Origin of the sequence: Proteus sp. fly-1008, from assembly GCF_040140305.1 — a bacterium.
In the GTDB taxonomy this organism is placed as follows: Bacteria; Pseudomonadota; Gammaproteobacteria; order Enterobacterales; family Enterobacteriaceae; genus Proteus; species Proteus vulgaris_B.
Map to the genome: position 1 here is coordinate 110,639 of NZ_JBEEWH010000009.1, position 57,671 is coordinate 168,309.

Sequence of the window (57,671 nt, forward strand, 5' to 3'; positions counted from 1 at the left end):
TGCAAGCGAACAATTAGAGTCGGTTTATCGCTCTATTGTCCAAATCGCGCGTTCTTCTTATAACAATATTTCTGCATCAATCAGTAGCATCAAAGCATATCAACAAGTTGTTGTTTCTGCACAAAGTTCATTAGATGCAACTGAAGCCGGTTATCAAGTGGGTACTCGTACTATTGTTGATGTGTTAAATGCCACAACAACACTTTACGATGCCAAACAGAAATTATCTAACGCACGTTATGACTATTTAATCAACCAATTAAATATTGAATACGCACGTGGTACATTAAACGAAAATGACTTAATTCAGCTTAATAATGCACTAGGTGAAGAAGTTTCAACTTCACCAGATAACATTATTCGCCCGCTAACAAGTCCTGTACTTAACGTTGCACCTTAATGGTGAATTAATAAGTTAGTTTCTTATAAGAAGCCGCTTTCAGCGATAAACTGATAAGCGGTTTTTTTTATGCTTTATCTTCACATAAGATATTGTGTTATGGATTAAATTAAGATCTCAACAATATCTATATTCTTGTATTAACAAATGCCTTAATCACAATTAGGTTGAAAAGAGAGGATTTACCTAATTTCATTACTCTTAACCTTATAAAGATCACAAATTTCTGGTTATCCTTGATGATTAGGTGTTTCTTATTTATTTTCTAAACTATTTAACCTATCCTAGCTTTTATTTTGAACGTTTTACCTTTTATGGATCTTACCAATATGTCAATGAAACGTACCAAATCGATTAATCGTGATGCTTTTCGTAAAGCATTTCGTCCTTATCGTCTGGCGCCTGTTGCAATCGCCATCACTGCTGTATTTGCGCTTTCAGGATGTGAAGAGAGCGACGAGACAGTTTCACTGTATATGAACGCACAAGAATGTGCTCAAGCGAACCCTTCACAAGCAGCACAGTGTGAAGACTCTTATCGCACTGCATTACAAGAAGCGCAACGTACCGCACCTAAATACGCAACATTAGAAGACTGTGTAGCTGAATTTGGTGATGCACAATGTACACAAACAGCATCTATAGATGGACAGCCTGTTAGTACGGAAAATGCCAATAATTTAAGTCCAGACAGCTCGCAAATGGCTCAAGCTAACTCCGGTGGTAGCTTCTTTATGCCATTAATGGCGGGCTATATGATGGGTCGCCTAATGGGTGGTGGCGCACCAGCACAACCATTGTTTAGTTCGCGTAATCCAACCAGCCCTGCAAATGGTAAATTTGTGGATGCGACAGGCCGTAACTATGGTCCTGCGGTTGGTGGTCGTCAAATGAACGTACCAAAAACAGCAATGACTCCAAAACCATCAACAACCTCAACGGTAACTCGTGGTGGCTTTGGTAATACAGTATCAAGACAAGCTGCAGCTCAACGTACCAGTGCAACGAATAATAATCGTAGCTCAACAGGTTCATCTTCTTACCGTTCAGGTGGTTAATTAACACCATGAAACGCGAAAATATTATTGAACGCCCGGATTGGCGTGAAAAAGCGACTGAATTTAGCTTTAACTTTCATACCATGTATGGCGAGCCTTATTGGTCTGAAGATGCTTATTATCAATTCTCAATGGATGAAGTTGAAACCCTAGAAGAAACCACAGAAGAGCTTCATCAGATGTGCTTACAAGTCGCTGATAAAGTGGCGAACAGTGAAGAGTTGCTAACACGCTTTCAAATCCCGCGTCACTGCTGGGATTTTGTGCGTGATTCTTGGAAATCATCTCAACCTTCACTCTATTCACGTCTTGATTTAGCCTATGATGGTAAAAGTCCGGCAAAACTGTTAGAAAATAATGCAGATACGCCAACCTCACTGTATGAATCTGCTTTTTTTCAATGGATCTGGCTTGAAGATCAAGTTAATGCAGGTCGTTTACCGCAAAATGCCGATCAATTTAATAGTATTCAAGAAAAATTAATTGATCGCTTTGCTGAGCTTCGCGATCAATACGGAATGCGTTATCTGCATATGTCTTGTTGCCAAGACACTGAAGAAGATCGCGGTACCGTTCAATATTTACAAGATTGTGCTGAAGAAGCCGGCGTCACAACTGACTTTGTCTTTATTGAAGATCTGGGCTTAGGTGAGCGTGGTGAATTAACTGATCTGCAAGATCAGATAATCAGCAATATGTTTAAGCTTTACCCTTGGGAATTTATGTTCCGTGAAGACTTCTCAACTAAACTGGCTGATGCGGGTATTCGTTGGTTAGAACCTTCTTGGAAGAGCATTATCTCAAATAAAGCATTATTGCCAATGCTGTGGGAAATGTTCCCTAATCACCCTAACCTGCTACCTGCTTATTTCTATGAGGGTAAAGCGCCTGATTCATTATCTCGTTATGTTATCAAGCCTCTATTTTCACGCGAAGGTGCGAATATTCGTATTGTTGAAAATGGTAAAGATATTGCTGTTGCAGATGGCCCTTACGGCGAAGAAGGCTTTATTGTTCAAGATTTCCACCCACTACCAAAATTTGGTGATAGCTATACATTAATTGGTAGCTGGCTGGTAAACGATCAATCTGCGGGTATATGCATCAGAGAAGATAGAGAGCTTATTACGCAAGATCTCTCACGATTCTATCCACATATTATTTTAGATTGATAGAAATCTTAAAATTATATTAAGCACCTTATTGCTTGTTAGCGGTAAGGTGTTTTTTTATTCAAAATAGCTTTCTATTTTGATGATTTCAATATAAGACTATATTTCAGAAATGATCATATCCATAGCAGACACTATTGCTGTATGGATCTCAGGTCTAACACACACAATATCAACTGTTCTTAACTTACTCTTTGCTACGGCTGTTATAGATTTCGTCATAACAACATATTTCTGATTATCTATTTCAATAACGGGTGCCAATATCTCTATTTGAGAGTTCTTATGTGATAACTGAGTAATCGGCATAATGACCTGAGAATCAATATCACTTAGTAGTTCATTTTGAATATCAATAAAATAAGGGTACTGTTCTTTCGATTTAAGGGATTTATTACGATATATTGTGTATTAAGACATTAAATAACCCTATATTCATCATCATCAGTAAATAACCCCATTTCCTGTTCGAATTCATTAAGAGCTTGAATGCCATTTTTATTTTCAGCTTTCCACTGTTCCCGTTTTTTTTCACGAATGGCATCAGATAACATTTGATCGAGTGTTGCTGATAAATTAATTCCAAGCTCTCGCGCTTCATCCACCAATTTTACAGTTAGATACACATTAACTCCTCGTTTATCTTTTTTACTCATCGTCAATGTTTTCATTATAAGCTCCATTTATGTGCATCATTTATGTGCAAAAGTGTAGAGCAGATAATTATCAACATCAAACTGGGAGATATTCAAAAAACATAATTAACTTATTTAGAGAAATATAAAAAGCATTCATCTAATAGCTATGAAGTTTATCAAAATTTTCGCCAAATAAAAATAAATCCAATATAAACAAAAGGTTAAATATATTAATTATATCTATATAGAAAATTGGAAAGATCAACAACGAGGGAAATATAATGAGTCGATACATTATATTTAATATAAAAAAGGTCAAATTCCACAAAGGTGAATTTGACCTTTAGATTTTATAAATTGGGTTTATTGAACAATCTTACCCAATTTGAAATGTCATCATACTGAGCGATTTATTAACAATATCATTATTCAGTAATGTTACTTTTTCACCTTCTTGTTTTAAACCTAATAGGTATAACGCAGGTAAAAAATGCTCTGCAGTTGGATGAGACAATTGCCCTTCTTCCGTTGATAAAATCGTAAAGAGGTCAGTTGGCGCTTTATCACTTTGTAGGCTGTGTTCTACGGTTTCACTAAATAAAAGTGCCCAAGGATAAGGTGTCGCATCGCTATTTTGCCAGTCCATCATTCTTAAATTGTGAACGATATTACCGCTACCAATAATTAAAACACCTTCTTTACGTAATTCAACCAGCTTTTGCCCTAATTCATAGTGCCATTGCGCTGATTGGTTAGCATCAATGCTTAATTGAACAACAGGAATATTCGCATTGGGATACATTTTTTCGAGTATCCCCCAACTACCATGATCGAATCCCCATTGATCCATATCGAGTTTTAATTTAATCGGATCAATAAGATCTTCAATCAGCGCAGCTAAGCCTATTGAACCTCGCGCTGGGTATTCTATTGCATATAATTCTGCTGGGAAACCATAAAAATCATGAATTGTCTTTGGTTGAGACATTGCCGTTACATAAGTTCCATCGGTATACCAATGGGCCGAAATCACTAAAATCGCTTTAGGTTGAGGAAGCGTTTCCCCTAATTTTGACCAGAGGCGAGTATATGTATTGTCTTCTAATACATTCATTGGGCTACCATGTCCAATAAATAGCGCTGGCATCATTTTTGTGTCCATAATCACCTCTTATGGCTTGTGATCTTATGGCGTTAGCATAGCGCCTTCTTACTTGAAATATAGTCAAAGAAGTATGAAATAGTTATTCAAAAAATATGAAAAAAGCCACCTAAGTTTCCTTAAGCGGCTTGAATAAGTGTGTGTGTTTTCAGTGTCGGTTATAACATGTTAATTTCAGCCAGCTTTTTTCTCCTCACGAAGACGATAAGCCACTAAGTCTTCAATAGTTAACACAGGCATATTGTGCTTTTTAGCAAAAGTAATCACTTCTGGTGCTCTTGCCATTGTGCCATCGTCATTGGTTAATTCGCATAACACTGCAACAGGTTTAAAACCGGCTAATGTTGCTAAATCAATTGACGCTTCTGTGTGCCCACCACGAGTTAACACACCACCAGGTTGGCCACGTAATGGAAATACATGACCAGGACGATTCAAATCACTTGGTTTTGCATTGTCAGCTGCCGCTGCACGTACTGTGGTTAAACGATCAGATGCTGAAACACCTGTTGTTACACCTTGTGCTGCTTCAATCGTTACTGTAAATGCTGTATGGAAATGGCTGGTGTTATTTTCCACCATCATAGGCAAATCAAGTTGCTGACGGCGTTCTTCTGTAATGCATAAACACACAATGCCACTACCATGACGAATAGACATCGCCATTTGTTCTGTGGTCATTGTTTCTGCTGCGAAAACCATATCGCCTTCATTTTCGCGGTTCTCGTCGTCGAGCACCATCACGCCTTTACCAGCACGAAGGGCTTCAAGAGCAAGTTCAACACGCTCAAATGGATTACCGAATTCGGAAAGTAGCGTCTGATTCATGGTAAAAAAAACCTCAATAATTAATGAAAGTTACCAGAACCAGGGCAGTCTTAGGAGTGGATCTCTGCTTAATAAAAAATATAAGCAGAAACAACAGGAATGGATACAATGATCCTACTGATGCTATTTTATTCTCTCCCATCCAGACTTTAACTGTCGGCTCCAGAATCACACTGGATCTGCTGACCTTTGCATTACAATGGCAACACAAAGCGCTCGCGGGCTTTACTTGGATCTTCAAGTATCTACCGCCGGTGGGGACTTTCACCCCGCCCTGAGATTAACGAAGAAACTATACGCTTTAAAATTATAAGTGGCAATCATCAATCCGTGACAATACTCGTTTAATCACATAATCACGTTATGACATACGGTTATTTAACGATTTATAATAAAAAAATAACAATAATCCTGATATCTGGTTTTATTCCCTCAGTCCTCATATTACACTTAGCCTCAGCTTTCTATTTTATTTGTGAGGACTTCCCATGTTGGACCCGAAAAAACTTGAACAAGTCGCGCGCCAAATCCAAAACGTTTTGCCACAAGGCATCAAAGATTTTGGTGATGATATTGATAAAAAAATCCGCACTGTTCTGCAATCTCAATTAAACAAGTTGGATTTAGTCAATCGCGAAGAGTTTGATGTACAGACTCAAGTCTTATTACGCACTCGTGAAAAACTAACACGCTTAGAACACCGTTTAAATGAGCTAGAAGCTGGTCTGATTGCAAAACCTCAAGCTGAAGTTATCCAAGTTGAAGACGTTGAAATTACAGTAGAAACTGAAACAGAAAATAAAGCTTAATCCATTTACTTTATTAGTTATTCTCTTTATTAATAAAGCAAAAACCCTGTATCTTACCCAGACACAGGGTTATTTTTTATATGCTCTATAAATTAATTACTCACTATTTTAATTCTGGCCAATAGTCTTTATTTGCTTCAATTAAATCATCTAAAATTGCTTTTGCGACAGTCGCGCTTGGCACAGTTTTAGACATCGTAATGGCTTGCCACAGTTTCAAATAGGATTTTTCAATCCAGGCTTCTACCACTAATTTTTCAACAGCAACTTGCTGACTCATCATCCCTTTTTGGAACAATGGAATTTTGCCCATGACTAAAGGTTCTGGTCCATGGCTTCCGACAATACAAGGGATCTCAACCATTGCTTCAGGATCAAAATTAATAATTGATCCGTTGTTAGGAACGATCAGCAACATTCTTTCTTGAGTATTAAACGCGATAGCCGTCGCAAGATCGACAATGTAAGAGGCATGCTCATCTATTTCAAGATGGCCAGCTGATGATTTACCCGCTGCTGTAATAGCTCGACAAGCACTAAAAACGTTCTTTTCTCTGTGTTCCATCACTTCATTAGCGCGCGTATGATGAGGATCAGAATGCGCAACAACATAATCAGGGAACAAATAATACTTCAAGTAAGTATTTGGCATAGTTGCTGGATCTAGCGCCCAAACATCTTTTGCCTTACCAAAAGTATCGTTCCAGCTTGCTTCAACAGGCTCTCCTTCTACTTTAGGAATATAACCATACTCAGCAACATGTTTACGAATAATCGGCAGTAAATCATTGCCTTGCAAGTCTTCAACTTGCGTCCACCAACCAAAGTGATTTAAGCCGTAATAGCGGACACGCATCTCCTTACGTGATTTTAATCCTGCAATTTGCGCCATACGTGACTCAATACCAATTGGCATATCACAAATATTTAAGATTTTTGCATTCGGCTTTAAGCGACGCGTAGCTTCGGCAACAATGGCTGCTGGGTTAGAATAATTTAACATCCATGCATTTGGTGAATATTTTTCCATATATTCAACCAATTCTAATACACCACCAATAGAACGCATACCATAAGCAATACCACCAGGCCCACAGGTTTCTTGCCCTAATACACCGTGGCGTAAAGGAATTTTTTCATCTTTTTCACGCATTGGATATTTACCAACACGAATATGAGCCATAACAAAATCAACATCCGTAAAAGCAGTTTTAGGATCTGTGGTATAGCAAAATTCAATTTCAGGTGCTTTTTCAGTAAGAATTATTTCACAAGCTTTAGCAATGGTCTCTTGCCTCTCGGCATCATTGTCATAAAATTTGATGGCTCTTAATGGAAAACGTTTTAAATTTTCCAGTAGCATCAAAATAATACCGGGTGTAAATGTACTACCGCCACCTGCAATTACGACTGAGAACTTCTTCATTATATAGCCTCCGACAAGGTGATTTTTTGTGGATCTTCTTTCATAAGTTGTTCAATTTTGTCTCTTACTTGAGAAACGTGTAGCCCGATAATGATTTGCAATGCATCGCCTTTACGCACTACACCATGTACACCGAGCCCTTTAAAATAGGCATCTGTTTCAACTACTTCATTATCAATTACTTCAATGCGTAAACGTGTTGCACAGTTATTTAAAGATTTGATATTTGCACCTCCACCTAAGCCTTCAAGAATGCCTTTAGGAAGTGCGAGTTTGTGGTCTTCTTTTGCTGTTTTTGAACTATCTGAAGCTTGTGACTTTTTATTTTTATAATCTTGTTTGCTATAAAGCTTGATCTCTTCATCATCCTCTTCACGACCGGGTGTTTTTAAATTAAGTTTGATAATTAATGTTCTAAACACCACAAACCAAATCATTGTGAAAATAAGCCCTATGACTATTTGTGTAATAATCATTCCGTAATGGTTATGAAACATTGGGATCCAATTCATAGGAAGAAAATTATCGATGATCCCTCCGCCCATATTTCCGACAACCCCAAAGTGATAAAGTGTTGTCGCTAATGTGGCAGCTAACACGGCATGAATGGCAAACAATAACGGAGAGATAAATAAGAATGTGAACTCTAAAGGTTCTGTTATTCCCACAAATACAGCGGTCAATGCAGAGGGGATAAGTAAACCTGCAATTTTGGCTCTATTTTTAGGTGCAGCAGTAAAATAAAGAGCAAGTGCTATACCAATAGAACCAAAGACTTTGCTATTACCATGTAGTGCAAAACCCCCTTCAGGAAATAGCTCTTTTAAAGATTCAGTGCTTTGACTGAAATATTGCATATTTTGAGCCCAATCAACTTGAATTCCATGTTCAGTGACTGCTGGGCCAAAAATAAATGGGCCATAAATAAAGTGATGTAGGCCAGTAGGAATTAAAATACGTTCAAGAAATGTATATATCCAAACACCTAAAGAGCCAGATTCAACCATAAATACTTGCAACGATTGAATACCAATTTGTACTTTTGGCCAGAAAAATAATGTTATCCATGCTAACGGTAACATAACAAAGAAACTAATTAACACAACATACGAAGTCCCTTGAAATATACCTAAAAAAACAGGAAGCTGTTTATCAAAATAACGATTATGAATACCTGTAACTATACCCGCAATAATAATTGCTCCAATAATACTGGTATCTAATGTTTTAATTCCAGCGATCATTGTTAAGCCACTATTTCCACCAATCTCATTTGTAAAGTCCACACCAAAATAAATTCCCCAAACCATTCCCATTGCATTAATAAAATAATTCCAAGTGAGAAAACTCACCATTACAGCAAGGCAAGCTCTTGCTTGTGCAGTTTTAGCTAAACCGATTGGTAAGCCAATTGCAAAAATAAGAGGCATATTACGAAAAACAGTCCATCCCCCTTCTTCAATAATATGAACAATTTGGGCAAATAAACTATCGGGTCTTAATAAATCTTCACTAATAAATAATGGATTCTGTAATAAAATGGCAATGCCTACAACAATACCTGCAAATGGAAATAGCAGGACAGGAGTAAACATGGCTCCACCAAATCGTTGTATTTGACTGAGCATAAAAATATCCTCTTATTTACTGCTACTGAAACGGCGTGATATTTAATTCATTTTTTTTCTGTAAATTCAGATTAGATTCTTTTCTCTTTATTCTCTCATCTGAAATGAGTTATTCGTGATCTGATTCATACTAATCTTTCTGGCAAAGTGATCTCATTTTTAGTCAAAAAGCAGATCACTTTTTATTTTTTGATAACGTTCACATTTTAGAGGTATAAATGATTATCCTATATATCAAAAGATTAGATTAAGATAAATTAAATAAGGAGAGCCGATTTTAAGAATAAAAAGAGGTATAAAAATGATCTACAAAGACATTGCAAAAAGCCTAAGAATTCAAATAAATTCGGCTGAATATCAAATTGGTGACCCTTTACCAGCAGAAAAATCATTAGCACAACAATACAACGTATCGAGGATGACAATACGTAAAGCAGTAGATTTATTAGTGACCGCAGGATTATTAGAGCGAAAACATGGCTCTGGGACTTATATTAAAGAAAAAGATGTCCATCATGAAAATGCTAGCCTAAAAGGCTTTGTCGAATTAATGGCAAATACAGGTCATAATGTAAAAAGTGAAGTCATAGAATTTCGTGTTATTCCCTGTCCCTTATCTATTGCCAGTAAATTACGTATCAATTCAAATGAACGTATTTTTTATTCAAGGCGAATACGTTACGTCGATAATAAACCGCTTATTGTTGAAGACAGTTACATGCCTGTTAAATATTTTCGTAATTTAACCTTAACTCATTTAGAAGGGTCTAAATTTGATTTTATTGAAAATGTTTGCCAAATAAAGATATCAGGAAGTTATGAGACCTTTCACCCTATTATGCCTGATAACAACATTTGTCAATTATTAAAAATAGAAACTAATATTCCAATATTAAGACTCAGCACATTATCATATAGCACTCAGGGCGATTATATTAATTATTCAATTATGTATAGAAACACTCAAGATTATATTGTTGAGTATCATTTAAAAAGAGAACAATAACCATTAATAAAATTATCATTAAAAATTTATAATAGTTGGATTCTTTATTATAAAAAAAGCACTCCAAAGAGTGCCTTTAGTCGTTAATTTATGCCACTATTTCTTTTTAATCGCATTAATAATGTTCGTTGTCGAAATGCCGTCTTCGAAATTCAGCACTTTAACTTCACCGCCTGCTGCCCAAACTTCTTTACTACCCGCGATATCTTCAGGTTTATAATCCCCGCCTTTGACTAAAATATCGGGTAAGACAGAGGCAATTAAGCGCTGTGGTGTATCTTCCTCAAATGCAACAACCCAGTCTACTGCACCTAAGGCTCCGAGCACTGTCATACGCTGCTCTAATGGGTTAACAGGACGTGTCTCACCTTTTAAACGCTTAGTCGAGGCATCACTATTTACAGCAACAATAAGGCGATCACCTAACTTACGTGCATTGGCTAAATAACTGACATGACCTGCGTGAAGAATATCAAAACATCCATTAGTCATCACAATGCGCTCACCGCGCTGACGTGCTAATTCAACTGCTTGTTTTAATTGTTCTTCTTCCATTATACCAAAACCGTTGTCGGCACGGCCACGAATGGCATTTTCCAATTCAATAGGTGATACTGTCGATGTCCCTAGTTTACCCACCACAACACCCGCTGCTGCATTTGCAAGGAAGCAAGCTTCACCTAAAGGTTTACCTGCTGCTAAAGAGGTTGCTAATACACCTATTACTGTATCGCCCGCACCAGTAACATCATAAACTTCTTGGGCTTGTGTTGGTAAATGTAATGGCGCTTCATTCGCTCGAATAAGGCTCATTCCACGTTCAGACCGTGTGATCAGTAAAGCATCAAGATCTAAATCTCGAACTAATTGAGTACCTTTTTCCACTAGCTCATCATCGGTTTTACAAACACCGACAACTTGTTCAAATTCTGACATATTCGGCGTTAATAACGTTGCTCCACGATAACGCTCAAAATCACACCCTTTAGGGTCGATTAATACAGGAACACCCGCTTTCTTTGCAAGTTGGATCATTTCTTGAACATGAGAAAGTGCGCCTTTCGCGTAATCTGATAAAATCAGTGCGCCAATAGAAGGCAACGCCTGTTGAATACGTTCATAGATAGGCTGAGGATCAACATTGCTAAACCCTTCTTCAAAATCAAGACGAATTAATTGTTGATTACGTGAAAGCACTCGTAATTTTGTAATGGTTGGATGTGTCGCAACAGAGACAAAATCACAGCGTACATTGACCTGATTTAATGTATTACTCAATGCTTTGGCAGCTTCATCAATACCCGTTAAACCCACTAAACGTGAATTAGCACCGAGAGAAGCAATATTCATTGCCACGTTTGCCGCACCACCGGGGCGCTCTTCTGTGGTATCTACTTTGACCACTGGCACTGGGGCTTCTGGTGAAATACGGCTTGTAGGGCCATACCAATAGCGGTCTAACATGACGTCACCGACAACCAGTACATTGGCCTTATTAAAATCCGGCAGCGTTACTTTCATCCCATACTCCACATTTATTTTCAAAATAAGCCGAAATAATACCATAACTTGTTAAGCAAAAAGAGACACTCATAAGCGTTCCTGCTAACAAACACTTATTCTTGCTCGCCAAGCCACTTTTGCTTGCTTTTTAATACGTGTTCTCGCTCTACAATAAAACAATTGTTATCCACAATCGCAGGTAACGCTTGTAGAGCAAGATGGTGTAACTCATTACGTAATGTGACATAAGCATGTGTCAAAGCCTGAGCTTCTTCTTCACCCATCACTTGATATTTTGCCATTAACTCAAAAATACGCACATTATCAGACCAACGTGTCAATGCAGGATATTGATGAGAAAAACGCAATACCAAATATTGAGCGATAAATTCAATATCGGTAATCCCCCCCGATGAGGTTTTTAAATCAAACTTGTCTGCTTGTGTTGGTGCAAGATGTTGCACCATTTTTTGGCGCATTTCGCGTACTTCATGTTGCAATACGTTGGCATCACGAGAAAGGCACAATGTTTCGTGACGAATACGAGAAAACATCTGTTGTAGTTGCTCATCACCATAAATCATTCTAGCTCGAATTAAGGCTTGATGTTCCCATGTCCATGCTTCATTTTTCTGATATTCATCGAAAGCTTGGATCGTACTTACTAACATTCCTGACTCACCGGAAGGGCGTAAACGTGCATCAACTTCATACAATACGCCCGAAGAGGTTCGTGTACTAAATAAATGGATAATGCGTTGAGCTAGGCGCAGATAAAACTGACGAGCATCAATCTGTTTTGCTCCCGTTGTCACGATATTCATTGGACAGTCTAATAAAAACACTAAGTCTAAATCTGAGCTATAGCCTAATTCCCATCCCCCCAATTTACCGTATCCAATCACCGAAAAACCTAGGCCATCACGATTGGCTAAATGTTCAGGCTCACCATAACGCTTCACCATATATGACCAAGCTTGATGAACAACAGCATGAATGATGGCTTCCGCTAGATACGTTAAGTGATCGCTAACTTTCATCACGGGTAATACCCCCGTGATATCTTCCGCAGCAATACGCAACAGTTGAGCTTGTTTAAATTGGCGCAGAGCTTCTAGTCGTTGCTCTTCATCTTCTTCTGGTACACGTAATAAATATTGACGTAATTCATCACGATACGCATCTAAAGGTAGTGGCTGATAGAGTGAATTAGGATCAAGTAATTCATCTAACAGTAAAGGATGAAGTGCCAACTGTTCTGCTATCATCGGAGATGCTACACATAATCGTATAACATGAGTGAGGACTTCATCAGACTCTTGCATCAACTCTAAATAGGTTGTACGACTCACAATGCTTAATAGTAATGGTGTGACTCGTTGTAACGTAACTAACGTTTGAGGTTGCTGGCAAATCTTAGCCAGTAATTTTGGCATTAATGTATCAAGAACATCTCGCCCTCTTGGCCCTATCGTTCGCTTACCGATATCTTGGCGAAATATTTGTAATGTCTGATTAATCGCATTCAATGACTCAACCGTGAGTGATTGATGAAGTAATGACGAAGTCTCAGGCAAACGCCCAAGTAACCAGAGGCGTTTAAACTCTGAGGTATCCTCTTCTTCATCATTTTCATCTTCTTCACCAATTAATTGCGTGAAAATAACAGAAACAGCCTGCATTTTGTGGCTAATTTCTTGATAAAGCGTTTCCCAATTATCATATCCCATTGCAAAAGTGAGTCGTGCTTTATCCTCTTCATTATCTGGTAAAGTTTGCGTCTGCTGATCACCAATGGATTGTAATAAGTTTTCTAACCGACGAAGAAAGAGATAGCTTTCAGATAATTGCGCTGTTTCTTTTTCTGTTAATAATTCAAGCGTTGTGATCGCCTTTAATACTGTTAATAGTGAGTTACTCTGTAGTTCAGGCTCTCTGCCACCGCGAATTAACTGAAAAACTTGTGTAATAAATTCGATTTCACGAATGCCACCAGCACCGAGTTTTATGTTATCAATCATGCCACGACGGCGAACCTCACGGCTTATCATCGACTTCATATTACGAAGTGATTGAATAACACTAAAATCGATATAACGGCGATACACAAAAGGACGCAACATTTGGCGTAATACTTGGCAGTATTCTTTCTTTTCAGCACCTAAAACACGAGCCTTGATCATGGCATAACGTTCCCAATCACGCCCTTGCTCTTGATAATAATCTTCAAGTGCAGCAAAGCTCATCACCAAAGGCCCACTTTCTCCAAATGGACGCAATCGCATATCAACACGATAAACGAAGCCATCAATAGTATGTTGATCAAGTACTTTAATCAGTTTTTGGCCTAATCGTGTAAAAAACTGAGCATTATCAAGCTCTCGACGTCCACCTTTGGTAAATCCATTTTCAGGATAAGCAAAAATCAAGTCGATATCAGAAGAAAAATTAAGTTCAAATCCACCTAATTTGCCCATACCTAATATCAGCAATGGCTGGGGTTTACCTTCACTATCACAAGGTGTTCCCCATTGTTGGCAACATTGCTGATAAAGCGTGTCTCTTGCGATACAAATTAGGGTTTCAGCAAGTACACTTAAATGTTTTAGTGCACAAGGAATATCGCCTAATTGGAAAAATTGTAACCATGCAATGCGCACTAATTGTTGATGGCGAAATTGACGTAAGATCCGCATAACATCATCTTCATTGTCAACATTGGCTAACATTGCTGTTAATTGAGTTTCATAACTCTGCCATTCGATACCCGTGGGTGGATTTTGCCTGATATCAGTCAACCATTGAGGATTAACCCGAAAATGCTCGGTTGCAAAGGGACTAAATGCAAGAAATTGTTGTTCTTGCTCTCTAAAAGGTGCCAGCGCATTAAGTTGAGAAGAAAAACCACACTGTGCTTTATCCCACAATGATTGAAGTACATTGATAACAGACATAAATAGACTCTCACGTTGTCAGGAAATTAAGCAATAGACAGTAACCACGACATAGAAGATAACTTAAAGTTTAACCATAAAACATGATAATAATCGGTTGCGGTTGTAAATGTTAACGGTGAAATTGCATTCAGTGAATATTGCATCGGCTCTGGCAAATTAGACTGTTTTTTACACCAATCAGAAAATAACGCCAACATTGCAGGCATGGTAATTGTCGGCGATGTGGGATTAGCAAAAATAGCTTCCTCTAATGCCTGTATTGCACTTAACCATTTCGTAAGTTGTTGTGCCGTTGTATCACTAGGAGAAAGATTCACGACACTCAACGATAACGCAGGCTTATCTTTTGCCAGATAATAACCACGCGCAGCTTTACTGCGTGAGGCAAGACGTAATCCGCCTTTTTCACCTAAATACGTTGCTAATGCAATAACGTCTGACACATTACCTTTTTTAAGTTCTAGCTCAAACTCTTCGATCGGTAATTCATATTGCTCAGTACGAATTACGCCTTGATCTAAGACCACTTCTATTTGACTATCTTGATACTCAACAAGCCAGATTTCACGATAAAAATCCGTATGAAACAACACATTAAGCTGAGATTCTAATAAAGCTAGATCTGTTTTTTCTGGCCAGATTTCCGCAGGAAAGCGAGCTAAATCTAATTTAGGTTGTGTTAGTTCAACGTTATATTCTGGGCGTTGATGTAAGCCAGCAACAACTTTTCCTGCCGTTTTAATCGTCATTTCATAATGATCATCAACACCACGAATACGTAATCCCATATCCCAACGACGGATCTGATTATCAGCAGTCTCAAAGTAAAGATTAGTCAGCTTTTTAGGGATGGAATGCTGATGTGGTAGAGTCAGAATGCGCTGAATAATATGAGGAATAGCGGCAGGTATGGCACTCATTTTGAGTTCGGTTTCTAATTGGCTCATTCTATTTCCCTTAAGTAAATCAATTGATTAGTAAAATATTTGACGCATTTTTATTTAGCAAGTGATAGCCTAATAACAATAATGAATAAAAGGCAGATTATCCCTATATTCTACCAGTTAAGACTGTTCTCATTCTGGTTTACTATTTGCTTACGCAAACTTTACTCTTTAGTATCAGTAAAAATATTCTCTTGTATAGATAAAAAAGTTGAAAACATAATGCGAAAATTACCCTTACTTTTTATTTCCTTACTTGGCTTAAGTGTTTCTCTAAGCTCACACGCAGAAACTCGCTATGTTTCCGATGAATTATCCACTTATGTGCATAGTGGACCAGGAAATCAGTACCGAATTGTTGGCTCTTTAAATTCAGGTTCAACAGTGACTGTACTTTCTCGTAATGCAGCAACGGGTTATGTACAGATTAAAGACGATAAAGATCGTACTGTCTGGTTGCCAGAAAACCAACTAAGCGCCCAACCAAGCATGCGCACTCGTATCCCTGCTATGGAAAAAGAGATCCAAACACTACGTGATAAACTAGCGAATATCGACCAAAGCTGGAATCAACGTACTATAGATATGCAAAACAAAGTCTCAAACAGCGATGACATAATCAATGGTTTGAAAAAAGAAAATGAGCAGATGAGAACAAAACTTGCTGTTGCTGAGAAAAAACTCGATTTTGCTAATCAACAGTTAGATGACCGACAACGTGACATCATCTTGCAGTGGTTTATGTATGGTGGTGGTGTTGCTGGTGCGGGTCTTATTTTTGGTCTGATCCTTCCGCATATCATTCCTCGTCGTCGTAAACGCAACGATCGTTGGATGAACTAATATTCAGCCAAAAGGAATCATGATCCCGTGGAAATATACCTTGTTGGTGGCGCTGTGCGTGACCAATTATTACAGATACCTGTAAAAGATAGAGATTGGGTTGTTGTTGGCGCAACACCCGAAGAACTGTTACAACAAGGCTATCAACAAGTTGGCAAAGATTTTCCCGTTTTTCTTCATCCTGAAACACATGAAGAATATGCCCTTGCACGTACGGAAAGAAAATCAGGTTCTGGCTACACGGGATTTACCTGCTACGCCGCACCAGATGTTACCTTAGAAGATGATTTAGCCCGTCGTGATCTCACCATAAACGCTATTGCTTATTCTGCCGATAGCGAATATATCGATCCTTACCACGGCATAGATGACATCAATGCAAGATTACTTCGCCATGTCTCTGACGCATTTTCAGAAGATCCCTTAAGAGTTCTACGTGTTGCACGATTTGCCGCTCGATTTGCGCCTTTAGGTTTTAGTGTAGCACCAGAAACGCTACAGTTAATGAAAGTAATGGCGCAAAGTGGAGAACTAAACGCACTAACGGCAGAACGCGTTTGGAAAGAGACTGAAAAAGCACTTGAGAGCCACGCTCCTCAGGTTTACTTTGAAGTTTTACGCCAGTGCGGTGCTTTAAAGGTTCTTTTCCCCGAAATTGATGCCTTATTTGGCATACCTGCCCCTGAAAAATGGCATCCCGAAATTGATACAGGCGTTCACACCATGATGGTGCTTAATATCGCCAGTCAATTAACAGATGATATTGCAGTGCGTTTTAGTGCCTTATGCCATGATCTAGGAAAAGGAACAACTCCACCTGAAAAATGGCCTCATCATCACGGGCATGGCCCTGCTGGCATACCTTTAGTTGAGGCATTATGTCAACGATATCGTATTCCAAATCACATTCGTGATTTGGCTCGTTTAACAGCAAGATATCACGATCATATCCATCGTATCGATAGAATGCGCCCTTCTAAAATTATCCGCTTATTTGATGCCATTGATGCATGGCGAAAACCTGAACGTGTCGAACAATTAGCGATAGTCAGTGAAGCGGATGCTAGAGGACGTCTAGGGTTAGAAAACTTAGCTTATCCACAACGTTCTTTTCTTTGCCAAGCTTTTGCGATAGCAAATAATGTAGATATAAAGCCAATAATTGAAAGTGGATTAAAAGGCAGTGCAATACGAGAGGCGTTAACAAAACAACGAGAAGTCGCGATTATAAAATGGAAATCGCGACTTACTCTAGAGAACGAATAATTAAGCTTTACGCTCAATAATCACACCCACACTTTTTGCTTGTGCTACTGCACCTGGCTTGGCTAATTTAATTTTGACTCTAGGTACAGCAAACTGAGTAATCAGTAGCTGTGCCACCTCTTCCGCTACTCGTTCAACTAACTCAAAACGTCGAGTCTCAACGTACTCAATTATCGCCTGACTAACACTGGCATAATCTAAACAATGAGCAACATCATCGGTTTGGGATGCGCGTTTGTTATCCCATTCCATTTCGATATCGAACACTAATTTTTGTTTTATGTTTTTTTCCCAATCATAAACACCGATTGTGGTTATTACTGATAATTGCTCAATAAATACGATATCCATCACGTCATCTCTTATTTTTTCTGCTCATCGGATACCACTTCCGATGAAATATGCGTATTATCCATACATGTCTAACGAACTTACATAAACATTGGAGAATACAAATGAGTGCTAACGCACTTGGAATGATCATCTTCGCCTACTTGTGCGGCTCAATCTCCAGCGCGATATTGATTTGCCGATTGGCAAGATTACCCGATCCAAGAAAATCTGGCTCTGGCAATCCCGGAGCGACCAACGTCCTACGTATTGGTGGGAAAGCAGCCGCCGCGGCAGTTCTTATCTGTGACGTACTAAAAGGGATGATCCCTGTTTGGCTCGCCTATTACTTAAATGTGCCTCCTTTTTACCTCGGCATTGTTGCCATAGCGGCTTGCCTTGGGCATATCTACCCAGTCTTCTTCCACTTTAAGGGTGGTAAAGGTGTTGCAACTGCCTTTGGTGCTATCGCCGCTATTGGTTGGGATTTAAGTGGTCTTATTGCTGGAACTTGGTTACTCACCGTATTACTCAGTGGCTATTCATCGCTTGGCGCCATTATCAGCGCATTGCTCGCCCCTTTTTATGTTTGGTGGTTTAAGCCAGAATTCACTTATCCCGTTGCTTTACTATCATGTCTGGTACTTTACCGTCATCACGACAATATTCAACGTTTATGGCGTGGTCAAGAAAGTCGGATTTGGCATAAGCTGAAGAAAAAAACTGAGAAAACAGAAAAAGAGATCATTCAAGAAGCTAAAGAGCAAGAAAAAGAAGATTAATTTCACTCAGTCTTAAAAGTAAATGACACAAAAAAGCCACTTCAATAAACTGGGGTCAGTTCACAACAGTGGCTTTTCTTTTACTGATACTGATACTGATACTGATACTGATACACTATTTATTTTCCAGTGCAGGCAACTCAGCTAAAGGCCAGCGAGGTCTTACGGTTACACTTAATGGGCCTTCTGTACCACCTTTAAAACGGATCATGCCCGCTAATGCGATCATTGCACCATTATCGGTACACAATTCGGGGCGAGCATAGAAAACCTCACCACCTAATTGTTTCATAACCGCTTCCATTTTAGCTCGTAATGTACGATTAGCACTTACACCACCCGCCATCACTAAACGTTTAAAGCCTGTTTGTTCTAAAGCTCTACGACATTTTATCGCCAAAGTATCAACAACAGCATCCTCAAACGCACGAGCAATATCCGCACGAGTTTGGTCTGAATCATCATTTTGACGAATGGTATTAGCAGCAAAGGTTTTCAAGCCCGAGAAACTAAAATCAAGCCCAGGCCGGTCTGTCATTGGGCGAGGGAAAATAAATCGCCCTTCTGTACCTTGTTGCGCCATTTTTGATAATACAGGCCCCCCTGGATAATCTAATCCCAGTAACTTAGCTGTTTTATCAAAAGCTTCACCCGCTGCATCATCAATAGATTCACCTAATAAGGTGTATTCACCAATTCCTGTCACACTAATTAATTGTGTATGACCACCAGAAACCAACAAGGCAACAAACGGAAATTCAGGTGTTTTTTCTTCAAGCATCGGCGCTAATAAATGACCTTCCATATGGTGCACTGGAATAGCGGGAACATCCCACGCAAAAGCGAGTGAACGTCCGATAGTCGCTCCCACCAATAACGCACCAACAAGGCCAGGACCTGCGGTATAAGCAACAGCATCAATATCTTTTGCCGTTAAATTTGCTTCTTTTAGTGCGGCTTGGATAAGAGGCACTGTTTTACGGATATGATCCCGTGAAGCAAGCTCAGGCACGACTCCACCATAATCAGCGTGCAGCTTAATTTGACTATAAAGTTGATTTGCTAATAGCCCGGCTTTATCATCATAAATTGCGATACCGGTTTCATCGCAAGATGTTTCAATACCTAAAACTCGCATAACGCTTCCAAATTCTTCTTCGCTAACTCGCGTAATGAACCGATTGTATCATTATTTCGGTGATTTTATACGCCTTCGCAACATCTTTTACATACCAGCATGTGACAAATTCCTTTTTCTGGTCTATAATTATTCACCTATTTTAAGTGATTTAAATGTGTGGTTAGCGACTTTTGCTTTTTGTGCTTATTAAAAAGACACAAAAGCGGGAGTTTGCGTTTCAATTTTGTGCATCTCTTTACAAAGTGCCCTGCTTTGAAGTAAAATTCCGCACCATTTTAAATGTCGGCTGGCTTAAATAACGCCAGCGCAAACCGATTTCTATTGAGGTGAGAGGCACATGCCGGTAATCAAAGTACGTGAAAACGAGCCATTTGACGTTGCTCTTCGTCGTTTCAAACGCTCTTGTGAAAAAGCAGGCGTATTAGCAGAAGTACGTCGTCGTGAGTTTTATGAAAAACCAACGACTGAGCGTAAACGCGCTAAAGCATCAGCAGTAAAACGTCACGCTAAAAAATTAGCTCGCGAAAACGCACGTCGTACTCGTCTGTACTAATATTTTGCGGCTTACCCCGCAACATATGCAGACACTGTAGTCGCAGTTAAAGGCCGTGCTTTCTTATGAGAGCGCGGCTTATTCTCGTTCAACAACAGGCGTAAAAGGGCTTATGGCTGGACGAATTCCACGTTCATTTATTAATGATTTGCTAGCTCGAACCGATATCATCGATCTTATCGACGCTCGCGTGCCGTTAAAAAAACAAGGCAAAAATCATTCAGCGTGTTGTCCGTTTCATAATGAAAAAACGCCCTCTTTCACAGTAAATAGCGACAAACAGTTTTATCACTGTTTTGGTTGCGGCGCGCATGGCAATGCTATTGATTTTTTAATGAATTACGACAGACTCGATTTTGTCGAAACCATTGAAGAGTTAGCAGCAATGCATGGGCTAGAAGTTCCTTATGAATCAGGAACGGGTAGTAGCCCAATTGAACGACATATAAGACAAAATCTCTATCAAGTGATGGAGAAATTGAACCAATATTATAGTAGTGCTCTCAATAAGCCTGATGCTCAGGAAGCTAGAAATTACCTTGCGCATCGTGGTCTTAGTGAAGATATTATTAGTCGTTTTTCTATTGGGTTTGTTCCTACTGGTTGGGATAATGTCCTAAAGCGGTTTGGTCAAAATGCCGATAATAAAGCCCTACTTCTTGAAGCAGGCATGGTAATAACCAATGATAATGGTCGAACTTATGACCGTTTTCGCCAACGTGTTATGTTTCCGATTAGAGATAGGCGTGGTCGTGTTATTGCCTTCGGTGGACGAGTTCTCGGTGATGATTTACCGAAATACTTAAACTCACCAGAAACAGAAATTTTCCATAAAGGACGCCAACTTTACGGTCTTTATGAAGCACAACAATCTAATAATAACGTTACAAAGCTATTAGTTGTTGAAGGTTATATGGATGTTGTGGCATTAGCGCAGTTTGGTATTGATTATGCCGTTGCCTCATTAGGAACCTCCACAACAGCAGAACATATTCAGTTGCTCTTTAGAACAACGGATAACATTATTTGCTGCTATGATGGAGATAGAGCAGGACGAGATGCCGCTTGGCGAGCACTAGAAACTGCACTTCCTTTTTTAAATGATGGCCGTTCTTTACGTTTTATGTTTTTACCTGAAGGTGATGACCCTGATTCATTGGTGCGTCGTGAAGGTAAAGAATCCTTTGAAAAACGTATGGAACAATCACATTCATTATCAGAATTTCTATTTGATTCGCTCGTTCCTCAGGTGGATCTGAGTACTCAAGAAGGCAATGGTAAGTTATACAGTTTAGCTCGACCATTAATAGATAAGATCCCAAGTGAGACTTTGCGTCTATATTTATTAAGAGAGCTTGGTAGCTTAACGGGAAATCCCGATATTGAGCAAATGGATCGCTTATTTGGTAGAGCATCGGTGAATCACGGATCTTCGTATCAACCGATAAAATTACGCACCACACCAATGCGTGTATTAATTGCCCTATTGATACAAAATCCAGAATTTTCTAAATTAGTGCCCCCTCTCGAGGGATTAAATACTGAAAAAATTGCAGGTTTATCGCTTTTTATTGAATTAGTTTCCGTTTGCCAAGCACAACCTGGCCTTAATACAGGACAGATTATCGAACTCTACAGAGAGAATAAATTCGGTAAACAGCTTGAAAAACTGGCAATGTGGAACGATATAGATATAGATGAGATTGCAGAGAAAACCTTTACAGATACGTTAGATCATCTTTTTTTAACTGCAATGGACGAACGTTTAAACGCCCTTATTGCAAAAGAGAGAACAGAAGGCCTAACGCAAAATGAACGCGAAGAAGTCCAGTTGATAATACAGGCACGCGTTAAAAAGTAAATACAGAATTAAGATTAAAAACACGGCTTAATTGCCGCTATCGGTAGGTACTAAAAACCTACATTTGCTACGCTGAGGGGACCGTAGCAATCGACAATGAAAATGCCCCTCCGTAGTTATTGTTGGCTGAACAGTTATCGCCGACCGACACCAACCCAAATTACTTTGAAGTGTGGATACCGTCTTATGGAGCAAAACCCGCAGTCACAGCTGAAGCTACTTGTTACTAAAGGTAAGGAGCAAGGCTACCTGACCTATGCTGAGGTCAATGACCATCTGCCGGAAGATATCGTCGATTCAGATCAAATCGAAGACATCATCCAGATGATTAACGACATGGGCATTCAGGTTATGGAAGAAGCACCTGACGCCGATGATCTGATGCTGGCAGAAAATTCAAATGACACTGATGATGATGCGGCAGAAGCCGCGGCTCAGGTACTTTCTAGTGTAGAATCTGAGATTGGCCGTACAACCGATCCTGTGCGTATGTATATGCGTGAAATGGGTACGGTTGAATTGCTTACCCGGGAAGGTGAAATTGATATCGCAAAACGTATTGAAGATGGTATTAACCAGGTTCAATGCTCTGTTGCTGAATATCCAGAAGCAATTACTTATCTTCTTGAACAATACGATCGCGTTGAAGCTGGTGAAGCACGTCTTTCTGACTTAATTACTGCGTTTATTGATCCAAATGCCGAAGAAGTGGCAGAGAGTGAAGTGGTCAATTTAGGCAAAAGTGATGATGAAGTTGACGACGCTGAAGACGAAGATGAAGACGAAGATGAAGATGGCGATAATGACAGCGATAGCGATGATGATAACAGCATCGATCCTGAATTAGCTCGCCAAAAATTTACTGAGCTTCGTGAACAATACGAGAAAACTCGCCAGACTATCAAGGCCAAAGGTCGTAATCACAAAGATACAGAACTTGAGATCTTATTGTTATCTGAAATTTTCAAACAGTTCCGTTTAGTTCCGAAACAGTTTGATTATCTGGTTAACAACATGCGTGACATGATGGACAGAGTTCGTGCTCAAGAACGTCACATCATGCGTCTTTGTGTTGATCAAGTTAAGATGCCTAAGAAAAACTTCATTACGCTGTTTACAGGTAACGAAACCAATGACACATGGTTCACTGCTGCTCGTGCAATGAATAAGCCTTGGTCTGAAAAACTGGCAGGTATTGAAGAAGAAGTACAACGCAGCTTGCAAAAACTGCAACAAATTGAAGTTGAAACTGGTCTGACAATCGAACAGGTTAAAGACATTAACCGTCGTATGTCTATCGGTGAAGCAAAAGCACGTCGTGCGAAAAAAGAGATGGTCGAAGCGAACTTACGTTTAGTTATCTCTATCGCGAAAAAATATACCAACCGTGGCTTGCAGTTCCTTGATTTGATCCAAGAAGGGAATATCGGTCTGATGAAAGCGGTTGATAAATTTGAATACCGTCGTGGTTATAAATTCTCAACTTACGCAACATGGTGGATCCGCCAAGCAATTACTCGTTCAATCGCTGATCAGGCACGTACAATTCGTATCCCTGTTCACATGATTGAAACGATTAATAAGCTAAACCGCATCTCTCGCCAAATGTTGCAAGAGATGGGACGTGAGCCTTCACCAGAAGAGCTTGCTGAACGCATGCTGATGCCTGAAGATAAAATCCGTAAGGTACTGAAAATCGCTAAAGAACCAATCTCTATGGAAACCCCAATCGGTGACGATGAAGATTCACATTTAGGTGATTTTATCGAGGATACAACTCTCGAGCTACCTTTGGATTCTGCAACATCAGAAAGCTTACGTTCAGCAACGCACGAAGTGTTAGCTGGTTTAACATTACGTGAAGCGAAAGTCCTGCGTATGCGTTTTGGTATCGATATGAATACAGACCATACCTTGGAAGAAGTGGGTAAACAGTTTGATGTTACCCGTGAACGTATTCGTCAGATTGAAGCGAAGGCACTGCGTAAATTACGCCACCCAAGTCGCTCTGAAGTATTACGTAGCTTCCTTGACGAGTAATTAGCTTTCTCTCAATTTATGTTATAACAAACGCCTGTGATATTCACAGGCGTTTTTTTATCGGCCAATCACGGATCTATCTCTAGTTTGAAGGTTATTGTTCAGCGTTTCTCAACAACCATTTTCTACAATGTACATTTATAAAAAATAGCCTATTTATTTATAATATTACGCATCCACCTAGGCTTATCTCTCAATTCTTACACTAGGTTATTGATATCACAGTTATTCTCTATTTTATCTTTTTATTGTTTAGATTGAGTATAAATTGCGCATACAGTCATTCAAAGGCTAGACCTAGTGCCAAATGGCACGTATAATCTCACTCCATTAAGGCCCCTTAGCTCAGTTGGTTAGAGCAGGCGACTCATAATCGCTTGGTCACTGGTTCAAGTCCAGTAGGGGCCACCAATTTTTAGCTGTTAAATCAGCACATTAAGCCACTTCTTAGTAAGTGGCTTTTTTGTTTTTATAGATCATGGCCCCTTTTTTGCCCTATCAAATATTTTTATCTCATATCAAACCAACAAATTCACTATACATAAAACTCTATTTAAGCCAGTAATTCTCGTGTCAATATAATAGCTTTATATGCACTCACTTTACTTAAGTGGTGAGTTATACCACCGACTACTGTAATAACTCATTACTTAATCCTCAAAACCAGAGCTCCTAAAGAAATATATTTAAAATCATCTATACATTACACCAGTAGTTAGTTTTAAAATAATTACTAATATAGTTAACAACTAGATAAAATTATTCTATTTCATTTCCATTTATCAAAATAAAAGCTCACCTTAATATTGTCATTAAAGTGAGCTCGTTTTAAATATAATATCAACTGACTAATCTAACAGATTAATATTGTTCTTTAATTTTAAAGACTGACACTTTATCTGTTAAGTTTTGTGCTTTCTCATCTAAAATCATCGTAGAAGTCGCACCCTGTTCAACTAAAGCCGCATTTTGCTGAACAACTGAATCCATTTGGTTAATGGCTACAGCTATCTGTTCAATGCCCACTTTTTGCTCTTCTGATGCAATACTAATCCCCTGCATAATATCACTGACTTTAGTAATAGAAGAAACGATGTCCTGCATATGCTCACCCGTTTTATTCACTAATTCACGGCCATGAGCCACATCTGCAACGGACTCCCTGATGATTTGGTTAATTTCACGCGCAGCATCCGCACTTCTTGCGGCTAAATTTCTCACTTCAGTTGCAACAACAGTAAATCCGCGACCTTGCTCACCGGCACGTGCTGCTTCAACCGCGGCGTTTAATGCTAGAATATTCGTTTGGCTTGCAATGTTATTAACTACATCATTGATTTCAGCAACTTTTAATGTGCCTACTTCGATCTTTTTCATCGAACTAATTGCATCATTCATGATATTAGAACCATCAATCGCTAAATCACGAGTTTCTGCTGTTATAGAGTTTGCTAAAATCGCATTATCCGTATTATTAACAACAGCAATTTTTATCTCTTCCATACTCGCAGCTGTTTGTTGTAGAGCGCTTGCTTGCTCCTCAGTACGAGAAGAGAGATCTTGGTTGCCAGAAGCAATCTCTGCCGAACCCTTTTTGATCTCTAACGCTTCTTCTTTAACAAGTTGAATCGTCGATGTAAGTGCTGTTTGCATATTTCCAACATTAGAAAATAATGTACCAAACTCATCATTTCGTTTCTTAGGTAGATTGAAACTTAAATCCCCTTCTCCCACTTTCTGCAAAATAGCTGATAGAGTATTCAAATTAAAGATAAACGTTTTATTTATCCATCGAATAACTACATAAAGAAGAGCAAGGATAACGATAAGTGCAATGATCGTTGTATAAATAGAAAGCTGTACCATCCAAGCTTGTTCTGCTTTGATATCGTCATTGACACCTTTTGTGATAATCAAATATTCCTCAAAAAGATCAGAAAGACGAGTGAAATCATCAGAAAGATTTGTTTCTGTATAATTTAAGGTATCAATTGGTGCCATTAATTCATCAAGCAAGTAATAGAATAAGACCGATAGCTGTTCTGAATTTCGTTGAGCATCAGGGCTAATTTTCTTAACCTCAACCCAATGTGTGATCGTTGCTTTTGATTTTGTTGCAAGCGCTTTCGCTTCAGTCACAATCGATTTTATAGTTTCTTGCTTATTCTCTTCCGTCATCGTTTTCAATAACATTAAATAGTTAACGTGAGAACGAATAGTTGCTAGTTCATATCTCGCTTCTTGAACACTATTTAACCTAGTATTTAATGAATCCAATGAAGCAAAATTTTCCTGCATACGATAAATAAAAAATGACGACAATACTGATGATAATAAGAAAATGGCTAATAGTATGATAGAACCTACTTTAGCTGATCTTTCAATACTCATGAAATAATCCACCCCGGTAATTAAATAATACAAATGTACTCATTTATCGGCACGAAATAGATTTTATTTACTTATTAATCAGAATTATCAATACAAATGCTTAATTAGGTTCTCAATCAATGATAGCAATTAGTTTTTTCTTCTTCTTTTTACATCTTAATCTAGATGATATACCAATATGAAATAATATTTCAGTGTTATTGGGTGATTGTTTTTTAGACAAGATTTTCATTTAAATAAAATACAGCAAATATTTCACACACACGATTAAATGATAATTATCACCTAATGATTAAAACATCTTAAGTATTTTTACAATCTAATCCACAAATTAGAGATAAATAGCTTCTAAAAAATCGCGACAAGGTATAAATACTTAGGATATTATTAATGAAAAATAATCGCTATTTTCAGAAAGAAAAGAAAAATAGAATGTACAAGTTATTTTAGTTTTCATATATAAGAATAAATCGAACCTTAGAGAAAGCATCTCAAACATCATTGCAATTAATACTTTTAAAAAAGTATTTTTTTAGTATCAAACAATCGACTCTTCTTTATATGAATATTTAGCCCAGCAATTATTGACTTAAATCAATTTTTATTTTCCTTCTTATTTACCCAACAGAAGGTTTTCATAAATTATTTATAAATACACATAATCTATTTTCATCATATACCCCAATTTTTGATTTTATTCAGAGAATTCTTACATTCTACCTTTCTCATGAATACCCGTTTTGCGAGTAAAAAATATCTCCTTACATTACCTAACCTTTTCGTACAATCCATCCTATAAAGACTGAAAATGAAATATAAATTAATATATGACTTATCAAACAAGATTTTTCACCTAACGCTAACTCATAAAGTGAGTATCAAAATTAGTTTTCACTTAAATTAATTTTATTAACATATTGATATATCTATCACTTACTAAATCTTAAGTATAACCTTACAATAATTACTCTCATGATAGGTATCACCTATTACATAATGATATCGCATAGGGTAAACCGTTTTTACGCAATAATTTATGTGTAATATAGTTATTCGCAATGAAATGACTAATTTTAATATGTGATGACTTCTATATATTAGACCTTCTGTTATTGGAATTAACTTTATGAACGATCTAGACACTAAAGTAGGCCTTTTTTTTAAAAAGGTTAGAAAAGAGAAAAAATTATCAGGTCGTGAACTGGCAAAAATAATCTCTGTTAGCCAACAACAAATTTCTCGCTATGAAAATGGAAAAAATAGTATGTCTCTTAGTTTAATAAATAAGTTGCTTATTATTTTTGATAAATCATGGGATGATTTGAATCGTGAAGTAATAAGTAATTACAATGAAAAGGTAACCAACACACAACTAAAAAAAAGAGATTATGAGTTTAGTGGTAACATTATTAACCAACTAAACTAATAAAAAATAAAACTTATGTAAATATCCCTACCAATAATTAAGCATGAAAATAAAATATTTAAAGATGTTTTATTTTCATGAGCTATTAGCTTTATGAAGGTAGGGGTGTTAACACATGACAAAACTATTACTAGTCAATAATAGATAATATTAGGAAAATAAAAATCTTTTTAATTAAAGCTTTTATCAGCCATGGAATGCTTATATTTATTTTACTCTAATAGCGAGTCATAAAATGAATTTCTAAATATTAACTTTAATATTTAGTTATTTATTAAATGTAGTTATCTAATATAAAACAAAGGACTTTAGAATGAAAAAATCTATCATTGGTGCATCTTTAGCTATGGCATTTGGTCTAATGGCTGGCAATGCTATCGCTGCTGATAATACTGGTACTATCACTTTTAATGGTGAATTAACTGATACAACATGTAAAGTTGACATCGAAGGCCAAGGTGCAGATGCAACGATTACTTTACCAACAGTAAGTACTAATGTTTTACAAGCTGCAGGTGACGTAACTGGTCGTACTGCATTTAATATGAACCTGTCTGATTGTAAAGTAGGCACTGCGGGTCATAGCACTGTTTCTGCATTCTTCGAAACTGGTATGACTGTAGACCAAGCTTCTGGTCGCCTGAATAATATGGATATCGCGGCAACAGGTGCTAAACAAGTTCAATTACAACTGTTAGATGGTGCTAACTTCAATGCAATCAAAGTAGGTAACACTTCTCAAGTAAATGATACTACTTACTATGCAATTACTGCTGAAAAAGCAACTCTACCATACGCTGTAGAATACTACGCAATGGGTCAAACAGAGGCTGGTAAAGTAACAAGTAGCGTTGTTTATACTCTACAGTATAAATAATCGAAATAAATAGGGAGGAATTCTCCTCCCTATTTGCTTTTTATTAATGGAATAAAGATAAATATGATAACCCCTAAATTAATTAAAAGCTTTTTTATTAGTTTATTATTAATTATTCCCGCATGGGTTAATGCCGGTGTTGTTATTAGTGGCACTCGCGTTATTTATGTTGAAAATGAAAAAGAAGTCACTATTAAAGTATCGAATGAAGGGAAATTACCTGTTCTTATTCAAAACTGGATTGATACAGGTGATGTAGATGCCGCACCTGAAAATATTCAGGTTCCTTTTGTTTTAAGTCCTCCTGTATTTCGTGTTGAACCGACTAAATCTCAAACATTGAGAATTAATTATACTGGCAGCATGCAATTACCTAAAGATAGAGAATCTATTTATTGGCTAAACGTATTAGAAATACCGCCTAATGCAAGTGATAAAATAGATAATAAATTACAAATCGCTTATCGCTCTAGAATAAAACTATTTTATAGACCTTATGCATTAAGAGATAAAGCAGACGCAATAAAAGGTGCAGAAAATCTGTCATTCTCAGTTATTAATAATAAGTTAAAGGCGATAAACAATTCTCCTTATTATGTCTCTTTAGTTTCTATCACGCTATCCAATAATGAAAAAAATCCGATTGATGGTGAAGTAGTACCACCACTTGGCAGTCATGACTTTTCAATTCCAAATGGAGTCAATGCGTCTTCAGGAAGCAAAATTGTTTACAGGTATGTAAACGATTGGGGCGCAATGAAAATGGTTGAAACCACACTGTAGTTTTCTAGGTGTTTTCTAAAAATACGGGAATATTAAAATGAGCAGTTATATTTTAAAAACTATTATAATATCTGCTGGTGTGACTTTTTTAGTCGCTCCTTATACCTATGCAGAAAATATAACAGTCACCGAAAATAATAAATGGCTGTCTAATGGTAATAGCTCATTATCTGCAACTTTATCCCCAAATGATAATGACCTGCCATCAGCACCTATATCTAATGGTAATAATTCAACGTCATTTAACCCGATTTTTATGAACACCGCTCAAGGTGATATTGATATTAGCCGTTTTGACAAAGCTGATGCAATATTACCCGGCACATGGAATGTCGAACTCTATGTTAATAAACACTTTGTTGGATTAGAGTCTATCACATTTAGGGAAATGGCAAATCGTGAAGTCGAAGCGTGTTTAACTAAAGACATCATTGATTTAGTCGGTCTCAAGGATGAGAAAACCCCACCATTATTAAAAAGTGCACTAGAGCTTCATGAGTGTATTGAATTAGCAAAATTTATTCCTTCAAGTAGTGTTAAGTACGATCACTCTATACAACGTTTAAATATTGATGTTCCACAAATATTAGTGGGATATAAACCCCGTGGTTATGTTAGCCCATCACTTTGGGATCGTGGTATCAATGCATTGCTACTAGGCTATAACGGTAACTATTTTATGTCCCGTAATAATGGGAAAGAGTATAAATCCGCATTTGCAGGGATCACCGGAACCTTAAATTTAGGGGCTTGGAGTTATCATCATACTGGTAACTATTCATGGAATGAACAAACGGGTCACGACTACACTTCTACTTATAACTATTTACAACGTATTATCACCACTATTCAAGGCGTAGTACAAGTGGGTGATATGCTCACTAAAGGGCAACTATTTGATTCTCAACCATTAAGAGGTATTCAGCTTTTTAGTGATGATAAGATGTTACCTGATTCTCAACGTGGCTTTGCGCCGACTATCCGTGGTGTAGCAAAAACAAACGCCCGCGTTATTATTCGCCAAGATGGTCATATCATCCACGAAACCGTTGTACCACCGGGTGCATTTGAGATTGATGACCTCTACCCTTCAGGCTATGGCGGTAACTTAGATGTCACCATACAAGAAGCGGATGGCTCAGAACAGCATTTCAGAGTCTATTATGCTTCAGTGGTACAATTACTGCGCCCAGGTCAACACAACTATACCGTTGCTGCGGGGCATTTAAATTCAACTTCAGTAGAATATGATCCTACATTATACCAAGCCACTTATCGCCGAGGCTTAACCAACCTTGTCACCGGATATGCAGGAGTACAAGGTACAGGGGCTGACTATTATGCTATCCAAGTGGGTATGGCATTAAGTACACCATTAGGCGCTTTTTCTGCAGACGTGACCCAAGCTCGTCTGCATTTAAATAGCACTGATTCTGCTGTCAATAGCGGCCAAAGTTATCAAGTCAGTTACAGCAAGTATATTCAAGATACCAACAGTAACCTGACTATTGCCGCCTATAAGTTTAACTCTGAACACTTCTATGACTATATGTCAGCGGTTCAGGCTATCAATGAAGAGCGTCATGGGAGAAGTATCAATAATATCTGGCGCCCAAAAAGCCGTTTTAACGTCACTATAGATCAGGGGTTACCTGAAGGCTGGGGTAATTTCTACGTCAGTGGTTTTACGCAAAACTATTGGAATAACGATACGACCGATTTGCAATATCAAATGGGTTATAACAACCGTTGGAAGCGCCTCTCTTATGGTATCAACGTAGGTCAAGCACGTAATGCTGATGGCAAAAAAGAGACATCCGTTGAAATGAATTTTACATTACCACTTTACGATTTAAGTGTTGACCATATGCCAACCTTAACCGCAGCGTTAACTCGTGATGGACGAGGTAATGTTGGTGAGCGTATTGGTATTTCTGGCTCTGCGGGTGAAGATAATCGTTACAGCTATGGTGTTACAGCAATGAATACCAACCATGGTGTTGGTTCAAGTATGACCCTTAATGGTAATGCGAGAACAAATTATACTAACTTAGCCGCAAACTATGGCGTAGGTGAACATTATCAAAATGCCTCAATCGGTATGAGTGGTTCGTTAATTGGTTGGTCTGGTGGTGTCGTTGCATCGCCTTATCAAGGTGATACTTTCGCCATTGTTGAAGCAAATGGTGCTAAAGGGGCAAGAGTCAGTGGCTACCCAGGTATTGAAATTGATGGCTTTGGTCATGCTGCTGTCCCTTATTTAACACCATACCAAATGAATGATATTTCGATTAACCCGAAAGGGATGTCAACTAACGTTGAATTACAAAATACACAAGCCCGCATTGCACCATTTGAAGGTGCGATCACGAAGGTGGAATTTAAAACCAATACAGGTATCCCTCTGTTAATTACAATCCAACGTAATAACGGCGCCATTCCATTTGGTAGCGTCGCCTACGATGAACAGAACAATGAAGTGGGTAGTATAGGTCAGGGAGGACTTCTCTACGCCCGAGTTGAAAACGCGTCAGGTCGCTTAATTGTGAAATGGGGACCGGGTGAAATACAGCAATGTATCATTAATTATAATGCGCCAGCACAAGATAAAGATAATCCAAGTAGTTTTGTTCAACTTACCAGTGTCTGTGGAGAATAAAGTATGAAGTCTATTATTAAAAACTCATTAGCCTTAATGCTTCTACTTTTTCCTGTTGCGGAGGTAATGGCACAACAGACTGTCAAGTGTCAAGTTATTGCAGCCCCATTGGATCATACTATACCCATTGGTAGCGCAATTCATGTTGGTGCTGATATGCCAGTAGGTTCGGTTGTTTATCATGGTCGAATTAATTTTAATAACATTACACACAACTATTCTTGTAGGTTTAATGTGCCTTCAACAGGATTAGGATACTATTACTTTTTAGAGCGCCAAGAGATAAAATTATTAAGTACAGCAGGAACACCCGCTGTTGGCGCAGGTATTCCTCCTAATGTCTATAAAACCAATAACCCAGGTCTTGGTATTGTATTTTATACAAATAACGATCGAAATAAATCGCTACGTCCTAATATTCCTCAACTCTCTTGGGAAGGGCAACGTGAACTTATTGAAGGCCAACGTGAATCTATTACTTATTGGGCACGCCCAGTACTCAATTATTCTTTAATTAAATTAGGCCCTATTCAGCCGGGTACATTTGATTTAAGCAATATTGCAAGAATGCAACTTGATGTTAATTATCCCGAAAAAGATAAGGTTCTAGCAGAAGAATTTCCTTTTATATCCGCATATATGAATATTACAGGTTCTGTTAGTGTCACCGCTACAAGTTGTAAAACACAAGACTACACTGTGGAATTAGGCAAACATGAAACATCGGCCTTACCTGCAAAAGGCAGTTCAACCAAATGGATAAATTCTGATATTAATTTATACAATTGCCCTGCCTTTAGAGGTTATTACTCTGGTGGCAAAGGAGAGGTACTTACCACTGAAGTGGGCCAAACATTCCCAGATCGCGATCCAAACGAACTAAGAGTGACCATTAAGCCCGTCAATCCCCCCATTATTGAGTACCCTGGCACTTTTGAAGTAAACGATGTACCGGGGGCGGCTAAAGGTGTCGGGATACAACTTGCATTTGGAGCAACAGGCGAAGATTTTGTTAAATTTAATATGCCAACTGCCTTCGCACAACCCATCACAGAAAAAGCAGGTACTGTAAGTATTCCATTACGTGCACGTTATATTCGTGTGGATGACCGCTTATCTTCGGGTGTTGCCAACGGTGCTGCAACCTTTATGATTGAATATTATTAATCCCTTGTTCTGTTTGCCTGAATAGAATAAAAACCCACTCTGATACGTTAATTCAGAGTGAGTTTTTTATCGTTATAATGCTTGTTCTTCAATTTGAAAAACGGCCACATTATCCATTAACATCTGCGCTTTTTCATCTAACACCATCGTTGAAGATGCACCTTGATCCACTAAAGAAGCATTTTGCTGTACAACGGTATCCATCTGATTAATTGCCACCGCAATTTGTTCAATACCAATGCGTTGCTCTTCTGAAGCAAGACTTATACCCTGCATTATCTTGTTAACTTTTGTAATAGAAGAGACTATTTCTTGCATATGCTCACCGGTTTTATTCACCCATTTCGTACCATTCGCCATATCTTCAATCGATTCTTTCAGTATCTGGCTTATTTCTTTTGCTGCATCTGCACTTTTTGCAGCAAGATTTCGTACCTCAACGGCAACCACTTTAAAACCGCGTCCTTGTTCTCCTGCACGAGCAGCTTCAACTGCCGCATTTAGTGCCAAGATATTGGTTTGACTGGCAATATTATTAATTACCTCGTTAATTTCACCCACTTTAACGGCACCCTGTTCAATTTTCTTCATTGACAAAATTGCCTCCTGCATCACCGTGGCGCCATCTGTCACAACATCATTAGATTGATTAATGATGTTATTTGCTTCCATGGTATTTTCAGTATTATTTGCGACAGCGGTTTTTATTTCTTCCATACTCGCTGCAGTTTGTTGTAAAGCACTTGATTGCTCTTCAGTTCGAGAAGACAGTTCTTGATGAGCTGATGCAATTTCAGCAGCACCTCGTTTTATTTCTAATGTCTCTTTTTTTACGGTAAGAATGGTGGATGTTAGCGATTTTTGCATATCACCGACACAGGAAAACAGTGTACCAAATTCATCATTTCTTATTTTAGGCAGTGAGAAAACTAATTCGCCTTTGCCTATTTTTTTTAAAATATCAGACAATGTATTAAGGTTAATAAGAAATGATTTATTAACCCAGCGAATAGTGAAATACAAAATAATAGATAAAAGCAATAATGAAATTAACGTTGATAAAATAGAGAGTTGAACCATGGTATTTTGATTATTTCGAAGCGAAGCACTATTTTTCGCTTTAATCGCAACATAGTTATCAAATAAGCCACTGAGTTTTTCAAAATCATGATCAAAATGTTCATCTTTAACATTGGCGTTGTGAGCTGAATTTGACGCAATCACTAATCTATCAATTAAGTTATAAAATAACGCAGCTATATCTTCTACACTTTTTTGTGCGTCTGCTGAGACTTTTTTTTCGTCCACCCATCCTTTCATTGTGTTTTTAGCACTAATAGCAAGTTGTTTATTTTTCTCAATAATATCAGCATCATTAGCACTTCGTTTGTCTTTATCCTGCATCAAAAAATTCACATTTGAGCGCATGATCACTAATTGATAACGTGCCATCAGCACATCTGTATAGCGTGTTAGCAACACTTCCACTTGAGTGAAATTATTTTTCACTTTATCAATAAAAAATATAGATAATGCCGAAGATAAAATAAAAACTAATAATAATAAAGACGAACCTATCTTAGCAGATCGTTTAATGCTCATAATAAAAATACCTATACACATATATCGATACGATTTATTTCCTTATCGACATAGCTGTTCTTTTATTTAATAAAAATAGGTGGTTATAAGTTAATGATTTTTATTTTAAAAATATTAGTCTATCAATAAACATCATCTATATTTTAAATATTTTTTAATTTATTATTATTTTATAAAATAATCCAACTAATATTATTAATAATAAAAAGTCTCTTTTTTATCAAAAAAATAAGTATTTTTATTTGATGGATAAATATTATTTTATATTCATAATATAAGTAATCTTTATTTATTTACATTAGAAAGTATAAAAATCACTTTATTTTCAATAAGTAATAGACACACTATCTCATTTTGAGAACAATGATATAATATGTGCAATGACCTTAAAAACTCTGATGATTTACGGAGCTTACTTTTTTATGCAACCCCAGTTTGAAAACTCAAAAAACACCGTAAAAACGTTATCAGTGTTTGATTTTGATGGCACGCTAACTTACCACGATAGTTTTATTCCTTTTTTAAAGTTTGCTTTCGGTAAACGTAAATTTTCACGCCGTTTAATTAAGATGGTATTACCAACATTACGTTGTTTTAGACGCAAATTAACCCGTGATGAATTAAAAGAAGTGCTTATCAAAACTTTTTTAACAAACATTGACGAACAATGGTTAAAAGAAAAAGCGGAAGCATTTTGTCAGCTTTACTGGGCTAAATTAATGCGCCCTACTGGCTTATTAGCAGTAGCAGAAGAAGTGAAAAGTAATGCCCAAGTTACTATTTGCTCTGCATCACCAGCAATGGTTCTACAGCCTTTTGCTGATAGGTTGGGAATTAAACTGATAGGTACGACACTTGAAGTAGTTGATGGTAAATTGACAGGTAAAATTATCGGCAATAACTGTCGCTGTGGCGAGAAAATTAAACGTTTAGAAGATGTCTACGGGGATCTAACGCAATATCATATGAGAGCATGGGGTGATTCTCGTGGTGATCATGAATTGCTATTGGCCTCTCAAACTCCTCATTGGCGTCACTTTCATACTGGCCGTCGTAAATCTAAAAACTCGCCCATTAAAGTGACCGTAAAAAAAGAGTCTTAGTCGCTAACGGTTTCCCTATCAACACAGAGACAAATAGCCCCCGCTAATGCGAGGGCTAAATAAAGCCTTAGATATTTACACCGTGTTGTGATGCTAACGCACCTAAACCACCCGCAAAACCTTGACCAACAGCTTTGAATTTCCACTCTGCGCCATGGCGATATAATTCACCAAAGATCATTGCAGTTTCTGTAGAGGCATCCTCAGAAAGATCAAAACGTGCAATTTCAGCCCCATTGTCGTTGTTAAAAACGCGCATAAAACTGTTGCTTACCATACCAAAGTTTTGTTTACGATTTTCAGCATCATAAATAGTGACTGCAAATACCAGTTTTTTCACTTCAGCAGGGACTTTTGATAAGGTGATTTTGACTTGTTCATCATCACCGTCGCCTTCCCCAGTACGGTTATCTCCTTGGTGTTCAACGCTTCCGCACTGACTCACTTTGTTATTAAAGAAGATAAAACTTGCGTCTGAAAGTACTTTTCCATCTTCACCAACCATGAATACTGACGCATCTAAATCAAATTCTGCGCCATCAGTCACGCGGGCATCCCATCCTAAACCAACCATAGCAACCGACATTGTTGGTGCTTCTTTAGTTAGAGAAACATTACCACCTTTAACGAGGGAAACTGCCATATCAAAGCTCCTACTTTATTGAATAAACTGGCAATCACTTTTTATGAATGCCAGTGGTTAGTATTTTACAACAATCTATCAAGAGGCATTTATACCGTACTGAGCACAAACAGAACCTAAGCCACCTGCATAACCTTGACCAACAGCACGGAATTTCCACTCTGCGTTATGACGATATAACTCGCCAAATAACATTGCCGTTTCAGTTGATGCATCTTCCGTTAAATCATAACGAGCAACTTCAATTTGGTTGTCATCATTAACTAGGCGAATAAATGCACCCGATACCTGACCAAAGCTTTGACGACGTGCTTGCGCATCATGGATAGTGACAACAAAGATAACCTTATCGACGTCATTTGGGATCATGTCTAATTTGATTTTCAGTGCTTCATCATCACCATCGCCTTCACCCGTACGATTATCACCGGTATGAACAACAGAGCCATCAGCGGATCTTAAGTTGTTATAAAAAATGAAATCGGCATCGCTACGTACTTTTCCATTAGCTGCTAACAAAAATACAGATGCATCTAAGTCAAAATCTTGACCATCTGTAGAACGGGCATCCCAACCAAGTCCGACAAGGACGTTTTTCATCGTTGGGGCTGCTTTGCTCAGAGAGACATTACCACCTTTAGAAAGAGAAACGCTCATTTTTTAACCTCTTTAATTTAGTTTTTTGATATTCTGATTTCTCAAGAATATTAATTATTCTGACTTACCTTCATTATCTTTTTTCTCAGGAAACACAAAGCTTGCAATAATTCCCAGAGCAAGAACCCCCAGCACAACAAATAGGCTAGTTGTCGCGGAAATACTGTATCCATGCTGCCAAATGTGGTCTGTTGCATTGAGACCCAGTTTTACGGCAATAAAGAACAGTAACACAATAACCGCTTTTTCAAGGTAAACGAGATACTGTTTTAACGCTTCTAATACGAAGTAAAGCGTACGTAGGCCTAAGATTGCGAACATCATTGCACTATAGACAATCAGGGGTTCACGGCTTACAGCGATAATAGCGGGAACAGAGTCGAAAGCAAACATCACATCAGAAAGCTCTACAACAGCAACACACAACATAAGTGGGGTTGCATATAACGCAGCTTTTGTACCACGACCGATAGTGACATCTTTGTTTTCAGGTTTCGCTAATTCAACATCCACTTCTTTTTGTGTTAATAAGAAAGCGTGTCCTGTGATTTTTGGCCATATAGGGAAAAATCGTTTAACTAAGCGATAAGCAAGATGTTGTGAATAGTCTTCGATTTCTTCACTATCATCACCGCTTTTCAGCATCATAACTGCCGTCCAAGCAACGATTAAGGCAAATACTATCTCAACATATGGTCCTAAACTTAGCAGTCCTGTACCGATGGCAACAAAGATCCCACGGAAAACGATAGCACCGATAATACCCCAATAAAGAACGCGGTGGCGGAAGCGGTCTGGCACGGAAAACCAAGAGAAAATCGCCATCATGACAAACAAGTTATCAACGGAAAGTACTTTCTCTAGCGCATAACCCGTTACGAATAAGCTCGCAACTTCAGCACCATGGTGAATATAAAGGAATCCTGCGAATGCCATAGCAATAGCAATCCAGAATATAGACCAAAATATGGCATTCTTTAACGTTATCGGCTTATCAGCGCGATGCATGAATAAGTCGATAAAAATAGCGCCAATCGCAAGTACTACAAAGACAATGACAGTTTCTGTCGGAAAACCAATATGTGTGGATACCATAATAATTCCTGAACGGTTCCCTATCTTAAATTAATTACAAACCAAATTCTGCGGGCTCAAAGCCTAATGCAATGGCAATAGCACGCACAGCCTCTTTTTCATCATTGTCAAAATCACCATCACTTTTCGCAACAGCGATACCAACACGAATAGCTAATTGCGCAGCTTCTGGCTGATCTTTCATTGCCAGAATATACTTCATCGTTTCACCTTTACCGATTTCAGCGTCAAAGTCGAAACTTGTAATTAGCTTATTAAAGAATTCAATCACCTCTGAGGTATCAAATACTTTAAGTTCATCTGATGCCTTTAAAAAACCCAGCATCTTCTGTTTTTCTTCAGAACTCACTCCGTCACTGGCGATGGCAATACGCGCACAGACAGCCACAGTTCCTTGCATAAATTTTTTGTTTTTAAAGCGACCAACTTGCTTTGCTAACTCAGAACGGCCCGTATTAAAACCTTCTTTTAATTTATTGAAAAAACTCATGTTACTTTTCCTTATATCAATTTGATCACTTAGAACCCGCTGTCCAGCGAAATCCCCACCCGTAGGCATTATCCATATCACGGTGGCCTTTAAAAAACTCATTGAGACGTTCCACTTTTATTGAACCGTTCTCATTCACTAGCCGTGCAATCGCACACATACCACGACCATTGTTACCTTCAGTTAAACGAGTTTCAATAGGGGGTTGATCAGGAACATGAATGGTGACAACACCATCTGTTTTACTCCAATTAGGTACGCCCTCATAAATAAACGCGAAAATCAGCACTTGTTTTAGTGATTTCCACTCGCGTCCATTCACAAAGATCCACTCACCACCAGCAACATCGCCTGTTCTATCGTCACCTTGTAATTCAACATAAGGCGCGTGGTTAAAATCACCAAAGCCATTTCCTAATGCTTGAATAACAGACTTATAACCATCTTGTAGTTCAACAAAAGCACCAATATCTAAATCAATGCCTTTCTTACCACCAAATAATCCACCTAATAATCCTGAATTACTATTATTGCTTTCACGATGCCAATTAAGATTAATTCGAATTTTACCGAAATCATCTTTCTTCGTTAGGCTAATAGCTGGCTTCTCTTTCGTTAAAGAAACCTTACTTAAATTCACTGTATTAGGTGCTGGGGTTGGCGCGGGTTTAGGCATTGTAGGTGGCACAGGAGTGGGTTCAGGATCTGCAATATCAACACCAAAATGTTCAGCTAACGGTTTTAACCCCCCATTGAACCCTTGGGCGATAAAACGAAATTTCCAACTACCATTACGCCGATATAATTCGCCTAAAATTAATGCCGCTTCTGAGCGGCCATTAATTTCAACATTTCCATTTGCTACCACTTCGTTATTCGCATCAACCTGAATGGATAATCGTTGCAAATTAGCGATAGTTTGCTGACCATCACAGGTTGCTGTAAACGCAATTTTTTCAACATCAGGACGTAAACGTGTTAAATCTACGGTAAAAGAAGTGCTATTTCCTGCTGTTGCATAAATAACCGTGCGATCATCACTCGCTGCTTGTCCATAAAACACCATATCGGCGTCGCCATTAACTTTGCCTGAGGCATAAAGTCTAAAAGCGGAGGCATCAACCGGTGCCCCTGATTGAATCCTAACAATAAGCGTTTGATTAGGAACAGGAACATTACCACCTGGTGTCATATTCATTAGCGTACCACCGTAGCCACGATATCGGGCATCATGTCGTTAATCACGCGACCTTTACAAGGGGCACCAAATGCAGTGAAATCCCACTGACCATGATTACGTTGTAAAGAAGCAATCACAATACCAGTATGAGAACCCTGTTCTGCTAAGGTATAACGCACTAATTCTTTATTTGTTGTTTTATCAACAACACGACAGAATGCATTTTCAACTTCATTAAATGTTTGTCCACGGAAACTGTTTACAGTGAAAACCAAGTATTCAACATTTGTTGGTAAACGGCCTAAATCAACGAAAATGGTTTCATCATCGCCATCACCGTCTCCTGTTAAGTTATCACCAGAATGAACTACTGACTGACAACTTGATTTTAATTTACGAAACCAAATGGTATCGATTTGATTGCCATTTGCGTCAAGTAAAACGCAACTTGCATCTAAATCAATAGAACCACCACCACCAAAAAGACCACCTAATAATCCTTTTTTCTTAATTGGATCCCAGCCCAAACCAAACATTAAATGGCTCAGTGTAGGTGATTGTTTACTGAGAGAAACTGTTTGATTCTTGCTTAATGAAACCATAATTAAATTCCTTCAGAGGTAGAGTGAAACAATAATGCCATTTGTGATTAAATCCATATTGTGAAAATCATCATATCATGATGAAGTACATGAGCAAGACTATTTTCACCATCCAAATTTAAAGTTTTGTCAACATATTGATATTAAAAATATTTTTATAAAAAATAAATTATAAAATACAAAAAAAACATAATAATAACGTTATTGGTTAGTCTAATTTAAACTAAAATCAAATAAATCATATTATGATTGACACAGTTCTTCGAAATCTTCATGATTATAGGACTTGAACCCTACACTTTTATTTCACGGTATACAGCGTAATGAACAATACGATTTGGTTTATGGAAGGTTTATCATCACAACGCGATATAATTCAAAGTGTTAAAGACTTTGCAAAACAGCAACAACAAGATATTGTCGTGCTTGCTTCTCATCGCCATACTCGAAATGAGATTTTATCGCTTGCTGATGGTGCTTTTTATGAGCCTCAAGATGAGACATTACGTTTAAACTTTATTGCCGATATCGTCAAAAAGTATCAAGTTCGCGTTATTCACACAGGTCGTAATAGCGCATGGTTTGAATCTCATCGTCATGAAATTGAGTCACTAGGGGTAAAATTAACCACAGGTGCAACTGAACTGAAACAGCTTCAGTTAGCGGATGATAAAGTTGCATTTGCACAAGCTATGGAACAATGCGGTCTTCCTGTTGTGCCTTCTATTTACATTGATTCAATCATTGAATTAGAAAAACAAATTAAAAATCCACCTTTTGGTGAGATCCCTTTATGCATTAAGCCAGTAAAAGGCATTTATGGAATGGGTTTTTGGCGCTTTGATAATCAAGTTTCGCCTATGGCACTGTTTAACCACCCAGAAAATCGCCAAGTTAATCCACAACAATATGTTGATGCATTAAAAGCGGTTGAACACTTTGAGCCATTAGTGCTCATGCCTTATTTACCTGGCCCAGAATACTCTGTTGATATGGTTGTTGAACAAGGCAATGTCATTGCTGGCGTCGCTCGTCGTAAAGAGGGAGCAATCCAGCATCTAGAAACTTCAGGTGAAGCCTATCAATTAGGCAAAGCCTGCGCCACAGCCATGAAAGCAGATGGTCTTGTTAATGTGCAAACTCGAAATAACCATCAAGGCCGTCCATTATTACTTGAAATTAATATGCGCCCTTCGGGTGGCATTGGTTATACCAAACATTGCGGCATCCACCTTGCTGGTATTTTTGCTTTACGCCAATTGGGATTGATGAGTATTGAAGAAGCGCAAGCTCAAAATAGCCATTTTGCACCAACAAAAATACGCTCAATCACCGATTCTATTGTTTTCAATTCAACGTTAACAAACTTAATCAGTACGGATAATAATTAATAATGAAAAATAGCATGAGTGACTCTTTAGTTTATCGTCGCCAACTTAGTTGTGGCACATTGAGCGTGACACCAAATTGCCCTATTGAGTTACTTGATGAATTATTTGATATTGCAGAAAGACGCAATCCTAAGCGTGCATTTTTATTTGTCAGTAAGGTATTAGGTCGTCATATTCCAGTTTCACCGAAAAAAATGCGTGAAACCTACCAAAAACTTGCCAAGCAATTTCCACCTTCACTCGAAGGCCCTATTTTGTTTATTGGTATGGCAGAAACCGCCGTAGGTTTAGGAGCTGGTATTTTTGATGAGGTGAGAAGCCGCTATCAACAAGCGATTTATTTAACATCAACACGTCATCCTGTTGATCAAGGTGAATTGCTATGTGAGTTTAAAGAAAATCACAGCCACGCGACCGATCACTTACTCTATTTGCCTAAAACAGCAGAGCAACGCCAGTGGGTACAACAAGCAAAAACTGTTGTATTAATTGATGATGAAGCCACTACGGGTAATACCTTTATTAACCTGCTTTCAGCACTACGTGAAGAAGGTGGATTAACGCATATTCAGCAGGTTATCGCTGTAACCTTAACTGATTGGAGTGGTGATTCTATTGCTGAGCGCTCCCCATTACCGATTAAGACTCTCTCTTTAGTTCAAGGTGAATGGCTATGGGACGCAGATCCAAACGCGCCTTTACCTGTTATGCCTAATGTTAATATTACTGCATCAGGGCAAGTTGCGATCACTGGTAAACAGAGCTGGGGTCGATTAGGGATGACAACGCCGGCAAGTGATCTAGGCTTATCCATCAATGCTTCTTTGGGTGAAAAGATCCTTGTTTTAGGATCGGGAGAATTTGTCTGGGAACCGTTCTTACTTGCTGAACGTCTTGAAAAACAAGGTGCTATCGTAAAATATAGCTCGACAACCCGTTCACCTATTTCAACCAATTTTGCCATTCAATCAGCGATTACATTTACTGATAATTATGGTTTAGGTATTCCTAACTTCGTCTATAACGTGGCTCATCAACAATTTGATCGCATTTTGCTTTGTTGTGAAACACCAGCCGAAAGTATTGACCACCAACTGATTGAAGCCCTCAATAAAGTTGCCCCTATTATTGAGGTAATCAGTTATGACTAAGCCTGTTATTTTAACTGATCTCGACGACACCTTATTTCAAACACGTCGTAAAATGGTCGATGAGTTAGCGCTTGAACCCTATAAAACCGGGGCATTGGATAGAAGTTTAGAGCCTCGTAGCTTTATGACGCAAGAACAAGCCATGCTGGTAGATTGGATGCTAGAACATGCTGACTTAATTCCTGTTACTGCGCGTGGTACAGAGGAAATAAGCCGAGTCACAATCCCTTTTCACTCATGGGCAATTACCACACATGGTGCTGTGGTATTAACCCCTGAGGGTATAGCTGATGCCCAGTGGCAAAACCATATCACCCGAAGCTTAACGCCATATACACAACGTTTACTTACACTACAACAATCAATTACGCAATTAATGGCGGAACGACATATTGATGGCTGGGCACGAATTAACTATGAATATGGTGATTTGCCTATTTATTTAGTGATGAAGCATAACGATAGCACTCGACTAGAAGAGTTATACACCATTGGTGATGAGATAGAAAAAACATTCTCAACCGAAGGTTTTTATATTCATCGCAACAGTAACAATATTGCTTGGTTACCTGAGCCTATTGAGAAAGGCAAAGCTGTCACCTATTTGCTTAATAAATTAAAAGCAGAACGTGGCATTTTCCCTGTTATTGGTTTAGGCGATAGCCTAAGTGATCATCGCTTTATGAAATTATGCAATTGGTATGGGCTTCCTCGCCAAAGCCAATTCGCTGATGCGATCAACACAAAAATTTTTGGAGAATAAACATGATGGATCATAAACCGTTTTCAGGATCTTATGTATCAGGTGATGTCGATTTTCTACTTCAACCCGTCAATATTGAAATGACGCCTGTTGAGTTAAAAGAAGAGCTAATACAATCAGGTAAACGCCACTATTCTGACATGCTAAGCCAAGAGCCAGAACCTACAACATGGCATCTTGATCTCTTTGAAAAAGCGCTAGAAACCGGTGCGACACGCTTAGCAACTGAAGTCATTATGCTGGCAAAATCCCTTATTGAACGCTTTGGTGATACCCCGATTATTCTGACAAGCCTTGTCCGTGCGGGTGTTCCTCTAGGTGTGATGTTGCAACAAACATTGCGCAAAATGGGGAAAACCTCTTATCACTATGGAATAAGCATTATTCGAGATAGAGGTATTGATAGCGAAGCACTTTCATGGATTGAACAACATCACGGCACAGAAGGAATTGTTTTTGTTGATGGTTGGACGGGAAAAGGTGCTATTACAGGTGAGTTAATTCGCTCATTAACTGGTCGCGAAGGCTACCCCCCACAGCCACGCCTTGTCGTCCTTGCAGATCCTTGTGGTTGCGCATGGTTAAGTGCCAGTGATGAAGATTGGCTTATCCCCTTTGGGATCATGGGTGCTCCCGTTTCTGGATTAATTTCACGTTCAATTTGGACAGAAAAAGGTTTTCATGGTTTTGTCGATTGCCAACATTTAAAACAATATGAATGCAGTCGATATCTTGTTGATATTGTTGGAAAAAATATTGATTACTTGATTAAAAACGATATCCCACATGCCACATTTAAAGAACAACAATCAGATTTAAAAAAGCTGAGCGAAAACGTCGTTAGTTCACTTGCAAAAAAATATGATATTTCAAATATCAATCGTATAAAACCCGGTATTGCCGAAGCCACACGCGCTGTTTTACGCCGTGTACCTGACCATGTTCTTGTGAGAGAGATAACTGATCCTGATGTGGCATTACTGGTTTATCTTGCGCAAGAAAAAAATATTGCTGTTATTGAAGCAGGGCAAGCGCTTGGTCAATATCGTGCAGTGACTATCATTAAAAAGGTGAAATAATGATTGAACGATTATCCCCGTGGAATTTAGGGGCAACCCTTTATATGCCAGCAACTCGAACAGATATTGCGACAACAATTATCGATCAGAAAATTGAAGGCTTACGCTCTTTAATTATCTGTTTAGAAGATGCGGTTAGCGATGCTGATATTCCTGTTGCATTAGAAAATTTGGCTACGTTATTAACTAAGTTGGCAGAGCATAAAAAGAACCATGATTGTAGCCATTGGCCTTTGCTATTTATTCGCCCTCGCCACACGGAAATGGGTCAATGGATCACAGAAACACTTGATGTCAGTGCTATTGACGGTCTTGTGCTACCTAAATTTACTCAAGCCTCTTTACCTATTTGGTGGAATATTATTGAGAATACGCATTTATGTATGATGCCAACTCTTGAAACCGAAGAGGTGTTTGATGTTATTCAAATGACAGAGCTTGCAAACCACCTACTGACTCACCCTTGTCATAACAGAATTATCGCATTACGTATTGGTGGTAATGACTTAATGAATGTGATTTCGCTAAGACGTAATCGCCAGTTAACACTTTATGATGGCCCAATGGGTTATGTCATAAAAATGCTAGTTGCTGTATTTGGTGCTCGTCAGTTTGCACTTACAGCCCCCGTTTGTGAGCATATTGATGATCACCATATTATGGATAAAGAGCTTGCTCTTGATATTGCCAATGGTCTTGTGGGTAAAACAGCGATACATCCAAAGCAAATTCACAAGATTGAACAAGCCCTCATGGTATCTCAATCAGATCACTCAGATGCTTTACGCATCTTAAATTCAACGCAAGCTGTCTTTAAATCACAAGGTGCGATGTGTGAACCTGCAACACATCGTCGCTGGGCATTGAGTATTTTAACCAGAGCTAAAATTTATGGCATTATTCCTAACCAACAAAATAATGCTCAACGTTTTAATGCAACATAAAATACTCTATAGCAGGTGATGAACTCAATAAGATAAAATAATTATCTTATCTTGATTTTGATTTATAAGTTTCTAGTTAAAACATGTTATCTTTAGCTAGAACTTATAAAAACAAAACCGACTTTTTATTTAAAAAGTCATTTTTTTCATTTGAAATATTATTTTATACTACATTTAATAGGACGCTTATTTTATTTATAATTTTAATGTTTCTGATACTTGTAAATAATGTATAAGAACAAGAATAATAAAATTTAAAGCTGAATATTTTAACACACGAATGACAGAATAAGTGGTAACTAAGCATGCAATTAAGCACTCGTCAGGTCAGAGTCTTTACACTGGCAATCCTTTTAAGCTCGGGAAAAAAGGTTCCAACCATTAAGATTATTTCTGCTCTTGAATGCTCGGAGCCAACGTTAACTCGCGTCTTAAAAGAGATAAGAGATTCTTATGACGCTGAAATAAAGTACAGTAAAGCGTCTCGAGCTTATCAAATGACCGAGCGTGGTCAACTTGATAATAAAGCATTACGCCGTATGCGTGAGGCACTATCAGCCAGTGAAGATCTTCGCCATAATGGAATGACAAGCCGAGTTTATCTCGATAAAGATAAGAAAAAATCGGTTTCACTTTCATTAAAAATGTCAGCATTACGCAAAATTGATAGATTATCTTATTTAAATAATTCCACACGCAGCGAAGCGGTTGAATTATTGGTTGACCATTATATTGAAAATTTAATTCAATCAACACTTGCTGAATTAGCTGAAAAAGAAAAAGATGGTTTAAAAAAATCATAATATATATTAATAAATAACTTGATACATTAGTATCAAGTTATTTATATAATCAACAAAGAATTAAATACATAAAATCACTTATTCAATAATAATATATTTAATAAATTGTAGCTTTACTTTTAATTATTTTAAAAACCAAATTAACACAAACATAATTAATTGAATTTACTTATTTTTTTATTTAATTACTTGATGTTATATAAATAAAAAGTATTTATACCTACTCTTTATTAGCTCTTCTTTTTACATCACTCCAATTAAGAGTAATCAATAAAAACATCTTTGATAATAAATGCCCGTCAACCACTCAAAATAAGGGTGAATATGGGTTAATTTCTCTTTTATTTTACTTTTTATGCGATCTTCTTTCAGATTAATAATATTGGACAATCATCACTGCGTTTTTTTCCTAATTTAATTAAACTAAGCATAATCTCAATTCAACACGTTCATCAGTCGGTTAGTATATTAACCGCTTATTCCTACCTCACTAACAGGATAAATGCATGAGAAGATTGCCAGTTTACCTTTTACTTGATACATCGGGTTCTATGTATGGCGAACCTATTGCAGCAGTAAAGAATGGCGTTGAAATGCTCTTATCAACATTACGCCAAGATCCTTACGCATTAGAAACCGCCTATATTTCTATCATCACCTTTAATTCAACCGCACAACAAATTGTTCCACTCACTGATTTAATTAACTTTAGCGTGCCTGATTTAGTCGCAAGTGGAACTACGGCATTAGGTGAGGCACTCACATTAGTTTCTGATCGAATTGAAAATGAAGTGCAAAAAACAACTGCTGAAACTAAAGGTGATTGGCGCCCGCTTGTTTTTGTAATGACTGATGGCGCACCAACTGACGATTGGAAAAAAGGCGTTGAGAAATTTAAAGCTGCCCGTACTGGTGTTGTGATTGCCTGCGCAGCAGGACAATCTGCACAAACGGATGTACTAAAAAATATTACTGAGATTGTATTACGGCTAGATACGGCGGATTCTAACACGATAAAGTCATTCTTTAAGTGGGTTTCAGCCAGTATTTCTGTCGGTAGTCAAAAAGTCGATTTAACCAAGAAAGATATTAGTGATCTTGATGACTTACCACCACCTCCTCCTGAGGTTAACGTTGTACTTTAAATAAAAAAGGAATGAATATGTCAGTGAGTTTAAAAAAAGGACAAGGCGTTAGTTTAAAGAAAAATGAATATGACCTTTCCTCTGTCACTATCGGTTTAGGTTGGGATATTAACGAAGAGAAACGTGGATTTTTGGGCGGACTTTTTGGTAAGAAAAGTGAAGAATACGATTTAGATGTTATCGCCTTTTTATGTGGTGAAAACGGCAAGGTCAATGATCTGGGTAAAATTGAAGGCGGACAACCTTCTCTTGTTAATGGTGATATTATTTTCTTTAATAGCCTTAAACATAAATCTGGACAGATTTGGTTAACAGGTGATAACCGTACAGGCGCTGGTGATGGAGATGATGAACAGATCATCGCAAAATTAAATACCCTAGATCCTAAATTTACCAAAATCGTCTTTATTGTTCAGATTTACAATGGGCGTGAGCTACAACAACACTTTGGTAAAGTACAGAATGCCTTTATCCGCGCCGTTGATGCCAAAAATGTAGAAATGGCTCGTTTTGATTTATCAGGAGGCGAAGCCTTCAATAATCAACGCTCGATGTTATTTGCTGAATTAGTCAGAGAAGAAAATGGCTGGAAACTTAACGCTATTGGTGAGCCTTCAAGTTCAGATAGTTTTGTTTCTTACTTAAAGGACTTTACCTAATGAGAAGACTTCCTGTTTACCTACTTATTGATACATCAGGATCAATGAGAGGTGAATCTATTCATGCCGTTAACGTAGGAATACAAACAATGCTAAATGCATTGAGACAAGATCCCTACGCATTAGAAAGCGTACATATCTCTATTATCACTTATGATAATGAAGCACGTGAGTTTATTCCCTTAACGGCATTAGAAGATTTCCAGTTCACTGATATTACCGTTCCTAGCTCTGGTGGCACATTTACTGGTGCGGCTCTTGAATGTTTAATCAAGTGTGTTGATCGTGATATTAAACGCTCTGATGGTGATCAAAAAGGTGACTGGCGTCCGCTGGTCTTCTTAATGACAGATGGTACCCCTTCTGATACTTACGCTTATGGTGAAGCCATTAAAGAAGTGAAAAAACGCTCATTTGGTTCGATCATCGCCTGTGCAGTTGGTCCAAAAGCCAAACATGATCACCTTAAAGAGCTCACATCTCAAGTGGTAGCATTAGAAACATTAGACTCCAACGCCTTCTCAGGCTTTTTCAAATGGGTCTCTGCGAGTGTAGCATCCGGTAGTTCCAGTGCAGGCATTAATACTGATAAAGATACACTACCGCCACCGCCGCCTGAAATTCAGTTGGTACTGTGATCCACAAAAGCAAAGCGCTAAAACAGGCTTTGCTTTTATTTTATTTAGGCTTTGGTTTATCCATCACAAATATATAACAGCCACTATAAAGTGATAAGGTATAACAATGAGAAGGCTACCTATTTTCTTTGTTTTAGATTGCTCAGAATCGATGATAGGTGAAAACCTAAAAAAGATGAATGACGGTCTTACGACTATTATTAGCGATCTCAGACGAGATCCTCACGCTCTTGAAACTGCTTGGGTTTCTGTCATTGCCTTTGCTGGCGTTGCGAAAACCATTGTTCCACTCACTGAAGTTGTCTCTTTTTATCCCCCTCAGCTTCCTCTTGGTGGTGGCACATCACTAGGCAGTGCGTTACGAGAACTTACTCACCAAATTGATACTCAAGTTAGAAAAACCACGCTTGAGCAAAAAGGTGATTGGAAACCTGTTGTTTACCTCCTTACTGACGGCAGACCAACTGATGATTACGCACAAGAAATTAAACGCTGGAAAGCCCACTACGCTAATAAAGTTAACTTAATTGCGATTGGATTAGGCTTAAGTGCTGACTTACACGCGCTATCACAATTAACTGAAAATGTGCTGTTATTTACTGAAGCACAAGAAGGCGATTTCACCCGTTTTATAAAATGGATAACGATGTCGGTGGTTTCTCACAGTCGCAGTGTTGGCGAAGAAACACCTCCCCTTTTAAGCAAAACCGAACAAATTGTTCGCCTTGCCAAAGATGATGTAGCTCGTGCCTATGATGAATCTTGTGTCACATTTGTCGGCCGTTGTAGCCACACTCGATCGCCTTATTTAATGAAATATGAACGCCCACCAATGAAAGCCTCTGGGCTCGATTTTAATCTAAACCTTAATGGGTTTAATTTAACGGGCTGTTACACCTTAAACGAAGATTACTTTGCATGGAGCGATCTCAGCGCTACGGCATATCAAGTGAATACCAGTGAACTTCATGGCACTCCTGGTTGCCCCTATTGTGGCAATGCCACCGCCTTTGCTGTTTGTCAATGTGGAAAATTACTCTGTGTAAATGGTCCTGAAACAGTTATTTGCCCATGGTGTGATAACAGCATCACCTTTGGAAATAACAGCAATCAATCTGACTTTGATGTCACTCGAGGTAAAGGCTAATGGATAAAAAAGCCCTACTCACAAAACTGATTATTGATGATACGCTAACTTCACAACGCATTCCTGTACATGAAGAGCTGATTATTGCGTTATACGAAGACACAGAAATCGCTCAACATATTGATTTTATTATTGATAAAATAAAAGCAACAACGGCAAAAAAAATAACACCACAAGATAAAGTACAATCTATTCTTCTGTTATTGCCACCAGCCCGCAATTTAACCTCTGACGAAGCATCATTACCAAAAGAAAGCCCATTAAAACCGGGGCAAATCCCAACACACTCATCACCAATGCCAATAGAAAAACCGATTATTCACCGCCCTACAGCCAAAATTACCCTTTCTAATGCCAAAGTAGGTAGCGAATTTAATTCTTCGATTAATATTGAATTAGATACGCTTGATACTGCACAAATTGAGTCCGTGAATATTCAGGAAGATCTCGGCATAACCTTTGATGCCGAAAGTTGTTGCTTAGTTGGCACACCAACAAAAAGTGGTAATTTCACACTAACCATAAACTGGTCTGTAAATTCAGCGCATTACCACAATGATGTATTATTAATCATTAATCCTGATCCTCGTAGCTTATGGCAAATTAACGAACCTCCTGCAGATAGCCTTTATCCTAAAGCACATATTGATAGCAAACTTATTCTTAAAGACGACATTCGTATTGCAGGAGCAAGTCGTCGCGGTCGCTCTCATGAACATGCAGGTACATTTCGTGATGACGATTTTTACATTCATCACAATAGCCAAAGCCAATGGAATATTTTAATTGTCGCTGACGGTGCAGGTAGTGCTCGCTACTCTCGTGAAGGTTCACGTATTGTCACTAAAGTTGTCAGTGAATACCTTGAAGAACAATTGAACATTGAAAAAAATCCAGCATTAGCACCTTATCTCAACACCATTCACCAATGGGATGATGAGAGTGAGAAAAGGCAAGTAGGCAACTTTTTTTCTAAGCTATTTCACAATGCGTCACAGCTTGCAATTAATCACCTAAAAAATGAAGCTATTCGCATTAATGAACCCGTAAAATCATTTTCAACTACACTGTTGGCAACAGTGACTCTACGTATCAATGATGAGCTATTTGCAGCTGCCTTTTGGATGGGTGATGGTGCAATTGCAGCTTATGGACCAGCTGGAAAAGTCCGTGTTTTAGGTATTCCTGATAGCGGTGAATATGCAGGACAAACTCGTTTTCTTGATGATAATGCGCTTAATGATATTGAATTTAATCGACGTATTATTATTGGTAAATGGAGTGAGATTTCACACCTGATATTAATGACAGACGGTGTGTCTGATCCTAAGTTTGAAACAGATAACGGCTTACAAGATCCCAATAAATGGGCAGCGCTTATTGATGAAATATCGCCTTGTTTAGCCTCACCGGAAACCGCTGATCAAACACTGGCCGAATGGCTAAATTTCTTTTCAGCAGGCAATCACGATGACCGCACTCTAATTGTGGCTTGGTGATCATCAAAGAGAAAATAGGTGAGTTTCATGGCAGATATCATTACCTGTACAACGCAAAGTGGAAAAACAGTTCAGTACGTCAATGAAATTATTGGCTCTGGCTCAATGAAAGATGTCTATTTTTCCCCTGACAAAACCTATGTTGTTGCCTTTTATAAGACAAAACAAAACGCACAAGCCAAAGATAGGATAGATATGATAACAGGCTCTTATCGTCATAATATCTTTGAGCAAAGTGGTGGTGAATACTGGAAAAACCTTTTTTGCTGGCCAACTGATGTTGTTGAACATCAAGGCAAAATCGGTATTGTAGTGCCGACGTATCAATCCCACTTCTTCTTTAAATATGGCTCTAAAAACAATGATTTTCTTGCCATAAAAGGTCGTGAAAAAGAAGGTAAATGGTTTGCAAGCGCCAACAACCAAAATAAATTTCTCGATCCTAGGGAAAGAGGCAATTTATTAAATTATCTAAAAGTCTGTTTATTGCTCTCTCGTGCAGTACGCAGAATGCATGCGGCAGGCTTATGTCATAGCGATTTAAGCTATAAAAACGTCCTTATCGATCCTGAGCAAGGTCATGCATGTGTGATTGACATTGACGGTTTAGTAGTGCCTGGAAAATATCCACCTGATGTTGTCGGAACACCTGATTTTATTGCACCAGAAGTGGTAAAAACCAGCCATTTACCGAAAGAAGATCCTAACCGTATCTTGCCAAGTATCACGACTGATAGACACGCCCTTGCGGTATTAATCTATATGTATCTATTTTATCGCCATCCATTACGTGGCGGTAAAATTCACGATCTTGACGATGAAATGCGTGATGAAACTCTCTCTATGGGTGAAAAAGCGCTGTTTATTGAACACCCAACAGATCGTAGCAATGTGGTAAAACTTAATCAGATAAAACCGTCATCTCTACCTTGGGCTGATCCTGAAAAAATCCCATACACTATTATGGGGCCTTACCTGACGCCTCTTTTTGAAAGAGCCTTTATTTCAGGATTACACGAACCTTCACAACGACCTACCGCAGATGAATGGGAAACTGCTTTAGTCAAAACGGTAGATTTGGTTCAGCCTTGTCAGAATAAAGATTGTGAACAGCAATGGTATGTTTTTTCTGGAAAAACCCAGCCAGTTTGTCCTTATTGTCATACGCCATATAAAGGGCAATTACCGATTTTAAATCTCTATTCTTCACGTAAAGCTGGTAGTTTTAGACCTGATGATCACCGTTTAATGGTTTGGAGTAATCAATCACTATTTCCTTGGCATGTGAATCGCCTTATTGCCCCCAATGAACGCACCACGGATGAACAAAAAAAACGCGTAGGTTATTTTGTTTATCACAATTCAACATGGTGGCTTGTTAATGAGCGTATTGATGGATTAATGGTATTGCCGGAGAAAAAACAGATAGCGATTGGTGATAAAATTGCCCTAACTGATGGATTGCAATTTGTATTATCAACAGAAGAAGGCGGGCGACTTGTTGTGGTGCAATTAGTCTCAAATTAATAAAGTAAGAGAATAATCCATTTAATTAATAAAGGGTTATTCTCTTTTATTGATTTAATTCCCAACTTATTTATATATATTATTCTACAGACTCCAGTTTAATCTAATAATCATTTTTATTTCTAAGCCTTCATTTAGTTAAGAAAAACTGTGCAATTTATCAAATTCTCACCTTTTATTTGATATCAACACAAAATCACATTTTCAGCATAAAACCCCTCAATGCTTCTCTAACGTTCAATATTGGATATCAAGATCTCAGTTTATTAAGCCCCGTTATTTACAATACCCCACAGTGATAATTGGAGGCATGAATGAAAACTAAAAATAAAATCAATGTTCTAGAACTTATTTCGCCAGAGATGAAGCAAGTTATGCAATTTTATGCAGATAATCCACAACCTGCGCCAGACAATGAGGGCTATCCATCGATGCGCCTTGCTTATAATAAAGATAGGCGTTATTGGAATGCTGACGCACCAAAAATGTTTGACGTAAAAGATATTTCGGTTAGTACTTCTTATGGGAATGTATTAACGCGTCTTTATAATCCCAAAGAAAAAACACCCGCAACTCTCTATTATCTGCATGGTGGCGGGTTTATTTTAGGAAATTTAGATACCCACGATCGCATTATGCGACTGCTTGCCTGCTATACCGGTTGTACCGTTATTGGCATAGATTATTCACTGTCACCGGAAGCTCGCTATCCCCAAGCCATTGATGAATCTGCACAGGTTTGTCGGTATTATCATCAAAATGCAAAACACTACGATATTAATACTCAACATATTGGTTTTGCTGGTGACTCAGCTGGTGCCATGTTATCGCTTGCCACTGTATTATGGTTACGTGACAAACACATTCACTGTGGCAAAGTGAGTGCGGCTTTACTTTGGTATGGGTTATATGGCTTACGTGATTCCACCAGTCGCCGCCTTTATGGTGGTGAATGGGATGGATTGCGCCAGCAAGATTTAGAAGAATATGACAATGCGTATTTAACCGCCCTTGGCAGTCGTGACGCACCTTATTATTGCTTATTTAATAACGACTTAACGCAAGATATTCCACCTTGCTTTATCGCCAGCGCACAATACGACCCACTTATAGATGATAGCGTGACACTATTTAAAACCTTAGAAGCGCATCAATTACCTTGTGAATATAAAATGTATTCCGGCACATTACATGCCTTTTTACATTATTCACGTATGATGAAAGTGGCAGATGACGCCATTCGAGATGGCGCTCACTATTTTGTAAAACAACTCGCTTTGTAAAACAATTGGCTTTATAAACAAGTAGCTTTTTAAAACTCAAGATTACGAAGAAACCGATAATCCGCAGACGCCTCTTTAAGTCGATACAGACTAGCGGGGCGCCCTCTTTCAGCCCGTTTTTCTCCTGTATCAATCAATAAATCCGCTTGTTCAATGCGTCGCCTAAATGATTTTTTCTGGATCTCTTTACCAATTAAAATTTCATGAACATGCTGTAACTCCGGCAAGGTAAACACTTCGGGTAATGCAAATCCGGGTACAATTGAATAAAGTGATTTTTGCTTTAAACGCTCTCTTGCTTGTGTAATTAATTCTTGATGATCAAAAGCTAAGCTTTGTTGTGTAACCTCATCAATCGGTAACCACATTACCGAATCCACGGTATCAATATGAGCCTCGCACGCTTGATGTGCCATTAACGCGGTATAACAAACCGTCACTGACCAACCTCTTGCATCACGCTGATCATTTCCCACTGAACAGAGTTGCTCAATATAAGGGGGGATCACACCTGTTTTCTCTTTTAATTTTCTTAGCACCGTATCTTCAAGGCATTTATCTTGGACTTCATCGACAAATCCACCGGGTAAACCCCATTTTCCTTTTTCAGGATGTTCCCCTCTTTTCACTAACAACACTTTTAACTGCTCTTCATGATAAGTAAATAGTACAGCATCAACAGTGATCAGTGGCGATAGGAAATCACGGCGGTTATAACTGGCTAAAAAATCTTGTTCATTCATGGCGTAAACTTTATTAGGAAATGATAAGGCTATTTTAAGGTTAAACAGCAGAAAATCAAATTTTGTCATAAAGACACTAAATTAGTTGACAACAATAGTGTCTATAAGACACAATGCAATTATTGTCATAAAGACACTTAATAAGGAAATACTATGTTTAACTTAAATTATTTTAAAGCTGACTCATCAACCTTCATCATTAAATCCGTTAATGGCAAAATCCGCCAACAAGGTAAAGGCTTGAGTTTTTGGTATAACTCAGCCACAACCTCCATTGCGGCCTTACCTTTAAATGCACAAGAAGCGCCATTTATTTTTAACTTTCAAACCGCAGACTTTCAGGGTTTACGCATCCAAGGACAAATTTCATTTCAGGTCAAAGCCCCTGAAAAAGCGGCAGAAGTGCTCAACTTTAACTTGAGTAAAAACGGCAAGTCTTATGCCTCTGAAGATCCACTCAAACTCAGTGATCGCGTTGTACGTATTGCACAAACCTTAATTCAAGCAAAAATCCAAAGTACCCCACTTAGAGAAGCGTTATTACTTAGCCAATCATTAGTGACTTTAGTGATGGAACAATTGATTGAACACTCATCATTAGAAGCATTAGGCATTGCCATTTTAGATGTTTCTATTGCAGCAATCACTCCCTCACCAGAAACCTTAAAAGCGCTAGAAGCCGAGGCAAGAGAATCCTTACTGAAAGAAGCCGATGATGCAATTTATGCACGTCGTAAATTCTCAGTTGAACAAGAGCGCACCATTAAAGAAGCAGAATTAGAAACTGACTTATCCGTTCAACGTAAACGACAAGAAATTGAAGAGGCGCGTTTAGAAAACGAACGAACATTATTACGAGAACAAGCAGAAATTGAAAAAGAACGCCTTGAAGCCAAGGTTAATGCTGAAGCAAAACGCAAAGAATTGGTCGCATTAAGTGCTGAAAATCAGCGAACACAATCAGAAGCAGATGCTTATGCTATTGAAGCGACCATGCGTGCTTATCGCGAATTGCCAGTTGAAAACTTAAAAGCCATGGCACTAGCAAAAATGGACTCGCAGCAATTAATGGCAATGGCATTTGAAACCTTAGCGCTGAATTCAGGAAAAATCGGCGAGTTGAATATCACACCTGATTTATTTAGCCAATTTATGAAAAAAGGCAGTAAATAATGCAACGTAACGAAGATTTTCGCTTTGTGCTGGTGATGAGAAAAAGCCGCTTACAGGAATTAATTGAGCGCTTTAATACTTGGTCACAAGCCAAATTCTATTTAGAACACAATAATGTTGAGGTAAAGGATTACCTCAATGAACACAATTTATATCAAAAGCAACTCACTGAAGCTGAGCTGATTTTAAAATCATTAGGACGATTTCAACTTTTAGAAAGGGGTTTATTACCTAGCTATCAATTCTCACCTCACGATATTGTGGTGGTAATTGGTCAAGATGGGCTTGTAGCTAATACGCTGAAATACCTTAATGGACAGCCCATCATTGCGATAAACCCTGATCCATCAAGATGGGATGGTAAATTATTACCCTTTGAAATAGGACAATTAAAAGAGACAGTCATCAATACCATTAATAAAAAAATGCCATTTAAAACGGTCACTTTTGCACAAGCGACAACCAATGATGGTCAATCCTTATTAGCGGTTAATGACTTATTTATTGGCCCTAGAAGTCACACCTCTGCACGGTATATTTTGCAATGGAGTGGCGCTCAAGAAGCACAATCCTCATCAGGCATCATTGTATCTACAGGATTGGGATCAACGGGGTGGTTTCAATCCATACTTGCAGGTGCAATGGCAATAACTGGAGAAGCTTCGCACCCTCTGTTACAAGGTTTTGACTGGGGTGTTCGAAAG

General features: G+C 38.2%; 51 protein-coding genes, 1 tRNA gene, 2 pseudogenes and 1 riboswitch (2 of these 55 running past the window's edge). Of the genes and pseudogenes, 34 read left to right on the forward strand and 20 right to left on the reverse strand.

Annotation, left to right across the window (positions count from 1 at the left end; translation table 11 throughout):
• From tolC to ABN256_RS14710, 3 genes are all read left to right on the forward strand, one after another.
• Window positions 1–400 carry the final stretch of an outer membrane channel protein TolC gene (tolC, locus tag ABN256_RS14700; RefSeq protein ID WP_196554733.1) on the forward strand. 995 nt of this gene lie to the left of the window's left edge, so 400 of the gene's 1,395 nt are visible here — the last part of the coding sequence; its start codon lies off the left edge, out of view; it ends in the stop codon at window positions 398–400.
• Between the two features lie 329 nt (window positions 401–729).
• Window positions 730–1,458, forward strand: a complete 729-nt coding sequence (locus ABN256_RS14705) for a DUF1190 family protein (protein WP_196554734.1) — start codon at window positions 730–732, stop codon at window positions 1,456–1,458.
• Window positions 1,459–1,466: 8 nt separating this feature from the next.
• The gene (locus ABN256_RS14710) at window positions 1,467–2,630 is read left to right on the forward strand and encodes a glutathionylspermidine synthase family protein (RefSeq protein WP_349439643.1); all 1,164 of its coding nucleotides are present in this window, start codon (window positions 1,467–1,469) and stop codon (window positions 2,628–2,630) included.
• Window positions 2,631–2,729: 99 nt separating this feature from the next.
• On the opposite strand, the gene ABN256_RS19255 is transcribed toward ABN256_RS14710, so the two are convergent.
• The 4 genes from ABN256_RS19255 to ribB all read right to left on the reverse strand — a co-directional run bounded on the left by ABN256_RS19255 (window position 2,730) and on the right by ribB (window position 5,258).
• Window positions 2,730–3,035 carry a CcdB family protein gene (locus ABN256_RS19255; protein ID WP_196554759.1) on the reverse strand — a complete coding sequence of 102 codons (306 nt, stop codon included), beginning with the start codon at window positions 3,033–3,035 and terminating at the stop codon, window positions 2,730–2,732.
• A 14-nt stretch (window positions 3,036–3,049) separates the two neighbouring features.
• Window positions 3,050–3,301: a type II toxin-antitoxin system CcdA family antitoxin gene (locus ABN256_RS14715; protein WP_196554735.1), complete on the reverse strand. Its 252-nt coding sequence runs from the start codon at window positions 3,299–3,301 to the stop codon at window positions 3,050–3,052.
• Window positions 3,302–3,644: 343 nt separating this feature from the next.
• Window positions 3,645–4,430, reverse strand: a complete 786-nt coding sequence (gene ygiD, locus ABN256_RS14720; protein WP_196554736.1) for a 4,5-DOPA-extradiol-dioxygenase — start codon at window positions 4,428–4,430, stop codon at window positions 3,645–3,647.
• A gap of 174 nt (window positions 4,431–4,604) precedes the next feature.
• The gene (ribB, locus tag ABN256_RS14725; RefSeq protein WP_072070063.1) at window positions 4,605–5,258 is read right to left on the reverse strand and encodes a 3,4-dihydroxy-2-butanone-4-phosphate synthase; all 654 of its coding nucleotides are present in this window, start codon (window positions 5,256–5,258) and stop codon (window positions 4,605–4,607) included.
• A gap of 126 nt (window positions 5,259–5,384) precedes the next feature.
• Window positions 5,385–5,544: riboswitch (FMN riboswitch) on the reverse strand.
• A gap of 202 nt (window positions 5,545–5,746) precedes the next feature.
• Here ribB and ubiK point away from each other — a divergent pair.
• On the forward strand, window positions 5,747–6,067 hold the full coding sequence (ubiK, locus tag ABN256_RS14730) for a ubiquinone biosynthesis accessory factor UbiK (RefSeq protein ID WP_072070064.1): 321 nt from the start codon (window positions 5,747–5,749) through the stop codon (window positions 6,065–6,067).
• Window positions 6,068–6,170: 103 nt separating this feature from the next.
• Here the strand turns inward: ubiK and ABN256_RS14735 are convergent, their stop codons facing one another.
• Both ABN256_RS14735 and ABN256_RS14740 read right to left on the reverse strand, forming a co-directional pair.
• Complete coding sequence (locus ABN256_RS14735; RefSeq protein ID WP_196554738.1) at window positions 6,171–7,493, reverse strand: 6-phospho-alpha-glucosidase; 1,323 nt, start codon at window positions 7,491–7,493, stop codon at window positions 6,171–6,173.
• Window positions 7,493–9,121: an alpha-glucoside-specific PTS transporter subunit IIBC gene (locus tag ABN256_RS14740; RefSeq protein ID WP_196554739.1), complete on the reverse strand. Its 1,629-nt coding sequence runs from the start codon at window positions 9,119–9,121 to the stop codon at window positions 7,493–7,495. The genes ABN256_RS14735 and ABN256_RS14740 overlap by 1 nt, the downstream gene beginning before the upstream one ends.
• Before the next feature lie 301 nt (window positions 9,122–9,422).
• Here ABN256_RS14740 and ABN256_RS14745 point away from each other — a divergent pair, with 301 nt between their 5' ends.
• Window positions 9,423–10,127 (forward strand): GntR family transcriptional regulator, encoded by a 705-nt coding sequence (locus tag ABN256_RS14745; RefSeq protein ID WP_196554740.1) that lies wholly within the window; start codon window positions 9,423–9,425, stop codon window positions 10,125–10,127.
• Between the two features lie 96 nt (window positions 10,128–10,223).
• Here the strand turns inward: ABN256_RS14745 and hldE are convergent, their stop codons facing one another.
• The 3 genes from hldE to ABN256_RS14760 all read right to left on the reverse strand — a co-directional run bounded on the left by hldE (window position 10,224) and on the right by ABN256_RS14760 (window position 15,534).
• On the reverse strand, window positions 10,224–11,648 hold the full coding sequence (hldE, locus tag ABN256_RS14750) for a bifunctional D-glycero-beta-D-manno-heptose-7-phosphate kinase/D-glycero-beta-D-manno-heptose 1-phosphate adenylyltransferase HldE (RefSeq protein WP_196554741.1): 1,425 nt from the start codon (window positions 11,646–11,648) through the stop codon (window positions 10,224–10,226).
• A 95-nt stretch (window positions 11,649–11,743) separates the two neighbouring features.
• Window positions 11,744–14,584: a bifunctional [glutamate--ammonia ligase]-adenylyl-L-tyrosine phosphorylase/[glutamate--ammonia-ligase] adenylyltransferase gene (gene glnE / locus ABN256_RS14755; protein ID WP_349439645.1), complete on the reverse strand. Its 2,841-nt coding sequence runs from the start codon at window positions 14,582–14,584 to the stop codon at window positions 11,744–11,746.
• Window positions 14,585–14,610: 26 nt separating this feature from the next.
• Window positions 14,611–15,534 carry a CYTH domain-containing protein gene (locus ABN256_RS14760; protein ID WP_197269890.1) on the reverse strand — a complete coding sequence of 308 codons (924 nt, stop codon included), beginning with the start codon at window positions 15,532–15,534 and terminating at the stop codon, window positions 14,611–14,613.
• Between the two features lie 219 nt (window positions 15,535–15,753).
• Between ABN256_RS14760 and ABN256_RS14765 the strand changes: the two genes are divergently transcribed.
• Together ABN256_RS14765 and ABN256_RS14770 are read left to right on the forward strand one after the other, a co-directional pair.
• Window positions 15,754–16,374 carry a TIGR04211 family SH3 domain-containing protein gene (locus tag ABN256_RS14765; RefSeq protein ID WP_196554744.1) on the forward strand — a complete coding sequence of 207 codons (621 nt, stop codon included), beginning with the start codon at window positions 15,754–15,756 and terminating at the stop codon, window positions 16,372–16,374.
• 27 nt (window positions 16,375–16,401) lie between these two features.
• Window positions 16,402–17,640 (forward strand): multifunctional CCA addition/repair protein, encoded by a 1,239-nt coding sequence (locus tag ABN256_RS14770; RefSeq protein ID WP_196554745.1) that lies wholly within the window; start codon window positions 16,402–16,404, stop codon window positions 17,638–17,640.
• On the opposite strand, the gene folB is transcribed toward ABN256_RS14770, so the two are convergent.
• Window positions 17,641–17,991 (reverse strand): bifunctional dihydroneopterin aldolase/7,8-dihydroneopterin epimerase, encoded by a 351-nt coding sequence (folB, locus tag ABN256_RS14775; RefSeq protein ID WP_196554746.1) that lies wholly within the window; start codon window positions 17,989–17,991, stop codon window positions 17,641–17,643.
• A 104-nt stretch (window positions 17,992–18,095) separates the two neighbouring features.
• On the opposite strand from folB, the gene plsY reads away from it, so the two are divergent.
• Window positions 18,096–18,752, forward strand: coding sequence for a glycerol-3-phosphate 1-O-acyltransferase PlsY (plsY, locus tag ABN256_RS14780; protein ID WP_072070074.1), 657 nt, complete (start codon window positions 18,096–18,098; stop codon window positions 18,750–18,752).
• A 115-nt stretch (window positions 18,753–18,867) separates the two neighbouring features.
• Here plsY and tsaD read toward each other — a convergent pair whose 3' ends face one another.
• Window positions 18,868–19,890 (reverse strand): tRNA (adenosine(37)-N6)-threonylcarbamoyltransferase complex transferase subunit TsaD, encoded by a 1,023-nt coding sequence (tsaD, locus tag ABN256_RS14785; protein ID WP_196554747.1) that lies wholly within the window; start codon window positions 19,888–19,890, stop codon window positions 18,868–18,870.
• A gap of 340 nt (window positions 19,891–20,230) precedes the next feature.
• On the opposite strand from tsaD, the gene rpsU reads away from it, so the two are divergent.
• From rpsU to ABN256_RS14805, 4 genes are all read left to right on the forward strand, one after another.
• Window positions 20,231–20,446, forward strand: coding sequence for a 30S ribosomal protein S21 (gene rpsU, locus ABN256_RS14790; RefSeq protein WP_001144069.1), 216 nt, complete (start codon window positions 20,231–20,233; stop codon window positions 20,444–20,446).
• Between the two features lie 112 nt (window positions 20,447–20,558).
• The gene (gene dnaG, locus ABN256_RS14795) at window positions 20,559–22,307 is read left to right on the forward strand and encodes a DNA primase (protein WP_197269999.1); all 1,749 of its coding nucleotides are present in this window, start codon (window positions 20,559–20,561) and stop codon (window positions 22,305–22,307) included.
• Window positions 22,308–22,493: 186 nt separating this feature from the next.
• Window positions 22,494–24,347: an RNA polymerase sigma factor RpoD gene (gene rpoD / locus ABN256_RS14800; protein WP_072070077.1), complete on the forward strand. Its 1,854-nt coding sequence runs from the start codon at window positions 22,494–22,496 to the stop codon at window positions 24,345–24,347.
• Between the two features lie 334 nt (window positions 24,348–24,681).
• Window positions 24,682–24,758 (forward strand) — tRNA-Ile (locus tag ABN256_RS14805).
• Between the two features lie 450 nt (window positions 24,759–25,208).
• Here ABN256_RS14805 and ABN256_RS14810 read toward each other — a convergent pair.
• The gene (locus tag ABN256_RS14810) at window positions 25,209–26,738 is read right to left on the reverse strand and encodes a methyl-accepting chemotaxis protein (RefSeq protein ID WP_196554748.1); all 1,530 of its coding nucleotides are present in this window, start codon (window positions 26,736–26,738) and stop codon (window positions 25,209–25,211) included.
• A 1,126-nt stretch (window positions 26,739–27,864) separates the two neighbouring features.
• Here ABN256_RS14810 and ABN256_RS14815 point away from each other — a divergent pair.
• The 5 genes from ABN256_RS14815 (at window position 27,865) to ABN256_RS14835 (ending at window position 33,650) form a co-directional block, all read left to right on the forward strand.
• Window positions 27,865–28,164 carry a helix-turn-helix domain-containing protein gene (locus tag ABN256_RS14815; RefSeq protein WP_196554749.1) on the forward strand — a complete coding sequence of 100 codons (300 nt, stop codon included), beginning with the start codon at window positions 27,865–27,867 and terminating at the stop codon, window positions 28,162–28,164.
• A 313-nt stretch (window positions 28,165–28,477) separates the two neighbouring features.
• Window positions 28,478–29,041, forward strand: a complete 564-nt coding sequence (locus tag ABN256_RS14820; RefSeq protein ID WP_196554750.1) for a fimbrial protein — start codon at window positions 28,478–28,480, stop codon at window positions 29,039–29,041.
• Window positions 29,042–29,104: 63 nt separating this feature from the next.
• Complete coding sequence (locus ABN256_RS14825) at window positions 29,105–29,824, forward strand: fimbrial biogenesis chaperone (protein ID WP_196554751.1); 720 nt, start codon at window positions 29,105–29,107, stop codon at window positions 29,822–29,824.
• A 37-nt stretch (window positions 29,825–29,861) separates the two neighbouring features.
• The gene (locus ABN256_RS14830; RefSeq protein ID WP_196554752.1) at window positions 29,862–32,483 is read left to right on the forward strand and encodes a fimbria/pilus outer membrane usher protein; all 2,622 of its coding nucleotides are present in this window, start codon (window positions 29,862–29,864) and stop codon (window positions 32,481–32,483) included.
• A gap of 3 nt (window positions 32,484–32,486) precedes the next feature.
• Window positions 32,487–33,650, forward strand: a complete 1,164-nt coding sequence (locus ABN256_RS14835; protein WP_340893794.1) for a fimbrial protein — start codon at window positions 32,487–32,489, stop codon at window positions 33,648–33,650.
• A gap of 72 nt (window positions 33,651–33,722) precedes the next feature.
• Here ABN256_RS14835 and ABN256_RS14840 read toward each other — a convergent pair whose 3' ends face one another.
• Window positions 33,723–35,252, reverse strand: coding sequence for a methyl-accepting chemotaxis protein (locus ABN256_RS14840; RefSeq protein WP_197269887.1), 1,530 nt, complete (start codon window positions 35,250–35,252; stop codon window positions 33,723–33,725).
• A gap of 422 nt (window positions 35,253–35,674) precedes the next feature.
• Between ABN256_RS14840 and ABN256_RS14845 the strand changes: the two genes are divergently transcribed.
• Window positions 35,675–36,355 (forward strand): HAD family hydrolase, encoded by a 681-nt coding sequence (locus ABN256_RS14845; protein ID WP_115350180.1) that lies wholly within the window; start codon window positions 35,675–35,677, stop codon window positions 36,353–36,355.
• Window positions 36,356–36,422: 67 nt separating this feature from the next.
• Here ABN256_RS14845 and ABN256_RS14850 read toward each other — a convergent pair whose 3' ends face one another.
• The 6 genes from ABN256_RS14850 to ABN256_RS14875 form a co-directional block, all read right to left on the reverse strand.
• The gene (locus ABN256_RS14850; protein ID WP_072070082.1) at window positions 36,423–36,998 is read right to left on the reverse strand and encodes a TerD family protein; all 576 of its coding nucleotides are present in this window, start codon (window positions 36,996–36,998) and stop codon (window positions 36,423–36,425) included.
• Window positions 36,999–37,076: 78 nt separating this feature from the next.
• A complete protein-coding gene (locus ABN256_RS14855; RefSeq protein ID WP_072070083.1) occupies window positions 37,077–37,655 on the reverse strand; it encodes a TerD family protein in 579 nt (192 codons plus the stop codon).
• A 54-nt stretch (window positions 37,656–37,709) separates the two neighbouring features.
• Window positions 37,710–38,750 (reverse strand): TerC/Alx family metal homeostasis membrane protein, encoded by a 1,041-nt coding sequence (locus tag ABN256_RS14860; RefSeq protein WP_072070084.1) that lies wholly within the window; start codon window positions 38,748–38,750, stop codon window positions 37,710–37,712.
• Window positions 38,751–38,784: 34 nt separating this feature from the next.
• The gene (locus ABN256_RS14865; RefSeq protein WP_072070085.1) at window positions 38,785–39,240 is read right to left on the reverse strand and encodes a tellurite resistance TerB family protein; all 456 of its coding nucleotides are present in this window, start codon (window positions 39,238–39,240) and stop codon (window positions 38,785–38,787) included.
• 25 nt (window positions 39,241–39,265) lie between these two features.
• On the reverse strand, window positions 39,266–40,438 hold the full coding sequence (locus ABN256_RS14870; RefSeq protein WP_349439647.1) for a TerD family protein: 1,173 nt from the start codon (window positions 40,436–40,438) through the stop codon (window positions 39,266–39,268).
• On the reverse strand, window positions 40,438–41,022 hold the full coding sequence (locus tag ABN256_RS14875; RefSeq protein WP_196554817.1) for a TerD family protein: 585 nt from the start codon (window positions 41,020–41,022) through the stop codon (window positions 40,438–40,440). Before ABN256_RS14875 ends, ABN256_RS14870 begins: the two co-directional genes overlap by 1 nt.
• A 323-nt stretch (window positions 41,023–41,345) precedes the next feature.
• Between ABN256_RS14875 and ABN256_RS14880 the strand changes: the two genes are divergently transcribed.
• From ABN256_RS14880 to aes, 14 genes and pseudogenes are all read left to right on the forward strand, one after another.
• Window positions 41,346–42,413 (forward strand): ATP-grasp domain-containing protein, encoded by a 1,068-nt coding sequence (locus ABN256_RS14880; protein ID WP_349439648.1) that lies wholly within the window; start codon window positions 41,346–41,348, stop codon window positions 42,411–42,413.
• A 14-nt stretch (window positions 42,414–42,427) separates the two neighbouring features.
• Window positions 42,428–43,564: a phosphoribosyltransferase domain-containing protein gene (locus ABN256_RS14885; RefSeq protein WP_340896715.1), complete on the forward strand. Its 1,137-nt coding sequence runs from the start codon at window positions 42,428–42,430 to the stop codon at window positions 43,562–43,564.
• Entirely contained in the window at window positions 43,557–44,327 is a 771-nt protein-coding gene (locus ABN256_RS14890; RefSeq protein ID WP_349439650.1) for an HAD family hydrolase, read from the forward strand. Before ABN256_RS14885 ends, ABN256_RS14890 begins: the two co-directional genes overlap by 8 nt.
• Before the next feature lie 2 nt (window positions 44,328–44,329).
• Window positions 44,330–45,074, forward strand: a pseudogene (locus ABN256_RS14895) (cysteine protease StiP domain-containing protein); the annotation flags it as partial.
• 125 nt (window positions 45,075–45,199) lie between these two features.
• Window positions 45,200–45,406: pseudogene (locus ABN256_RS19260) on the forward strand (RNA-binding protein); the annotation flags it as partial.
• Window positions 45,406–46,350 (forward strand): HpcH/HpaI aldolase/citrate lyase family protein, encoded by a 945-nt coding sequence (locus ABN256_RS14900; protein WP_349439651.1) that lies wholly within the window; start codon window positions 45,406–45,408, stop codon window positions 46,348–46,350. The pseudogene ABN256_RS19260 and the gene ABN256_RS14900, both read left to right, overlap by 1 nt.
• A gap of 305 nt (window positions 46,351–46,655) precedes the next feature.
• Window positions 46,656–47,153, forward strand: a complete 498-nt coding sequence (locus tag ABN256_RS14905) for a tellurium resistance protein TerW (protein ID WP_196554823.1) — start codon at window positions 46,656–46,658, stop codon at window positions 47,151–47,153.
• A gap of 506 nt (window positions 47,154–47,659) precedes the next feature.
• Window positions 47,660–48,298 (forward strand): vWA domain-containing protein, encoded by a 639-nt coding sequence (locus ABN256_RS14910; RefSeq protein WP_072068976.1) that lies wholly within the window; start codon window positions 47,660–47,662, stop codon window positions 48,296–48,298.
• Window positions 48,299–48,315: 17 nt separating this feature from the next.
• Window positions 48,316–48,957: a TerD family protein gene (locus ABN256_RS14915; protein ID WP_196554824.1), complete on the forward strand. Its 642-nt coding sequence runs from the start codon at window positions 48,316–48,318 to the stop codon at window positions 48,955–48,957.
• A complete protein-coding gene (locus tag ABN256_RS14920; protein ID WP_196554825.1) occupies window positions 48,957–49,595 on the forward strand; it encodes a vWA domain-containing protein in 639 nt (212 codons plus the stop codon). Before ABN256_RS14915 ends, ABN256_RS14920 begins: the two co-directional genes overlap by 1 nt.
• Window positions 49,596–49,701: 106 nt before the next feature.
• Window positions 49,702–50,742 carry a TerY-C metal binding domain-containing protein gene (locus ABN256_RS14925; RefSeq protein WP_072068978.1) on the forward strand — a complete coding sequence of 347 codons (1,041 nt, stop codon included), beginning with the start codon at window positions 49,702–49,704 and terminating at the stop codon, window positions 50,740–50,742.
• Window positions 50,742–52,241 (forward strand): PP2C family serine/threonine-protein phosphatase, encoded by a 1,500-nt coding sequence (locus ABN256_RS14930; protein WP_349439653.1) that lies wholly within the window; start codon window positions 50,742–50,744, stop codon window positions 52,239–52,241. The genes ABN256_RS14925 and ABN256_RS14930 overlap by 1 nt, the downstream gene beginning before the upstream one ends.
• Window positions 52,242–52,268: 27 nt before the next feature.
• Window positions 52,269–53,768 carry a helix-hairpin-helix domain-containing protein gene (locus tag ABN256_RS14935; protein ID WP_349439654.1) on the forward strand — a complete coding sequence of 500 codons (1,500 nt, stop codon included), beginning with the start codon at window positions 52,269–52,271 and terminating at the stop codon, window positions 53,766–53,768.
• 314 nt (window positions 53,769–54,082) lie between these two features.
• Window positions 54,083–55,051, forward strand: a complete 969-nt coding sequence (gene aes, locus ABN256_RS14940; RefSeq protein WP_196554826.1) for an acetyl esterase — start codon at window positions 54,083–54,085, stop codon at window positions 55,049–55,051.
• Between the two features lie 29 nt (window positions 55,052–55,080).
• On the opposite strand, the gene ABN256_RS14945 is transcribed toward aes, so the two are convergent.
• Complete coding sequence (locus tag ABN256_RS14945) at window positions 55,081–55,794, reverse strand: NUDIX hydrolase (protein WP_196554866.1); 714 nt, start codon at window positions 55,792–55,794, stop codon at window positions 55,081–55,083.
• Window positions 55,795–55,947: 153 nt separating this feature from the next.
• Here ABN256_RS14945 and ABN256_RS14950 point away from each other — a divergent pair, with 153 nt between their 5' ends.
• Window positions 55,948–56,967 carry an SPFH domain-containing protein gene (locus tag ABN256_RS14950; protein ID WP_349439655.1) on the forward strand — a complete coding sequence of 340 codons (1,020 nt, stop codon included), beginning with the start codon at window positions 55,948–55,950 and terminating at the stop codon, window positions 56,965–56,967.
• On the forward strand, window positions 56,967–57,671 hold the 5' portion of the coding sequence (locus tag ABN256_RS14955) for a diacylglycerol kinase catalytic domain-containing protein (RefSeq protein ID WP_349439657.1). It continues 240 nt past the right edge of the window; only the first 705 of its 945 coding nucleotides appear in the window; its start codon is at window positions 56,967–56,969; its stop codon lies off the right edge, out of view. The genes ABN256_RS14950 and ABN256_RS14955 overlap by 1 nt, the downstream gene beginning before the upstream one ends.

Excerpts from the sequence above, each read along its gene's own strand:
- ABN256_RS14930 (WP_349439653.1), top strand. The coding sequence starts at position 50,742 with ATGGATAAAAAAGCCCTACTCACAAAACTGATTATTGATGATACGCTA.
- ABN256_RS14920 (WP_196554825.1), top strand. The coding sequence starts at position 48,957 with ATGAGAAGACTTCCTGTTTACCTACTTATTGATACATCAGGATCAATG.
- ABN256_RS14815 (WP_196554749.1), top strand. The coding sequence starts at position 27,865 with ATGAACGATCTAGACACTAAAGTAGGCCTTTTTTTTAAAAAGGTTAGA.
- ABN256_RS14835 (WP_340893794.1), top strand. The coding sequence starts at position 32,487 with ATGAAGTCTATTATTAAAAACTCATTAGCCTTAATGCTTCTACTTTTT.
- ABN256_RS14705 (WP_196554734.1), top strand. The coding sequence starts at position 730 with ATGTCAATGAAACGTACCAAATCGATTAATCGTGATGCTTTTCGTAAA.
- ABN256_RS14855 (WP_072070083.1), bottom strand. The coding sequence starts at position 37,655 with ATGAGCGTTTCTCTTTCTAAAGGTGGTAATGTCTCTCTGAGCAAAGCA.
- ABN256_RS14710 (WP_349439643.1), top strand. The coding sequence starts at position 1,467 with ATGAAACGCGAAAATATTATTGAACGCCCGGATTGGCGTGAAAAAGCG.
- ubiK (WP_072070064.1), top strand. The coding sequence starts at position 5,747 with ATGTTGGACCCGAAAAAACTTGAACAAGTCGCGCGCCAAATCCAAAAC.
- ABN256_RS14820 (WP_196554750.1), top strand. The coding sequence starts at position 28,478 with ATGAAAAAATCTATCATTGGTGCATCTTTAGCTATGGCATTTGGTCTA.
- ABN256_RS14840 (WP_197269887.1), bottom strand. The coding sequence starts at position 35,252 with ATGAGCATTAAACGATCTGCTAAGATAGGTTCGTCTTTATTATTATTA.
- ygiD (WP_196554736.1), bottom strand. The coding sequence starts at position 4,430 with ATGGACACAAAAATGATGCCAGCGCTATTTATTGGACATGGTAGCCCA.
- ABN256_RS14765 (WP_196554744.1), top strand. The coding sequence starts at position 15,754 with ATGCGAAAATTACCCTTACTTTTTATTTCCTTACTTGGCTTAAGTGTT.
- ABN256_RS14825 (WP_196554751.1), top strand. The coding sequence starts at position 29,105 with ATGATAACCCCTAAATTAATTAAAAGCTTTTTTATTAGTTTATTATTA.
- ABN256_RS14860 (WP_072070084.1), bottom strand. The coding sequence starts at position 38,750 with ATGGTATCCACACATATTGGTTTTCCGACAGAAACTGTCATTGTCTTT.
- ABN256_RS14830 (WP_196554752.1), top strand. The coding sequence starts at position 29,862 with ATGAGCAGTTATATTTTAAAAACTATTATAATATCTGCTGGTGTGACT.
- ABN256_RS14870 (WP_349439647.1), bottom strand. The coding sequence starts at position 40,438 with ATGAATATGACACCAGGTGGTAATGTTCCTGTTCCTAATCAAACGCTT.
- hldE (WP_196554741.1), bottom strand. The coding sequence starts at position 11,648 with ATGAAAGTAACGCTGCCGGATTTTAATAAGGCCAATGTACTGGTTGTC.
- ABN256_RS14900 (WP_349439651.1), top strand. The coding sequence starts at position 45,406 with ATGATTGAACGATTATCCCCGTGGAATTTAGGGGCAACCCTTTATATG.
- ABN256_RS14925 (WP_072068978.1), top strand. The coding sequence starts at position 49,702 with ATGAGAAGGCTACCTATTTTCTTTGTTTTAGATTGCTCAGAATCGATG.
- rpsU (WP_001144069.1), top strand. The coding sequence starts at position 20,231 with ATGCCGGTAATCAAAGTACGTGAAAACGAGCCATTTGACGTTGCTCTT.
- ABN256_RS14950 (WP_349439655.1), top strand. The coding sequence starts at position 55,948 with ATGTTTAACTTAAATTATTTTAAAGCTGACTCATCAACCTTCATCATT.
- folB (WP_196554746.1), bottom strand. The coding sequence starts at position 17,991 with ATGGATATCGTATTTATTGAGCAATTATCAGTAATAACCACAATCGGT.
- ABN256_RS14875 (WP_196554817.1), bottom strand. The coding sequence starts at position 41,022 with ATGGTTTCATTAAGCAAGAATCAAACAGTTTCTCTCAGTAAACAATCA.
- ABN256_RS14745 (WP_196554740.1), top strand. The coding sequence starts at position 9,423 with ATGATCTACAAAGACATTGCAAAAAGCCTAAGAATTCAAATAAATTCG.
- ABN256_RS14865 (WP_072070085.1), bottom strand. The coding sequence starts at position 39,240 with ATGAGTTTTTTCAATAAATTAAAAGAAGGTTTTAATACGGGCCGTTCT.
- ABN256_RS14845 (WP_115350180.1), top strand. The coding sequence starts at position 35,675 with ATGCAACCCCAGTTTGAAAACTCAAAAAACACCGTAAAAACGTTATCA.
- glnE (WP_349439645.1), bottom strand. The coding sequence starts at position 14,584 with ATGTCTGTTATCAATGTACTTCAATCATTGTGGGATAAAGCACAGTGT.
- ABN256_RS14850 (WP_072070082.1), bottom strand. The coding sequence starts at position 36,998 with ATGGCAGTTTCCCTCGTTAAAGGTGGTAATGTTTCTCTAACTAAAGAA.
- ABN256_RS14905 (WP_196554823.1), top strand. The coding sequence starts at position 46,656 with ATGCAATTAAGCACTCGTCAGGTCAGAGTCTTTACACTGGCAATCCTT.
- ABN256_RS14715 (WP_196554735.1), bottom strand. The coding sequence starts at position 3,301 with ATGAAAACATTGACGATGAGTAAAAAAGATAAACGAGGAGTTAATGTG.
- ABN256_RS14945 (WP_196554866.1), bottom strand. The coding sequence starts at position 55,794 with ATGAATGAACAAGATTTTTTAGCCAGTTATAACCGCCGTGATTTCCTA.
- ribB (WP_072070063.1), bottom strand. The coding sequence starts at position 5,258 with ATGAATCAGACGCTACTTTCCGAATTCGGTAATCCATTTGAGCGTGTT.
- dnaG (WP_197269999.1), top strand. The coding sequence starts at position 20,559 with ATGGCTGGACGAATTCCACGTTCATTTATTAATGATTTGCTAGCTCGA.
- rpoD (WP_072070077.1), top strand. The coding sequence starts at position 22,494 with ATGGAGCAAAACCCGCAGTCACAGCTGAAGCTACTTGTTACTAAAGGT.
- ABN256_RS14915 (WP_196554824.1), top strand. The coding sequence starts at position 48,316 with ATGTCAGTGAGTTTAAAAAAAGGACAAGGCGTTAGTTTAAAGAAAAAT.
- ABN256_RS14890 (WP_349439650.1), top strand. The coding sequence starts at position 43,557 with ATGACTAAGCCTGTTATTTTAACTGATCTCGACGACACCTTATTTCAA.
- tsaD (WP_196554747.1), bottom strand. The coding sequence starts at position 19,890 with ATGCGAGTTTTAGGTATTGAAACATCTTGCGATGAAACCGGTATCGCA.
- ABN256_RS14740 (WP_196554739.1), bottom strand. The coding sequence starts at position 9,121 with ATGCTCAGTCAAATACAACGATTTGGTGGAGCCATGTTTACTCCTGTC.
- ABN256_RS14935 (WP_349439654.1), top strand. The coding sequence starts at position 52,269 with ATGGCAGATATCATTACCTGTACAACGCAAAGTGGAAAAACAGTTCAG.
- aes (WP_196554826.1), top strand. The coding sequence starts at position 54,083 with ATGAAAACTAAAAATAAAATCAATGTTCTAGAACTTATTTCGCCAGAG.
- ABN256_RS14885 (WP_340896715.1), top strand. The coding sequence starts at position 42,428 with ATGAGTGACTCTTTAGTTTATCGTCGCCAACTTAGTTGTGGCACATTG.
- ABN256_RS14880 (WP_349439648.1), top strand. The coding sequence starts at position 41,346 with ATGAACAATACGATTTGGTTTATGGAAGGTTTATCATCACAACGCGAT.
- ABN256_RS14735 (WP_196554738.1), bottom strand. The coding sequence starts at position 7,493 with ATGAAGAAGTTCTCAGTCGTAATTGCAGGTGGCGGTAGTACATTTACA.
- ABN256_RS14910 (WP_072068976.1), top strand. The coding sequence starts at position 47,660 with ATGAGAAGATTGCCAGTTTACCTTTTACTTGATACATCGGGTTCTATG.
- ABN256_RS14810 (WP_196554748.1), bottom strand. The coding sequence starts at position 26,738 with ATGAGTATTGAAAGATCAGCTAAAGTAGGTTCTATCATACTATTAGCC.
- plsY (WP_072070074.1), top strand. The coding sequence starts at position 18,096 with ATGAGTGCTAACGCACTTGGAATGATCATCTTCGCCTACTTGTGCGGC.
- ABN256_RS14760 (WP_197269890.1), bottom strand. The coding sequence starts at position 15,534 with ATGAGCCAATTAGAAACCGAACTCAAAATGAGTGCCATACCTGCCGCT.